The sequence below is a fragment of the Marinobacter sp. genome (assembly GCF_048259445.1).
Classification (GTDB): Bacteria; Pseudomonadota; Gammaproteobacteria; order Pseudomonadales; family Oleiphilaceae; genus Marinobacter.
This window is the reverse complement of record NZ_JBLXHQ010000009.1, coordinates 1-57671: the sequence shown is the minus strand read 5'-3', so window position 1 is coordinate 57671 and position 57671 is coordinate 1. Positions and strand designations below refer to the sequence as shown.

At 55.3% G+C, this 57671-nt stretch carries 51 protein-coding genes (1 of these 51 running past the window's edge); 25 read left to right on the top strand and 26 right to left on the bottom strand.

Annotated elements, in window-relative coordinates; all coding sequences use genetic code 11:
• Together ACN0RL_RS08500 and coaD are read left to right on the top strand one after the other, a co-directional pair.
• Positions 1 to 954: the 3' portion of a GMC family oxidoreductase N-terminal domain-containing protein gene (locus tag ACN0RL_RS08500; RefSeq protein ID WP_417515677.1), read on the top strand. Its footprint begins 639 nt before the window's first position; only the last 954 of its 1593 coding nucleotides appear in the window; the start codon falls outside the window, past its left edge; the stop codon is at positions 952 to 954.
• 44 nt (positions 955 to 998) lie between these two features.
• Positions 999 to 1481 carry a pantetheine-phosphate adenylyltransferase gene (gene coaD / locus ACN0RL_RS08495; RefSeq protein ID WP_417515675.1) on the top strand — a complete coding sequence of 161 codons (483 nt, stop codon included), beginning with the start codon at positions 999 to 1001 and terminating at the stop codon, positions 1479 to 1481.
• Positions 1482 to 1575: 94 nt separating this feature from the next.
• On the opposite strand, the gene ACN0RL_RS08490 is transcribed toward coaD, so the two are convergent.
• The 5 genes from ACN0RL_RS08490 to ACN0RL_RS08470 all read right to left on the bottom strand — a co-directional run bounded on the left by ACN0RL_RS08490 (position 1576) and on the right by ACN0RL_RS08470 (position 7712).
• A complete protein-coding gene (locus ACN0RL_RS08490) occupies positions 1576 to 2862 on the bottom strand; it encodes a DUF945 family protein (RefSeq protein ID WP_417515673.1) in 1287 nt (428 codons plus the stop codon).
• 22 nt (positions 2863 to 2884) lie between these two features.
• Positions 2885 to 5026, bottom strand: coding sequence for a polyphosphate kinase 1 (gene ppk1, locus ACN0RL_RS08485; protein WP_417515671.1), 2142 nt, complete (start codon positions 5024 to 5026; stop codon positions 2885 to 2887).
• 65 nt (positions 5027 to 5091) lie between these two features.
• The gene (hemB, locus tag ACN0RL_RS08480) at positions 5092 to 6108 is read right to left on the bottom strand and encodes a porphobilinogen synthase (protein WP_417515669.1); all 1017 of its coding nucleotides are present in this window, start codon (positions 6106 to 6108) and stop codon (positions 5092 to 5094) included.
• 185 nt (positions 6109 to 6293) lie between these two features.
• Entirely contained in the window at positions 6294 to 7325 is a 1032-nt protein-coding gene (locus ACN0RL_RS08475; protein WP_417515667.1) for a lipase secretion chaperone, read from the bottom strand.
• A 165-nt stretch (positions 7326 to 7490) separates the two neighbouring features.
• A complete protein-coding gene (locus ACN0RL_RS08470; protein WP_417515665.1) occupies positions 7491 to 7712 on the bottom strand; it encodes a hypothetical protein in 222 nt (73 codons plus the stop codon).
• Positions 7713 to 7980: 268 nt separating this feature from the next.
• Here ACN0RL_RS08470 and ACN0RL_RS08465 point away from each other — a divergent pair, with 268 nt between their 5' ends.
• From ACN0RL_RS08465 to panP, 4 genes are all read left to right on the top strand, one after another.
• Complete coding sequence (locus ACN0RL_RS08465; protein ID WP_417515663.1) at positions 7981 to 8613, top strand: TetR/AcrR family transcriptional regulator; 633 nt, start codon at positions 7981 to 7983, stop codon at positions 8611 to 8613.
• A gap of 2 nt (positions 8614 to 8615) precedes the next feature.
• Positions 8616 to 10316: an acyl-CoA dehydrogenase family protein gene (locus tag ACN0RL_RS08460; RefSeq protein WP_417515661.1), complete on the top strand. Its 1701-nt coding sequence runs from the start codon at positions 8616 to 8618 to the stop codon at positions 10314 to 10316.
• 196 nt (positions 10317 to 10512) lie between these two features.
• Complete coding sequence (locus tag ACN0RL_RS08455; protein WP_417515659.1) at positions 10513 to 10860, top strand: DUF503 domain-containing protein; 348 nt, start codon at positions 10513 to 10515, stop codon at positions 10858 to 10860.
• A 173-nt stretch (positions 10861 to 11033) separates the two neighbouring features.
• Complete coding sequence (gene panP / locus ACN0RL_RS08450; protein ID WP_417515657.1) at positions 11034 to 12710, top strand: pyridoxal-dependent aspartate 1-decarboxylase PanP; 1677 nt, start codon at positions 11034 to 11036, stop codon at positions 12708 to 12710.
• A 154-nt stretch (positions 12711 to 12864) separates the two neighbouring features.
• On the opposite strand, the gene ACN0RL_RS08445 is transcribed toward panP, so the two are convergent.
• Both ACN0RL_RS08445 and ACN0RL_RS08440 read right to left on the bottom strand, forming a co-directional pair.
• Positions 12865 to 13131 (bottom strand): hypothetical protein, encoded by a 267-nt coding sequence (locus tag ACN0RL_RS08445; RefSeq protein ID WP_417515655.1) that lies wholly within the window; start codon positions 13129 to 13131, stop codon positions 12865 to 12867.
• Between the two features lie 97 nt (positions 13132 to 13228).
• A complete protein-coding gene (locus ACN0RL_RS08440) occupies positions 13229 to 14788 on the bottom strand; it encodes an inorganic phosphate transporter (RefSeq protein ID WP_417515653.1) in 1560 nt (519 codons plus the stop codon).
• A 215-nt stretch (positions 14789 to 15003) separates the two neighbouring features.
• Here ACN0RL_RS08440 and ACN0RL_RS08435 point away from each other — a divergent pair, with 215 nt between their 5' ends.
• The 3 genes from ACN0RL_RS08435 to ACN0RL_RS08425 all read left to right on the top strand — a co-directional run bounded on the left by ACN0RL_RS08435 (position 15004) and on the right by ACN0RL_RS08425 (position 19273).
• On the top strand, positions 15004 to 16107 hold the full coding sequence (locus ACN0RL_RS08435; RefSeq protein ID WP_417515651.1) for a GGDEF domain-containing protein: 1104 nt from the start codon (positions 15004 to 15006) through the stop codon (positions 16105 to 16107).
• A gap of 72 nt (positions 16108 to 16179) precedes the next feature.
• Positions 16180 to 16632 (top strand): flavodoxin, encoded by a 453-nt coding sequence (locus tag ACN0RL_RS08430; protein WP_417515649.1) that lies wholly within the window; start codon positions 16180 to 16182, stop codon positions 16630 to 16632.
• Positions 16633 to 16711: 79 nt separating this feature from the next.
• Positions 16712 to 19273 (top strand): EAL domain-containing protein, encoded by a 2562-nt coding sequence (locus tag ACN0RL_RS08425; RefSeq protein ID WP_417515647.1) that lies wholly within the window; start codon positions 16712 to 16714, stop codon positions 19271 to 19273.
• Positions 19274 to 19286: 13 nt separating this feature from the next.
• Here ACN0RL_RS08425 and tesB read toward each other — a convergent pair whose 3' ends face one another.
• From tesB to ACN0RL_RS08410, 3 genes are all read right to left on the bottom strand, one after another.
• Positions 19287 to 20141 (bottom strand): acyl-CoA thioesterase II, encoded by an 855-nt coding sequence (gene tesB / locus ACN0RL_RS08420; protein ID WP_417515645.1) that lies wholly within the window; start codon positions 20139 to 20141, stop codon positions 19287 to 19289.
• A 91-nt stretch (positions 20142 to 20232) separates the two neighbouring features.
• A complete protein-coding gene (locus tag ACN0RL_RS08415; RefSeq protein WP_417515643.1) occupies positions 20233 to 21387 on the bottom strand; it encodes an NAD(P)/FAD-dependent oxidoreductase in 1155 nt (384 codons plus the stop codon).
• Positions 21388 to 21406: 19 nt separating this feature from the next.
• Complete coding sequence (locus ACN0RL_RS08410; protein ID WP_417515641.1) at positions 21407 to 21574, bottom strand: rubredoxin; 168 nt, start codon at positions 21572 to 21574, stop codon at positions 21407 to 21409.
• 274 nt (positions 21575 to 21848) lie between these two features.
• Here ACN0RL_RS08410 and ACN0RL_RS08405 point away from each other — a divergent pair, with 274 nt between their 5' ends.
• The 5 genes from ACN0RL_RS08405 to phoR all read left to right on the top strand — a co-directional run bounded on the left by ACN0RL_RS08405 (position 21849) and on the right by phoR (position 26132).
• The gene (locus tag ACN0RL_RS08405) at positions 21849 to 22406 is read left to right on the top strand and encodes a hypoxanthine-guanine phosphoribosyltransferase (protein ID WP_417515639.1); all 558 of its coding nucleotides are present in this window, start codon (positions 21849 to 21851) and stop codon (positions 22404 to 22406) included.
• Between the two features lie 28 nt (positions 22407 to 22434).
• A complete protein-coding gene (locus tag ACN0RL_RS08400; protein ID WP_417515845.1) occupies positions 22435 to 22974 on the top strand; it encodes a chorismate--pyruvate lyase family protein in 540 nt (179 codons plus the stop codon).
• Between the two features lie 112 nt (positions 22975 to 23086).
• On the top strand, positions 23087 to 23974 hold the full coding sequence (ubiA, locus tag ACN0RL_RS08395) for a 4-hydroxybenzoate octaprenyltransferase (RefSeq protein WP_417515637.1): 888 nt from the start codon (positions 23087 to 23089) through the stop codon (positions 23972 to 23974).
• A gap of 118 nt (positions 23975 to 24092) precedes the next feature.
• Complete coding sequence (gene phoB, locus ACN0RL_RS08390; RefSeq protein ID WP_417515635.1) at positions 24093 to 24782, top strand: phosphate regulon transcriptional regulator PhoB; 690 nt, start codon at positions 24093 to 24095, stop codon at positions 24780 to 24782.
• Between the two features lie 42 nt (positions 24783 to 24824).
• A complete protein-coding gene (gene phoR, locus ACN0RL_RS08385; protein WP_417515633.1) occupies positions 24825 to 26132 on the top strand; it encodes a phosphate regulon sensor histidine kinase PhoR in 1308 nt (435 codons plus the stop codon).
• 29 nt (positions 26133 to 26161) lie between these two features.
• Here phoR and ACN0RL_RS08380 read toward each other — a convergent pair whose 3' ends face one another.
• Positions 26162 to 27043: a response regulator gene (locus ACN0RL_RS08380; protein WP_417515631.1), complete on the bottom strand. Its 882-nt coding sequence runs from the start codon at positions 27041 to 27043 to the stop codon at positions 26162 to 26164.
• A 244-nt stretch (positions 27044 to 27287) separates the two neighbouring features.
• On the opposite strand from ACN0RL_RS08380, the gene ACN0RL_RS08375 reads away from it, so the two are divergent.
• The 3 genes from ACN0RL_RS08375 to rsuA all read left to right on the top strand — a co-directional run bounded on the left by ACN0RL_RS08375 (position 27288) and on the right by rsuA (position 30465).
• On the top strand, positions 27288 to 28547 hold the full coding sequence (locus tag ACN0RL_RS08375; RefSeq protein WP_417515629.1) for a lytic murein transglycosylase: 1260 nt from the start codon (positions 27288 to 27290) through the stop codon (positions 28545 to 28547).
• Positions 28548 to 28739: 192 nt separating this feature from the next.
• A complete protein-coding gene (locus tag ACN0RL_RS08370) occupies positions 28740 to 29768 on the top strand; it encodes a metal-dependent hydrolase (protein ID WP_417515627.1) in 1029 nt (342 codons plus the stop codon).
• A gap of 4 nt (positions 29769 to 29772) precedes the next feature.
• Positions 29773 to 30465 (top strand): 16S rRNA pseudouridine(516) synthase RsuA, encoded by a 693-nt coding sequence (rsuA, locus tag ACN0RL_RS08365; RefSeq protein ID WP_417515625.1) that lies wholly within the window; start codon positions 29773 to 29775, stop codon positions 30463 to 30465.
• A gap of 5 nt (positions 30466 to 30470) precedes the next feature.
• Here rsuA and ACN0RL_RS08360 read toward each other — a convergent pair whose 3' ends face one another.
• The 3 genes from ACN0RL_RS08360 to ilvD are packed head-to-tail and all read right to left on the bottom strand — an operon-like array spanning position 30471 to position 33654.
• A complete protein-coding gene (locus ACN0RL_RS08360; RefSeq protein ID WP_417515623.1) occupies positions 30471 to 30950 on the bottom strand; it encodes an asparaginase domain-containing protein in 480 nt (159 codons plus the stop codon).
• 45 nt (positions 30951 to 30995) lie between these two features.
• Entirely contained in the window at positions 30996 to 31934 is a 939-nt protein-coding gene (gene pbpG, locus ACN0RL_RS08355) for a D-alanyl-D-alanine endopeptidase (RefSeq protein ID WP_417515621.1), read from the bottom strand.
• Between the two features lie 43 nt (positions 31935 to 31977).
• The gene (ilvD, locus tag ACN0RL_RS08350; protein ID WP_417515619.1) at positions 31978 to 33654 is read right to left on the bottom strand and encodes a dihydroxy-acid dehydratase; all 1677 of its coding nucleotides are present in this window, start codon (positions 33652 to 33654) and stop codon (positions 31978 to 31980) included.
• Positions 33655 to 33785: 131 nt separating this feature from the next.
• Between ilvD and ACN0RL_RS08345 the strand changes: the two genes are divergently transcribed.
• Complete coding sequence (locus ACN0RL_RS08345) at positions 33786 to 36185, top strand: xylulose 5-phosphate 3-epimerase (RefSeq protein WP_417515617.1); 2400 nt, start codon at positions 33786 to 33788, stop codon at positions 36183 to 36185.
• A 3-nt stretch (positions 36186 to 36188) separates the two neighbouring features.
• Here the strand turns inward: ACN0RL_RS08345 and ACN0RL_RS08340 are convergent, their stop codons facing one another.
• The 7 genes from ACN0RL_RS08340 to cysZ form a co-directional block, all read right to left on the bottom strand.
• Complete coding sequence (locus tag ACN0RL_RS08340; RefSeq protein WP_417515615.1) at positions 36189 to 37931, bottom strand: alkaline phosphatase D family protein; 1743 nt, start codon at positions 37929 to 37931, stop codon at positions 36189 to 36191.
• Between the two features lie 262 nt (positions 37932 to 38193).
• A complete protein-coding gene (locus ACN0RL_RS08335; protein WP_417515613.1) occupies positions 38194 to 38769 on the bottom strand; it encodes a glutathione S-transferase N-terminal domain-containing protein in 576 nt (191 codons plus the stop codon).
• Positions 38770 to 38919: 150 nt separating this feature from the next.
• On the bottom strand, positions 38920 to 39126 hold the full coding sequence (locus ACN0RL_RS08330) for a cold-shock protein (RefSeq protein ID WP_071265711.1): 207 nt from the start codon (positions 39124 to 39126) through the stop codon (positions 38920 to 38922).
• Positions 39127 to 39362: 236 nt separating this feature from the next.
• The gene (crcB, locus tag ACN0RL_RS08325; protein ID WP_417515611.1) at positions 39363 to 39743 is read right to left on the bottom strand and encodes a fluoride efflux transporter CrcB; all 381 of its coding nucleotides are present in this window, start codon (positions 39741 to 39743) and stop codon (positions 39363 to 39365) included.
• Positions 39744 to 39761: 18 nt separating this feature from the next.
• Positions 39762 to 42209: an acyl-CoA dehydrogenase gene (locus tag ACN0RL_RS08320; protein ID WP_417515843.1), complete on the bottom strand. Its 2448-nt coding sequence runs from the start codon at positions 42207 to 42209 to the stop codon at positions 39762 to 39764.
• A 128-nt stretch (positions 42210 to 42337) separates the two neighbouring features.
• Positions 42338 to 45238 carry an RNA polymerase-associated protein RapA gene (rapA, locus tag ACN0RL_RS08315; RefSeq protein ID WP_417515609.1) on the bottom strand — a complete coding sequence of 967 codons (2901 nt, stop codon included), beginning with the start codon at positions 45236 to 45238 and terminating at the stop codon, positions 42338 to 42340.
• A gap of 16 nt (positions 45239 to 45254) precedes the next feature.
• The gene (gene cysZ / locus ACN0RL_RS08310; RefSeq protein ID WP_417515607.1) at positions 45255 to 46004 is read right to left on the bottom strand and encodes a sulfate transporter CysZ; all 750 of its coding nucleotides are present in this window, start codon (positions 46002 to 46004) and stop codon (positions 45255 to 45257) included.
• 97 nt (positions 46005 to 46101) lie between these two features.
• Between cysZ and ACN0RL_RS08305 the strand changes: the two genes are divergently transcribed.
• The 6 genes from ACN0RL_RS08305 to ACN0RL_RS08280 all read left to right on the top strand — a co-directional run bounded on the left by ACN0RL_RS08305 (position 46102) and on the right by ACN0RL_RS08280 (position 51652).
• Positions 46102 to 46506 carry a VanZ family protein gene (locus ACN0RL_RS08305; RefSeq protein WP_417515605.1) on the top strand — a complete coding sequence of 135 codons (405 nt, stop codon included), beginning with the start codon at positions 46102 to 46104 and terminating at the stop codon, positions 46504 to 46506.
• A gap of 505 nt (positions 46507 to 47011) precedes the next feature.
• Positions 47012 to 48115, top strand: a complete 1104-nt coding sequence (gene mnmH / locus ACN0RL_RS08300) for a tRNA 2-selenouridine(34) synthase MnmH (protein WP_417515603.1) — start codon at positions 47012 to 47014, stop codon at positions 48113 to 48115.
• 150 nt (positions 48116 to 48265) lie between these two features.
• Positions 48266 to 49099: a mechanosensitive ion channel family protein gene (locus ACN0RL_RS08295; protein ID WP_417515601.1), complete on the top strand. Its 834-nt coding sequence runs from the start codon at positions 48266 to 48268 to the stop codon at positions 49097 to 49099.
• Positions 49100 to 49270: 171 nt separating this feature from the next.
• Complete coding sequence (locus ACN0RL_RS08290) at positions 49271 to 49825, top strand: aminoacyl-tRNA deacylase (protein WP_417515599.1); 555 nt, start codon at positions 49271 to 49273, stop codon at positions 49823 to 49825.
• 85 nt (positions 49826 to 49910) lie between these two features.
• Positions 49911 to 51206: an FAD-dependent monooxygenase gene (locus ACN0RL_RS08285; protein WP_417515597.1), complete on the top strand. Its 1296-nt coding sequence runs from the start codon at positions 49911 to 49913 to the stop codon at positions 51204 to 51206.
• Between the two features lie 80 nt (positions 51207 to 51286).
• Positions 51287 to 51652: a histidine triad nucleotide-binding protein gene (locus ACN0RL_RS08280; RefSeq protein WP_417515595.1), complete on the top strand. Its 366-nt coding sequence runs from the start codon at positions 51287 to 51289 to the stop codon at positions 51650 to 51652.
• A 24-nt stretch (positions 51653 to 51676) separates the two neighbouring features.
• On the opposite strand, the gene phoU is transcribed toward ACN0RL_RS08280, so the two are convergent.
• The 5 genes from phoU to ACN0RL_RS08255 form a co-directional block, all read right to left on the bottom strand.
• The gene (phoU, locus tag ACN0RL_RS08275) at positions 51677 to 52399 is read right to left on the bottom strand and encodes a phosphate signaling complex protein PhoU (RefSeq protein WP_417515593.1); all 723 of its coding nucleotides are present in this window, start codon (positions 52397 to 52399) and stop codon (positions 51677 to 51679) included.
• A gap of 32 nt (positions 52400 to 52431) precedes the next feature.
• Entirely contained in the window at positions 52432 to 53280 is an 849-nt protein-coding gene (gene pstB / locus ACN0RL_RS08270; protein ID WP_417515841.1) for a phosphate ABC transporter ATP-binding protein PstB, read from the bottom strand.
• Between the two features lie 100 nt (positions 53281 to 53380).
• Positions 53381 to 54658, bottom strand: coding sequence for a phosphate ABC transporter permease PstA (gene pstA / locus ACN0RL_RS08265; protein ID WP_417515591.1), 1278 nt, complete (start codon positions 54656 to 54658; stop codon positions 53381 to 53383).
• Positions 54651 to 56039 (bottom strand): phosphate ABC transporter permease subunit PstC, encoded by a 1389-nt coding sequence (pstC, locus tag ACN0RL_RS08260; protein WP_417515590.1) that lies wholly within the window; start codon positions 56037 to 56039, stop codon positions 54651 to 54653. The genes pstA and pstC overlap by 8 nt, the downstream gene beginning before the upstream one ends.
• A gap of 64 nt (positions 56040 to 56103) precedes the next feature.
• Complete coding sequence (locus tag ACN0RL_RS08255; protein ID WP_417515839.1) at positions 56104 to 57099, bottom strand: substrate-binding domain-containing protein; 996 nt, start codon at positions 57097 to 57099, stop codon at positions 56104 to 56106.
• Positions 57100 to 57346: 247 nt separating this feature from the next.
• On the opposite strand from ACN0RL_RS08255, the gene ACN0RL_RS08250 reads away from it, so the two are divergent.
• Positions 57347 to 57671: acyl-CoA thioesterase (locus ACN0RL_RS08250; RefSeq protein WP_417515588.1), on the top strand; the 325-nt coding region annotated here is incomplete at its 3' end.

Below are 57671 nucleotides of genomic sequence, written 5' to 3'. Positions count from 1 at the left end.
CTGGACCATAATGCCCGGTTATTCCATGGTTTACGCGCCGAACGACTGCTAATAAACCAGGACCGCATCGACTCTCTGCAGGCCAGTGCCATGGCCAGTGATGGCATTACACCCTCTGGCATCACGGTAACGCTGAAAGCCAGGCACTTTGTGGTCGCCGCGAGCGCTATAGGTTCGCCCGGTCTGCTGCTGCGTTCAGGGTTGCCCGATCCTTATGGGCGCGTTGGCAAGCGCTCCTTTATTCACCCGGTTAACGCCAGCGTTGCGCAAATGCCAAAACTGGTAGATCCGTTCTACGGTGCGCCACAGTCTATCTATTCTGACGAGTTCAACTTCCGCAACGGCGTAGATGGCGAGGCAGGCTATAAACTGGAGGTGCCACCACTGCACCCGGCCATGGCTGCTGGCGTTGTCCCGGGCCACGGTGATACGCAGGCTGAAAATCTGGCCCGCCTGCCCTGGATGCAGTCTGTTATCGCACTTCTACGGGACGGCTTTCACGAGAACAGCCCTGGCGGCACTGTATCGCTCCGCGACGATGGCAGCCCGGTGCTGGATTACCCGGTCACCGACTATCTGTGGAAAGGTATCCGCAATGCCTTCTACACCATGGCCGAAATCCAGTTTGCGGCTGGCGCCGACCGGGTGCGGCTGATGCATCTGGATTCAGACTGGTACGCCACCTGGGCCGACGCCAAAGCAGCTATCGACGGCTTTGTTATGGCGCCCCACCGGGTCCGCCTGTTCACCGCACACCAAATGGGTGGTTGCGGCATGGGAAGCAACCCTGAGGAGTCTGTGGTCAACGGATTTGGCGAGCATCATCACGTCAGCAATCTCAGTGTGCACGACGCTTCGGTGTTTCCGACCAGCATCGGCGCCAATCCGCAGCTTTCGGTTTATGCTTTAGCCGCAAGAAACAGCTCCCGTCTGGCGCAGCGGCTACAGAAATAGCAGAAATACTGGTAATCTGGCGGCCTGATAAAAAGGAGCTGTGCATGTCTAAAGTCATTTACCCGGGCACCTTTGACCCCATCACCAACGGTCACACGGATCTTATCGAGCGTGCCAGCCGCATGTTTGATGAGGTTGTTGTTGCAGTAGCCTATAACTCCAAGAAAAAGCCACTGTTTGACGTTGAGGAGCGCTGCGAACTGGTTCGAAAGGCAACGCCTCACATTCCTAACGTCACTGTGACCGGGTTCAGCTATCTGCTTGCCGATTTCGTCCGTGACCAGGGCGCTACGGTTATTATCCGTGGCCTGCGGGCGGTATCCGATTTCGAGTATGAGTTTCAGCTTGCGGATATGAATCGCCGCCTGGCTCCGGAACTGGAAAGCGTATTCCTGACACCGTCCAATCACCTCTCCTACATTTCCTCCAGTCTGATTCGGGAAATTGCGTCTCTGGGGGGCGATGTGTCCGAGTTCGTTGACCCGGTTGTTGCCGCGGCCCTGACCAAGAAATTCAGCGAAGCCTGAAAAGCCAGCCGGTAATGCAGAAGCCCCGCTTGAACTGACCGCCGAAGAAACGGGGGCTGTTAAAGCGGGGCTTTAATGTTGGCTCGAAATCGCCCTAGAACAGCGGAGGCAGCGGAATCTCCTGACCGTTAACGTTTATAACCATATCATTCAGCCTCGCCGCCAGCACCAGCCGGTCTCCCTCCGTCACGAGCAGCCCCTGCTTAACCAAAGGCGCAAGCTGCATACGCACAGCCGGGTAATCTTCCGCCAACACCGAAGGTACACTCAGATTCATTTCCCCGGTTAACTGCTGCATTACCATGAGCATTTCTGCTTTCTGGTCTGCGGTCAGCTCGGGATGACTGATCACCAGGCTGCCCGTTAACTCGCCTTCAGGCGTATCAATTGTTAGCTCGGGGAATCCGACCGAGAAACCGGCCGCCGACAAATCGCGCATGGCCACGTTTACCTGCCCCATAGCCGCCATCTGCCGCTCGAACGCTTCCGGACTACCGGCATCGGAAGCCAATGCCATGCCCTGAAGCTCTGCCACGCTGGTTGTCAGCGCACTCCAGCTTGCGACATCCAGGTTTTCCAGGGCGAATACCACTTTGTGCGGGCCGTAAGCCTGGTCTTCATAGCGAACTTTGCCCGCCTCGATCGATAGCCGTGAATCCAGACGCTCTCCGTTAGCATTTGCCTCGGTACTGCTGCGCGACTGCAAATCCTCGATCGTTAACGGGGGAGCCTCAGGCGAGGTCAGCGCAACCGAGGCAACTGATGCCACCATGGTTCCTGTCCAGACGTCGCCGTTGAGATGAGCCATGTCATGCTCAACACGGAAGTCATTCACGCGAATACTCATGTCCGGGCCGGAGAAGCTCAGTTGTGGCCAGACGACCAACGCTTCTGCCTGCGAGCCAGTGTCACTGACTTCAATTCGGGCAATTCCGCCGCTGGTACGGAGTGATTCTCCACTTTCGGGATTATTGATAGCGATGGCCGGAACGTCGAGCTCAAGCACGGCAGTGCCCCAAAGGCGCGTTTCCAGAGTCAGCCTTGGGCGTTCCTGAAACCATTCAGCACCGTCAGGCGTCCAGCCGTCAACCGGCTTGAAATCAATCAGGCTGCCAGTCACACCGTGAGTCACTTTGGCACGATACGCAATCGGGCGAGTCTCTCCGCTCTCAGGATTCAAAACCGTTACAACACCATCCAGCTCCGATCCGAAAAAACCACGACGGTAATCGTCTGTTTGCATCTGCACAAACGGCTGCGCCTGATTCAATTCACGGGTAACCACTTGCCACTGCTGTTCGGTGACATAACCCACTACCCAGGGCATTGCTCCGGCGACAACCAACACACCGACACCGGCAATTATCCACTTTGCTTTCAAGAATTTTCTCCGTCTTAAATTGTCAGGACTTGCCGGTCAGGCGTTCCAGCAATACCAATTGTGATGCCACACGCTCTTCGCCCTCGGCCGGCTGATTCTGAATGTAACCGCCATCCGGCTGCAACATCCAGGACTGGCAGTTATCAGCAAGATACGTATCGAGATCTTCACGCACACGGGCTATCAGCTCCGGATCTTCAATCGGAAACGCCGTCTCAACCCTGCTCAACAGGTTACGCTCCATGCAGTCTGCGCTTGAGCAGTAAACTTCGGGATTGCCATCGTTGCCAAAATAATAGGCCCGGGTGTGCTCCAGAAAGCGCCCCACAATGGATCGCACCCGAATGTTGTCCGAAAGCCCCGGCACTCCGGGCCGGATGCTGCATATACCTCGAACAATCAGATCAACTTGCACGCCCGCCTGCGAGGCCCGGTATAGCGCCTTGATCAGCTGAGTTTCAGTCAACGCATTAATCTTGATAATGATGCGACCTTTATCGCCCAACCCGGCTTCCCGCTCAATCAGACTGAGCAGTCTTTTGTGCAGCGTAAACGGCGCATGGAACAGCTTTTTGATCTTCAGCGCTTTGCCCATTCCCGTTAACTGCTGGAACAGTTTGTTAACGTCGTCGCCAATGGATTCATCACAGGTCATGAAGCTGTAATCTGTATAAAGTCGCGCGTTGACCGCGTGGTAGTTGCCCGTTCCCAGGTGAACATAACGGCGCAGGCGGCCTTCCTCACGGCGCACAATCAGGATCATCTTGGCGTGGGTTTTATACCCCACCACGCCATAAACCACGATTACGCCGGCTTCCTGCAACCGACTGGCCAACTCCAGATTCTCTGCCTCGCTGAACCTTGCCCTCAGCTCAACAACAACAGTTACCTCTTTGCCACGCCGGGCTGCGTCTGCCAGAGCTTCAACAACTTCCGAATTGGCGCCGGTGCGGTAGAGCGTTTGCCTTATCGCCAGAACCTGCGGATCTTTCGCGGCCTGACGCAGCAAATCGACTACCGGGCTGAAATTCTGAAAAGGATGGTGCAGCAGGATAGGTCGCTTGCGAATGGCATCAAACAGGGTTTCCTTGCTGCGTATCTGCTTGGGTATGGTCGGTGAGAAGCTGGAATACGACAGATCCGAGCGGTCTACCAGCGTGTTAACCGCCATAAGCCGGGTCAGGTTGACTGGCCCGTTTACCTGGTACAGGTCCCTTTGCCCGAGGCCAAATTCCGTCAACAGAAACTGCACCAGTTCCTGCGGGCAGTTGTCTGCAACTTCCAGCCGCACACCGTCACCAAAACGGCGGCTGAGCAGCTCGCCGCGAAGTGCGGATGCCAGGTCTTCAAGATCGTCTTCCAGCTCCAGGTCGGCGTTGCGTGTGAGGCGGAACTGGTAACAACCCTTGACCTCCATGCCCGGAAATAACTCGTCGGCGTGCGCGTGAATCATCGACGACAGGAACACCAGATTTTCCCCGCCGTTGCATACTTCATCCGGCAGGCGCACCAGCCGGGGCAGCGACCGAGGAGCCGGCACGATCGCCATACCAGTCTCCCGGCCAAAGGCATCCTTACCGTCGAGCTCAACAATAAAGTTAAGGCTTTTGTTCACCAGGCGCGGAAACGGGTGTGACGGATCCAGCCCGATGGGGCTCACCACCGGCAGAATCTCTTCCTCGAAATAGTTACGCACCCACGCCGCTTGCTCCTGCGTCCACTCCCGACGCCGCACGAAGTGAATATTTTCTTTTTCCATCTCCGGGATCAGGACATAGTTCAGAATGTCGTACTGCTCATCAATATACTCATGGGCAACACGGCTGATTTCACTCAGCGCCTGTTCCGGCATCATGCCGTCAGCACCCAGGGTCTCGCGGCCGTACTTGATCTGCTGGCGCAGGCCAGCCACCCGTATTTCAAAAAACTCATCCATGTTGCTGCTGAAAATACAACAGAAAATCAGACGGTTGATCAACGGATGGGTGTTATCAAGCGCCTGCTTCAGTACCCGGTAATTAAACTGAAGCTGGCTCAATTCCCGGTTGAAGTAGTTTTCACTGGCGTCAAGATTGATCACTTCACCCACCGGCGGGAGATCCATGGGAGCAGGTATGCTCTGCTCCCCCTCGGTTGTCAGATTCCTGGCGATTTCCGTTGTCATAGCCTTCAGTTCCTGTCTGATTTACCGCCGGCCATTCCCCGGCGGCGGCTGGTCCCTATAAGATTTTAGCGGCGCTGATCCCGCATCAAGCGTGCAGCACGCACCGCAAAATAAGTAAGAATGCCATCGGCTCCAGCACGCCGCATGGCCATCAGGCTCTCCATCATGACCGCATCACCGTCAAGCCAGCCGTTCTGCTCAGCTGCCATGTGCATGGCGTACTCGCCGCTGACCTGATAAACAAACGTCGGCACCTGCAACTCGGTTTTCACCCGATGCACGATATCCAGATACGGCATGCCGGGTTTGATCATCACCATGTCCGCACCTTCGGCGAGATCCATCATAACCTCATGAATTGCCTCATTACTGTTGGCCGGATCCATCTGATAGGTAGCCTTGTTGCTCTTACCCAGATTTGCTGCAGAACCGACTGCATCCCGGAACGGCCCGTAATAGGCAGACGCATACTTGGCAGAATAGGCCAGAATACGGGTATTTACATGCCCTGCAGACTCCAGCGCTTCACGCATTGCCGCAACACGTCCGTCCATCATATCGGAGGGAGCAACAACGTCGGCACCTGCGTCCGCATGAGACAACGCCTGATTCACCAATGCTTCCACGGTGATATCGTTCAACACGTAGCCATCGTTATCGATGATGCCATCCTGGCCATGCGTGGTGAACGGATCCAAAGCCACATCGGTGATTACGCCCAGTTCCGGATAAGCCTGTTTCAGGGCCCGAACGGCTCGCTGCGCCAACCCGTCAGAGTCCCAGGCCCCGGAGCCCGATAGATTTTTCTTCTCCGCCGGAACCACCGGGAACAACGCCACGGCGGGAATACCAAGCTCCACAAGCTCCGCCGCCTGCTCAACCAGCAAATCAATACTCAAACGATCCACGCCTGGCATCGAGGGCACACGTTCACGCTGTCCTTCACCTTCAAGTACAAAAACCGGGTAGATCAGGTTGTCAGGCATCAGCTGGTTTTCCCGCACCAGCCGACGGGAAAAACCACTTGCCCGATTTCGACGCAGACGGGTAGCAGGAAAAGCACGGGGTGTTGATAGCGGCACAGAAAATCTCCTGAATGGCACTGCAAAGAGTTGGATCGAAAATCCCGGCGCACGGGCCGGCACCGTTTACACCATCATACACTTCCGAGGCCTCTGGTTGCAGGCTACCGCCGGATACAGATCAAGGACCCGAAGCAGGACCAGGCACAGAGGGCTCGCAGCAAAGGCTTCTCCCGAGAACGGTATTACTGGATCGAATCCAGCGCTTTTGCCCGGACACGTTCAGTTTCGCTGAAATACTTTTCGCGTAACAGCGCCAGACCCTCTTCGCGTTCAGGCTCGGCCAGGCCAGACGCCGTCAAAGCGTCTCGCTCTTTCGTATAGGACTGCCAACGTCGATTCCAGTCCTTCTGCTCTGCATCCAGTTCCTCCAGTCTTTGAGCTGCCTCTGCGCCGAATTCCTGTTGTCGCCAGGCTCGCAACGCCTCAGGATTGGTGGCCAGAGCCTCGCGAGCCTGCTCGTAGCGGGCAAATTTTCGGGTGTCCTGCCTTGCCTGCCGCACACTCTCTGGCAAAGCCATTTCAGCCTTTGCCAGAGCTTCCTCACGTTGCTGCTCAGTCAGGCTCTTATCCCTGCCAATACTCAGTTTATTAAGCTGGTAGCGATCTATTGCCTCTTCATCAGCAAAAAAAGCCTCTGCAGTATCAGCATCCATCCACGTTCTTCGCAAAGCCTGAATTTCTGCCATTCGACGTTGAATTTCATCGGGGCCGCCGGCGCCTGTTTCTCCATAGGCGCCCTCCAGATCAGCGAGCGCCAGTTTGTAATCCAGATATCGCCCCAGAGTGTCGAGTGCCTGGGCCCGTGCTGGCTCTTCCAGAACCGACAGTGCAAGCCGGATTCTGACCACAAGCTGCGCCAGGGTTTCTTCGCCCAGAGCAGAAAGATAGTACTCAAACAGCTGCCGCAATTCGCTCGTAGGGATAAGGTTGCCAAAACGATCTGTTTTCGCCCAATCGCCAGGCACTGACGTTCCCTCCAGAGACGGTGGGAGCCGATCCGGCACGCGGAGCTCAGCAGAACCCTCAACCATTTTTGAGGGCGGTTGCTGGCGCGCCACTGAAAAACCGGCATCATCCGTTATGGTATCTGCAGAGCGGTCAGAAGTGCGGGTAGAAGCCGGTTGATCCTGGGCACCATCGGCGAGCAGCCAGAATGCAATCACAACAGCTATAATTACCGGTATGGTATAGGAGAGCCTGAAGACAGATTTCATGATAATGGTCAGATCCAGCGTATCGATAGACTTTGCTGCAGCCCCGGAAACGGGGAATGAAACAAACGCGGTGCAGGGGGAATGATAGGCAGAACCGAAGCGTTTTACCGAGACAGACCGCAAAAACAGGCCGGGTTACAGAAGCCCGGCCCGGAAAGACAATGCTCAGAGAGAGCGGTTATTAAAGTCTGCTTCCATCTTGCGTGGGGAGCCAGCACGGAAAGATGTCTCAACTTCCTGGATTCTGCCACCCTGGCTCAGAAACGCTTCGATATCTTGCTGTAACTGAGCCCGCACCCGCGCCCGGCCTGCGATCGAATGGGTATCGTCGCTCTCGTTACCCCAGTTCCCGGATTGCTCCAGGTTGCTTTCGTCGAGCTCACTCATGATTATCTCCTTCAACGAAAACAGTGTTACAAGTGCAACCACCCCTTTGGGGGCAGCACTCTGCCTCGACCCGCCGCTACTGCGACACTGTCTTGGCGTCTTTATAATCTGCTTTCCATTGCAGTGCTATTTATGAACAACACATTTTTTGTAATTTTTTGTAAACGGTTATAACTTTATGAATTTAAATGGCAAACTGCAGGTATCCAGAATGCATTTGCGTTGACACAAAAAATGAATAATGATTCACTAATGTTGAGGAGCCGGGATGGCTTATCGAGAAACTGAAAAAATGCGTCAGCGCAAAGCCGAGGCGCGCCGAAGGATCTCTGAGTGTGCATACCAGTGCGTTGCAGAGGGCGGTTTTCGCAGTGCAAAAATTACCCGTATTGCCCAGCTAGCAGGTGTGGCTACGGGAACGATCTATCGCCATTACGAGTCGAAAGAGGATCTTTTTGCCGAAATATTCCGCCAGGCCACGCAACGCGAAATAGACAAAGTTGCGGAAGCTCTGGCAACACCGGGAAGCGCGACGGCGAGACTGGAACAGGCATTGCGACAGTTTGCCGAACGCGCACTGAAAGGCCCCGTTATGGCCTGGTCACTCATTGCAGAACCGGTAGACCCGAAACTGGAAGAAGAACGGTTGGCTTACCGCAAGGCTTACGCCAATCTGTTTGAACAAGCGATTCATGAAGGCATCGAAGAAGGATGCATTCCAGACCAGGATGCACGCCAGAGCAGCACATGCCTGGTTGGTGCCATCGCGGAAAGCCTGGTCGGCCCACTGGCACCAAGCCAGAACGGTCAGGCAGTCACAAACGAAACTGATAAAAAAGACCCGCTGGTCGACACCATCATCCGCTTTTGCATTCAGGGGTTGACCGGCACCAGGAGATAGCAATGAGCGCGTCGCATACCAGGCCATTAATACCTGAAGATGATCACAGTGATCGCTATCTGGCGATCACCCACGAAGTGGTCAACCAGCCGCCCGCACTGGAAGATTACAACCTGTACGAGCACGACATTGCGCTTCAGGAAGCCGTACAGCGCGAAGGTGCCGACAGGGCAGAAAGCGAACTCAAAGCCTTTGGCGCATTTGCCGGCGACGCTGCAACCATAGACCTCGGCTTTCGCGCCAATAACAACAAGCCGGAGTTCAATACTCACGACCGCTTTGGCCACCGCATCGACGAAGTGGATTTTCACCCTTCATACCACGAACTCATGCGCATAGCGTTCGAAAATGGCCTTCACAGCAGCCCCTGGACGAACCCGGGCAAAGGTGCGCATGTAACGCGCGCGGCAAAATACTACATGCACTCCCAGGTCGAAGCTGCACACTGCTGCCCGGTTACCATGACCTTTGCGGCCATTCCATCCATCCGTAAACAACCGGAACTCGCGTCGCTCTGGGAATCCCGGGTACTGGCCAACAGCTACGACGCCCGCAACGTGCCCGACAGCCAGAAAAGCTCGGTAACTATCGGCATGGCCATGACCGAAAAACAGGGCGGCAGCGACGTACGCGCCAACAGCACCCTTGCTTACGCGATTGGAAACAAAGGCCCGGGCCAGGCTTATGAACTGGTCGGCCACAAATGGTTTGTCTCCGCCCCCATGTGCGACGCGTTTCTGGTACTGGCTCAGGCTCCCGGCGGCTTGTCCTGCTTTCTGATGCCGCGCTGGCGTCCCGACGGCACCAAAAACCCCTGGCAGGTCCAGCGCCTGAAAAACAAAATGGGCAACGTCGCCAACGCCTCCAGCGAAGTAGAATTGCGCGGTGCATTGGCCTGGATGATTGGCGAAGAAGGTCGCGGCGTACCCACCATTATAGAAATGGTCGCCATGACCCGCTTCGACTGCATGATCGGCAGCTCAGCCGGCATGCGCCAGGCCGTGGCTCAGGCCACACACCACTGCCGCCACCGCAGCGCCTTCGGCAGCCGGCTCAGCGACCAGCCCCTGATGCAAAATGTGCTTGCCGACCTGGCTCTGGAAAACGAAGCCGCGCTCGCCTATGCCATGCGAGTCGCCCGCGCCCTGGACAACCAGGATGAAGAACAGGAACGCTTGTTTGCCCGGCTGGCCACACCCGTCGGAAAATACTGGATCTGCAAACGCGCACCCAACCATGCCTATGAATCCATGGAATGCATCGGCGGCAGCGGCGTAATGGAAGACTGCATCATGCCCCGCCTGTTCCGCGAATCCCCGGTGAACGCCATCTGGGAAGGCAGCGGCAACGTCCAGTGCCTGGACACCCTGCGCGCCATACAGAAAGAGCCTGAAACCCTCGACGCCTTCTTCCGCGAAGCCGGCGAGGCCAAGGGCGCAGACCGCCGCTTCGACCAGTTCCTGACACAACTGCAAAACGACTTTGCCGACATCAGCGACTTCCAGTACCGCGCCCGCAACCTGGTAGATCGTATGGCACTGGCCATGCAAGCCTCCCTGCTGCTGCGCAACGGCAACAAAGCCGTAGCTGACGCCTTCTGCGCTTCCCGGCTGGAATCCAATGGCGGCATGAACTACGGCAACCTGCCCTCTGGCATTGATGCTGCGGCTATTATCAAGCGGGCAACGCCTGTAGTAGGCTAGCGCTGGTGTTCACCAAGACATCAAGATATGAGCTTGGTGGACTCCACTTGAATTGTTCGAGAACCGGCGAGGCAAGGCTTTCCAAAACTGTGCGGAGCCAGGGATGGCGGAGCCCAAGCGTCACATGGATGTGCCGCAAGGAGCGTGTTTTGGAAAGCCTTGCCTCGTCGGTTCCAGCACCAAAGTCGGAAAATCTATGTCTGAAACACTCAGAAGACTGCTGAAAGAAGGCAATGCGTCTCAACAACATGCCGCAATTACTCCCCACGTGGGCGTACTCACCCTACACTTTCAGCTCTACGGCTGCGAAGACCTCAAAGCCAAGCGCAAAGTCTTCACCGCACTGCGGGCCATCTGGGGCAAAGAACCAGACCTGGCCGTAGCAGAAACCGCCGATCTCGAAGCCATCGATTGCGCCACCTGGACAATCGCAGCCCTCGGCACCTCCTCGCAGCAAATCACCCAGCGCCTCGACCAGGTAGAGAAAGCCATCCAGGAAAAGGTCGATGCCGCCATACTCGACATTCACCGCGAAATTCTCTGACGAAGCTCGGTGGCACAACACCGAAGCAGCCCGTATACTACGCCACCTCAGGGATGCCAGTGTGCCTGTAAGCTACAGGTGACAAGTAACCAATGCCGGAATCAGACCCCGGCTGTATCCGTCGGGCATCCGGAACGGGCCCTGCGGATAACCACTTATCGTGTGTGGTATCTATGACCGGCAAGAAAAAAACGGCCCAGGCGTCAGTTGAAGCCATGTATCGCGTGTTCACCGTGCCAGAGGCACCGGAGTCCACGCTCAGCCGTATTGACCAGAACATCTCACGTAACCTTGCAGGTTTCCTGCAGGAGCACATCGTTGCGGTTGAGCGGGATCTTACGGACGTCGAGAGAAACTTCTCGGACTACAACATCCCCGAAAAGCCCGTATTCGTGTCCGAGCAGGCGCAGTTCCTGCTCGACAAACTGGTTGCCAATTCCGTTCACACTGCATCACCTGCCTTTATCGGCCACATGACCTCAGCGCTGCCCTACTTCATGCTGCCGCTGTCCAAAATCATGATTGCCCTGAATCAGAACCTGGTAAAAACCGAAACCTCAAAGGCTTTTACACCCATGGAGCGGCAGGTTCTCGGCATGATTCACCGGCTGGTGTATCAGGAAGACGGCGCCTTTTACCGGAAGTGGATGCACGATCCCCGCTACGCTCTGGGTGCCATGTGTTCCGGGGGCACCGTTGCCAACCTGACAGCGCTCTGGGTTGCCCGTAACCGTGCATTCCCGGCCGAGGGTAGCTTCCGCGGGTTGCATCAGGAAGGCTTGTTCCGCGCCCTGAAATACTACGGCTACGAAGGCGCAGCCATCGTCGTATCGCGCCGTGGCCACTATTCCCTGAGTAAAGCGGCAGATGTGTTGGGCCTCGGTCGCGAATCATTGGTAGCAGTAGATACAGACGACAGCAACCGGATCCAGACGGACGCACTGCGCGATAAATGCCTGGAACTGCAAAAACAGAAAATCAAGATTCTCGCGATCTGCGGCGTGGCGGGGACGACTGAAACAGGCAACATAGACCCACTGGATGCCATGGCAGATATAGCCCGGGAGTTTGGCGCTCATTTCCATGTGGATGCCGCCTGGGGTGGGCCAACACTGTTCTCCAGAACCTATCGTCATCTTTTGCGCGGCATTGAAAAGGCAGACTCCGTCACCTTTGATGCTCACAAGCAGCTGTATGTTCCCATGGGTGTCGGGCTGGTGGTGTTCAAAGACCCGAGCCTGGCCAGTGCGGTTGAGCACCATGCCCAGTACATCATTCGCAAAGGCTCTCGTGACCTTGGCTCCACCACACTGGAAGGCTCACGCCCCGGCATGTCCATGCTGATCCATTCCGGTCTGAAAATTCTGGCCCGGGAAGGCTACGAGATACTGATTGATCAGGGCATCGAAAAAGCGGCCACTTTCGCCGAGATGATTGAGGCGCAGCCCGACTTTGAGCTGATTACGCGCCCGGAGCTGAATATTCTCACCTACCGTTACTGTCCTGCCAGTGTGCAGCACGCATTAACGCTGGCAGATCCGCTTCAGGCCGAAAAACTCAATGCCTGCCTGAACAGAGTCACCAAATTTATCCAGAAAACCCAGCGGGAACGAGGCAAGGCGTTTGTTTCACGAACCCGGCTGGAACCTGCCTGTTACTATAAATTTCCGTGCATTGTGTTTCGTGTGGTTCTTGCGAACCCTCTGACCACGCCAAAAATCTTGGCAGACATTCTGGAGGAGCAGCGTGAGCTTTCAGGGGAAGAGGGGATTCAGGACGAAATCAGGATATTGAACCAGATGGCGGATGCCGTGCTTAAGCAGCATGAACAGGGCCAGAAGCAGGCCTGAATTGGCTAGCGCAACGCACAGAGCTTCCGGTGAGCGGGGCGGGATGGCTTCAGAAACCGTGCGGAGCCATGGATGGCGGAGCCGAGCGTACAGGGACGTATTCACAGCGTGTTTCTGAAGCCATCCCGCCTCGCTCACTCCACCAAAGCTCAGCTCAGTAAAGCGCCTCTTCGTCATCCAGAACTTCGTGGATAATATCCAGAAACATACGATCCGCTTCGCTCCACTTTTCCGGAATACGAATGGTCGTGTTAGCACTGATCTCCCGAGCGATAAGCTCGTCGGAATCCGCCTCTGAGCGAAGCTTACGGGCAATATCCACAGACTTCACAGCGATCGTCGGATCGCTCAGCACCTTCTTGATGAACACTCGCAGCTCATCAATTACCCTGGCCTGACGGCTTTCAACCGGTGTACTCATGACTCACCCTCCGGGCAAATAAATTCTCGGGGAGCTTACCGCTCCTCACACAGACATACAGTATGACCAAACCCGCGCGCGACAACCAGCCAGTGTGTCAGATGAAAATCCCACGCAGCGTGTAAAATAAAACAGACGCCATAATTGCTGATGCGGGCACTGTGATGATCCAGGCTGCAGCTATACGCACAAGATGCGATCGCTTGACCATTTCTTCTTTATAGATTTTCTTGAGACGCTTTCGATCCGACTTGGTCAGCGGCACGTGTTTCTTTTTCTTGGCACGCTTCAGAAGCTTTTCCATTTCCTCAACGGAGGCATTGCGGAAATCATCCAGAAAAGGCTTGAGGCGCTCCTGATCATCACTATCGCGCTCTTCCATGATTTTGTGCAACTGGGTCGCGTAATTGGACTTCAGGTATTCACGCAGGAACCCAACACCGAAAACACCGCCAATGGCAATGTGCGTGGAGCTTACGGGCAAGCCCAGTTGCGAAGCAAGGATAACGGTCAGTGCAGCTGAAAGAGCAATGCAGAAAGCGCGAGTTTTATCCAGCTCGGTAATTTCACTGCCCACGGTTTTGATCAGGCGCGGGCCAAACAGCATGAGGCCAACCGTCAGACCCAGGGCACCAATCATCATCACCCACAAAGGAATGCTTGAAGCCGTGGCTACGGCACCGTTTGATAGTGCATCATTGATCGCTGCAAGGGGGCCGATAGCGTTGGCTACGTCATTAGCACCATGGGCGAAGCTCAGGAGCGCGGCTGCAAATATCAGCGGCCAGGTGAACAGGGTGTTCACACCGCCAGCGCTGTTTTCCATGGTCGCTGCCTTGCGCGAAGCCAGGGAACGCACAACAAAGAAAGCAACCACAGCAGCACCCAACCCGACCAGGGAGGCCTGAAAGAAGTCTACCTTGATAATCTGTTTGACGCCCTTGATCATCAGATAAGTGCCAAACGCCCAGGCCATGATAGCTACAAGCCAGGGCACAAACGTGCGGGCCGCCGGTATCACGTTTTTCCGGTACAGCACGGTTTTGTTGATGATGAACAGCAAAAGAGCCGCCAGGGCACCGCCAAGTACCGGAGAAATAACCCAGCTTGCGGCGATCTTGCCCATAACGGCCCAGTCCGCAATGCCCCAGCCACCAGCCGCAATGCCGGCTCCGAGCACACCTCCCACAATCGAATGCGTAGTAGAAACCGGAGCGCCCATCCAGGTTGCAAGGTTGAGCCAAAGCGCCCCGGCCAGCAATGCGGCTGTCATGAGCCAGACAAAAGCTCGCCCGTCTTGCAGATTTGAGGGATCAATAATGCCCCCCTTGATGGTGGAGACTACATCACCGCCAGCAATAAGTGCGCCGGCCGACTCAAAAACACCCGCCAGAATAACGGCGGCCCCCAGAGACAAGGCACCAGAGCCCACTGCCGGGCCGACGTTGTTTGCAACGTCATTAGCACCTATATTGATGGCCATGTAGCCGCCGATAACAGCCGCAGCCATTAACAGGGTGCTGTTGGGCATGCCTTCGCTGAAGGAGCCCACAACCAGCCAGACCCCCAGAAGGAACAACAGACTGAATCCGATCCGGTATCGTTCTGTAGAGTTGCTGGTAAGAAGGGTATCCAGGAATCCGCTTGAACGGGCCATAACAGAAAGGGTCTCATTTGGTCTGAATGGAGAACGAACCGCTGTATTGCGCGCAACTATAAATTTTTTAACCTTAAATTGAAACAAATGTGCGTCAGCGGGATCTGGTCACACAATACACCTGTAAAGGATGCATACATACCATTGCCTGCCCCATAATAACCTTAAATGCTTAAGCGCATTACAAGAGCGCCGCGTATTCAGACAGGGCCACTATGACCAGACATCCTTCTTCGGGGCGCCAGGCGACACACGAACGGGAAGATGCACAGGTTTCACGCATACTGACATGGCTGTCATTGGCAGCAATTCTGTCTCTTACCGGCATCGGCTCAAAAGCCTGGTATTCCGGCCACAGTAGTCATGCGCTGATTCTCTGGGCCTTTATCGTTCCAGTTCTGGCAAACATGGCCTGGTTTGCGCGCACAGGAAATCGTGACTCGCAGAAAGCCGGCCTGCTGGTTATTGTCAGTGTGCTTTTTACTTATCTGATAGCGTCTGGCGGCGAGGGCAACACTGGCCCTTTGTGGTTCTATGTATTCCCACCTCTGCTGTTTTTTCTGACCAATCTGAAAACCGGCACCATGATCTTGTTACTGGTTTACCTGGTGGCCGTTATTGTATTCCAGTTCCCCAACCTGCCCTTTGTCTTTGCAGACTACGAAAGTGACTTCAAGATCCGATTTTTCGTCACACTGACCTTTGAGTCGATTTTCTGTTTTGTGCTGGAGGCAAGCAGACTGAAGGCACGGAACGAACTTCTGGACCTGGCCCAGAGCCATGAACTGGCAGCCAAAACCGACGAGCTCACCAGCCTTTCCAACCGGCGGGATATACTGAACCGGTTGGCGGAAGAGTACTCCCGATACCAGCGCTCCGGGCATCACTTCTCCATTGCCCTGATTGATCTCGATCTTTTCAAAAGCATCAATGATCAGTATGGCCACAACGCGGGCGATGCGGCCCTGAAACAATTTGCCAACCTTATGCAAACAGTCATCCGCCAGACAGATGTTGCAGCCCGCTGGGGCGGCGAGGAGTTTCTGCTATTGCTGCCAGACACCTCTCTGATTCCGGCACTTACGCTGGCAGAACGTTTGCGTAGTGAAGTGGCGCGAAGCAACTTCAGTTTTCACGGGCAAGAGCTCCCGGTCACCATGAGCGCCGGTGTCTGCTCCATAGCTCAGGCCGATTCCATCGACAGCATGCTCAGGCAGGCTGACTCGCAGCTATACAGTGCAAAGGAAGCCGGTCGCAACAGGATCGCACCCCGGGTCCGAAATCAGCACACAGATGCTCAGAGTCAACCAAACGCTTGAGGCGGCCCACACGGGCCGTTATCATCCTGCGCTGAACGAAACCAGGCCATTTGCTCTTGTACAGGTATTTTCATGACGGATATTCGAATTCTGGTAGGTAGTGTCTACGGCGGCGCATTGATGACTGCAAGAGCCATCAAACAGGCACTGGACGCCGAAGGCTACTCGGTATCCGTTCTGGAGAATCCTGTGCTTGACGATATAACGTCTGATGCCGCCCCTTTGCTGGTCTGCACATCCACTACCGGGCAGGGTGAAGTTCCGGATAACCTTCTGCCATTTTATGCAGCCTTGCGTGACCAGTTGCCACAGCAGCCGGGCCGGCCTTTCGGCATCATCGTGCTGGGCGACAGCTCCTATGGCGATACCTTTTGTGGTGCCGGCGAGCTTATGGAAGAAGTGCTTTACGAAACAGCTGCCAGAAAGGTTGGAGAAACACTCCGCATAGATGCCCTGGAAACCCAGGAACCCGAAACCGAAGCCTTACCCTGGGTACGTGAGTGGGCATCTGAAGTATTGACTTGAAGATGGCTTTAATGCCTATCATGCAGCTAAAAACTACATAAAATCCGATTCTGACAATATTCATGATCAACGGTGACTTGTGCTGAAGCGACCATCGTCTCGCGTACTGGCAACGCTGGTGCTGTTGATGTCCCTGGCCTTCCACTGCCAGAGTGCAGAGACGTCCCGTTTTCCCGACATAGAATATTTGCGCCTGTCACCCGATGTTCAACTTTCTCCGCTTGAGGCAGCCAATTTCGACGACTGGCTACCAATGACAACAAGCAGCCCGAACTTCGGCTACACAAGTGACACAGTGTGGTTCCGCTTTGACATTCCAGCCAGTCGCCAGATCGACTTACTGGAAATAGCCTATTCCCACCTTGATCACATCGCGTTCTACATTATTGAAAACGGCAGACTCACTGAGACGATCGTCACCGGCGACCGGAATCCATTTTCCCAGCGCCCTATCCTGAATCGCCATTTTCTTTTCCCGTTCAGCCCGGAGAACAGCGATAACCGGCAGATTCTTCTGGAGATTCGTACCTCGGGCACCCTGCAGGTTCCTGTGGAATTCTGGAACACTCAGACTTTCTTCGAGCACGCCTCCGTTGAAGAACAGCTCAATGCTCTTTATTACGGCATTATGATCAGCGTTATTCTGTTCAACCTTCTTGTTTTTATCGCTCTGCGTGAGCACGTCTACCTCCTTTACGTGCTGTCAACGCTCGGTTATCTGTTGGTTATATGCAACTTGAACGGCACTGCATTCCAGCTGCTTTGGCCAGGTAGCCCGGGGATACAGAACCGCGCGATGTTGTTCATGGTTCCCCTCGCAGTCATATTCACACTGCTGTTCTCGCGATCATTTCTCAATTTGAAAAAAACCGGTCCAACCCTTGACCGGGTTGTGCTTGGCTTTGTTGCATTGAGTGCCACTGTGTTAACAGTCACAAGCATGATGGAATACAGTAGCGCTATCCGGCTAACGGTCGTCACAGCCTTTCCGAGCACATTGCTGCTTGCCGTAATCGGACCCCTACAATGGCTGCGGAGGAACCCTCAGGCCGGTTATTACACAATTGCCTGGGGTGCACTATCCATTGGCGGTGCCATTACAGCCGCCAACAGGTATGGCTTGCTCCCGGGCAACTTTATCACTGATTACGGTATGCAAATCGGTTCTGTCATTGAAGCAACACTTCTTGCCGTGGCTCTGGCAGCAAGACTTTACCGCGAGCGTGAAGACAAAGTAGATGCCCGCGAAGCCGAACTTGCTGCCATGGCTGCAAGACGAAACGCAGAACTCAAGCTGATTGAAAACGCCCTGCACAACCCTCTCACGGGCCTGCCCAACCGTGCCAGCTTCGAAATGCAGGTGAGTGACCTTATTCGCCAGACCCCGGACAAACGACATGGCGTTGTAGTGATTCACCTGAACAACCTGCAGTCCGTGACCAAAACCCTGGGCCACCAGAACAGCGACCGCATACTGGAACTGGCCTCGCAGAAATTTAACGCCATCACGCGCAAGCTTCCCGGCATTGTCTCTCTTGGGCAGCACAACGGGAGTAATTTCTTCATAGCCTCTCTCGATCCGGAAACCTTTGCCTGTGTTGTCGATGCAGACACTTCTGAGGGCGCTCGCAGGTCTGTCGCGCGCGCTGTGGAGGCCATCCGCAGCCCCGTTGACTATCTTGGAATGCAAATCCCTCTTCACGCGCAACTCGGCATCGCTATTTCACCAGCTCATGGCACCGACGCCACCTCACTGATCCGCAGGGCATGCATAGCAGAAAGTTCAGAGCGCGCCCAGGACAGTGGAATTGCCTATTACAAGACATCCCGGGACTCCTACAGTGCAGGACGGCTTACGATGATTTCGGGGTTACAACAAGCGCTTGCAAGTTGCGAGCTGGCACTCTATTTACAGCCAAAACTGAACCTTCGGACCGGCCAGATCGACAGCCTTGAAACGCTCATTCGGTGGCCCCGTAAAGAGCAGGCAGTTCGTGCTGATGAGATCATTGTGCTGGCCGAACAGACCGGATTGATCAAACCACTGACTCGCTGGGTACTGACGCAATCCCTGCAGCTTCGTTCCCGCCTTCTTGAGGCGGGTCACCATCTCGATTTCTCAGTAAATATCTCACCCTACAATCTCCGGGAGCCGGATTTCCCGTTATTCGTGGATCAGCTTATGAGTGCTCACCCACAGCACGAAGGCTCTATCATCTTTGAGGTGACTGAAACATCGATGATGCAGGATCCGGTCAACGCACTCAAAACGCTTAACACACTGTCTGATGCGGGCATTCCGGTTTCTATCGATGACTTCGGGTCAGGCTATTCATCACTTTCTTACATCAAACAGCTGCCCGCCAGCGAAATCAAGATCGACCGTTCGCTTATCACCGATCTTGCCACCCGGGAGGAAGATCGCGTTATTGTCCAGACCACGATCGACATGTGTCATGCCCTCGGGTATCGGGTTGTGGCGGAAGGTGTGGAGAACGAGGCAACTGCAAGCCTGTTGAAAGAGATGGGGTGCGATATGATCCAGGGCTATATGTTGAGCCGACCCTTGCCCATTGAGCAAATGCTTGGCTGGCTCGCCGAGAGGCACGAAACCAGCGCCGGACAGCAAACACCCGGATAATACTTATGGCCTGTCAACGCTGGCGAATAAGCGCTTCCTGAGTTGTAGACGCCACCAGAACCCCCTCTTGATTAAAGAAGTTACCCCGATTAAACCCTCGGCCGGCAGAAGCGCTCGGGCTATCCTTGTCGTACAGCAGCCAGTCTTCCATGCGGAAGTCCCGATGAAACCATATTGCATGATCCAGGCTTGCGATCTGCAGCCCCTTGTTCATGAAGGACACACCATGGGGGTTGAGAGACGTCCCCAGGAACGAAAAATCCGATGCATAGGTAAGCAGGCAGCGATGCAGAACAGGGTCATCCGGCAGTGGCCCCAGAGCACGAATCCAGCTCTGCTTATGGGGTGGACGCTTTTCAGGCTGGAGCGGATTCACCGGGTTCACCGGGCGAATTTCGATGGGGCGATCACGGGTCATGATTTCCCGCAACTTTTCTGACACCTGCGATGCCATCAACTTGCCCCACTCCTGCTCCGAACGCAGGGACTCAGGATCTGGCGCATCGGGCATCTCGGCTTGATGTTCAAAACCCTCTTCAGCAGCATGAAACGACATGGAGCCGGTCAGAATTTCCTTGCCATCCTGGCGCGCAATGACCCGACGAACCGAAAAACTACGGCCATCACGCACCCGCTGAACCTCATAATCAATTGGCATATGCTGGTTGCCCGGGCGCAGAAAATAGGCATGCATAGAGTGGCAGAGGCGGTTTTCAACCGTGTGACTGGCAGCCATCAGCGCTTGCCCGAGAACCTGCCCTCCAAACACATGGGGAAATCCCAGATCCTGGCTGTCGCCACGGTAATGGTCATCGCCCGTGGGTGACAGATACAGCAGTTCCACCAGTTTTTTTGTAACATCAAGCATGCCTGCTCCTGTAAATTCGTTAGCTCACGAAGGAGTTTCTACCCCAAGCGCAGACAGTTCGCAATGAAAAAACGCCGAGAGATGAGGATGTTCATGAGTGAATGGGAGGCACAACCTTGGACAACGCCTGCTTTTCCAATGCAAACCTGCCAGTAACCGCGAAGCCAAGCACATCACCCTCCGTATTTCTGAACAGCGCTTTTACATGGGTTCCGTCCTGCTCCGCTTCCCAGTTACCTTCAGCATCTGAAGGGGGCGGGCACACGGCAGCAGGGCAGCAGGGTGTTTTGATCATCACGGGCATGGTGCCATAGCTCACTTCAGTGCGTTCACCGGAAAGCGTTTTTGCCAGAGCACGGGCACAGGCCATCAGAGGCAGAACATAGAGCAGTACATGGCCGTCGACTTCTGCACAATCACCCAGGGCATAGACATCGTCAGCCGAGGTTTCCAGCGCCCGGTTCACCACGATGCCACGGCCTGTATCGATTCCGGCTGTGCGCGCCAGTTGCGTGCGGGGCCGAAGGCCTACAGCAGAAATCACGAGATCCGCCTGCAATTCTTTACCGTTAGCCAGAAACAGCGTTACCCCCGTGCCTGCGGGCTCAACTTTCTCAACAACTGTTTCCAGGTGGAAACGCACACCCAGTGATTCCAGCTCCGCCTGCACGGCATTGGCGGCGACCGGCGGCAGCAGGCTCGGCATGACGGCATCAGAGGGCGCAATCACCTCCACTTCATAGTCGCCGTTACGCAGGTCGTTCGCAAACTCACAACCAATAAGGCCAGCCCCCATAATCGCCACACGGCTTCCGGGCCGGAGTGCCTTACGGAACGCACGGTAATCCTCCAGATCATTGATCGGGAATACCCGCTCCAGGCCACTACCCGGTATGGTCAGGCGAATCACATCCGCGCCCCAGGCGAGAACCAGCTTGCTGTAGGTCAGACTCTCGTCCCCCAGCAGCAACCTGTGTCCTTCAGTATCTATACCGGTCACCGTCGTGTAGGTTCGCAGCTCGAGGTTTAATTGCTGCGCCATGGCCTCAGTATCGGCCTGGGCCAGGCCCTCGGCATCCTTTCCCTTGGTAAATCCAGTGGACAGCATGGGCTTGGAGTAGCTAACACCATCGTCAGCAGTCACCATTACAATCCGGGCTTCTTTATCCTGCTTGCGGATTTCCCGGGCCAGGGAATAACCTGCCAGACCGGTTCCAACAATAACGATGGGGCTCTGCTCTGTCATATCCATGCTCCGTCAGGGCTCAGCTGATCTCGATCATTTCAAAATCTTCTTTGCCCACGCCACAATCGGGGCAAACCCAGTCTTCGGGAACATCGTCCCACACAGTCCCGGGTTCAATTCCATCCTCGGGCCAACCTTCCGCTTCATCATAGACCAGACCACATACCACGCACTGCCACTTCTTCATAAACAAATTCCCTACCACGGACCTGTGGTCGCCATATTAATTGTCGAACAATACTTCAAACAAGTGTTTTTCCACTGGCTAACAAAGAAACCCGCCGGCTTTGCCAGCCATTTTCCAAGCCTTGCTGCGCCATAATACCCGGCACATCCGAATTGACCAATGCCGGTAAAGACACACCGGCTAAGCTTTTTATGCCAATCGTCAGTATTCTCCCCCCTCCCTTCCATCGTTCCTCTCCGGTATAATCGCCCGTTTTAAGACAGGACCGACCGTTATGCCCGATACCGTCGCCGAAATGAATCAGGTTATGACCGAGGCTGATTGCCTGGTTGATGAACAACAGGTACAGACTGCCATTCGCAACCTGGCCGACGACATTACCGGCCGCCTTAAAGACAGCAACCCTCTGCTGCTTTGTGTAATGAACGGCGGACTGATCTTCACCGGCCAGCTGCTGCCCCGGCTCAAGTTCCCGGTGCAGGCAGAATACCTCCATGCAACGCGCTACCGGCAGGAAACCACCGGCGGAATTCTTGAATGGAAGCTTCAGCCCGAGGCCGACATGAAAGACCGCGTCGTGCTGATTGTTGATGACATCCTCGATGAAGGCACAACCCTGTGCGCCATCGCAGATTACTGCCTGGCCCATGGAGCGAAACAGGTTCTGACCGCCGTGCTGGTCGATAAACAACATGACCGCAAGGCCCGTCCGAACCTCAGAGCCGATTTTACAGGCCTGAATGTTGAAGACCGGTTCCTGTTTGGCTACGGCATGGATTACAAAGGTTACTGGCGCAACGCTCCCGGAATTTATGCCGTAAAAGGTCTCTGACATCGAAGCCCGGGCAGACAATTCCAAACTGACCATACCGCCAACAGACTGGTACCGCTCGTTTTCAGCGGCAGGCCTTCGCAATCCGGATGTTCATGGCCCGGCGCGGTACTGGTTACAGGTGGAGGGCTCCTTTACAAGGGCTCTGCAGAAACGATGCGCAAATTCGTTTCATGTGGAAGTGCAACGCGAAGGCTTCGCTGCACCAACTCTTGAGGAAGCCAGACGCCTCAGAATACCCCTGCGCCAGCAGGCATGGATCCGCGAAGTGCGTCTTTGCGGTGATGGAGAGCCCTGGGTTCTTGCGCGCACCGTCATTCCCCTTGCCTGCCTGACCGGCGAAGGCAGGCGCCTTCTGCATCTTGGCAGCAAACCGCTGGGTGCCTATCTGTTCAGCAGCCGTGGCTGGCAACGGGGACCACTTGAAACCGGGCTTTGCAATCATCACAGCCTCACCGCTTCGAAAACCGGCTTGCCTGAAATTGCACGCCGCTCTCTATTCAGTAACAAAAAGGGTGCGCTACTTGTAGGTGAATACCTGCTACCGATTCTTTACCGTCAGATCTGACAAATAAACGGAAAAGCGCCGCGGCTTTCACCCCTGCCCGTGCACTGGCTATAATCCCTGCACTCTCATTAATTCAGATATTCTGTTCCAGACACCCCAACCGGATAGACCCATGCTGCCTGATGCCGTGCCAGAACACATACGGAGCCGACTTACTGATTACGCACAGCTGCTGCGCATCAACCGCCCTATCGGCACACTGCTCTTACTCTGGCCAACCTACTGGGCACTCTGGCTTGCAGCCGACGGCAGCCCGGGCATTGGCAACATTGTTGTCTTTACTCTGGGCGTTTTCTTCATGCGCGCCGCCGGGTGCGCCATCAACGACTTTGCCGACAGAGACTGGGACAAGCACGTAAAACGCACCAAAGACCGGCCACTGACCACCGGCCGGGTGAATGCCTGGGAGGCGGTCGCTCTTTTTAGCGGGCTTTGTATTATCTCGTTTCTGATGGTGGTGCTGTTTACCAACACCCTTACTCTCTACCTGTCCTTTGGCGGCGCGATACTGGCGTTTATCTACCCCTTCACCAAGCGTTACACCCATCTGCCGCAACTTTTTCTTGGTGCCGCCTTCTCCTGGGCCATCCCCATGGCGTGGGCCGCCGAAGCCGGCGAACTTAGCCAGGTCACCTGGTTACTGTTCACTGCGAACGTACTCTGGACCGTTGCCTACGATACTTTCTACGCCATGGTTGATCGCGACGACGATCTCAAGGTCGGTATCAAATCCACCGCCATCCTTTTCGGCGATGCCGACCGCGCCATCATTGGCACACTGCAGACCATGGTGGTGCTTATCCTGATCATCGTCGGCAACCGCTGTGAGCTGGGAAGCTTCTATTATCTGGGGCTGGTTGCCATGGCCTGCCTGTTTATCTACCAGCAGTATCTGGCCAAAGACCGTGAACGTGATGGCTGTTTCAAGGCATTTCTGAATAATAACTGGGCGGGGTTTGCAGTTTTTACCGGTCTGGTTATCGACTTGATCATCGCGTGACAAGGCCGAAAAACACAGGGCTTACAACAGCGGAAAGAACCGGGCTGTCACACCGCTGTAATAATCAAACGTTGTAATAGATCAGCAACACATAATGGTCTGAAACAGGTTATAGATTATGTCTGGAAAAACCGTCCTGGTTGTCGACGACGAGCCCGCTATCCGGGAAATGATCCTCGTTGCACTGGAAATGGCCGATTACGAATGCATGGAAGCTGCAGACGCCCGCGAAGCCCATGCCCTGATTATCGACAAACAGCCGGATATCATACTGCTTGACTGGATGCTGCCCGGAACCACTGGCATCGAGCTCGCCAGGCGCCTTAAAAAAGACGAGACCACAGCAGATATCCCTATCATCATGCTTACCGCCAAAGTCGAGGAAGACAATAAAATCCGCGGCCTGGAAGTGGGCGCTGACGATTACATCACCAAACCTTTCAGCCCCCGGGAACTTGTGGCCCGCCTGAAAGCAGTGCTGCGCCGGGCAACGCCTCCGGGTATCGACAGCCCTATTGAGGTGAACGGACTGACACTGGACCCGGCAAGCCATCGGGTCACCGCGAACGAGGTCTCGCTTAACATAGGGCCTACAGAGTATCGCCTGCTGCAATTTTTCATGACGCATCAGGAACGTGTATATACCCGCTCGCAGCTCCTTGATCAGGTATGGGGCGGCAACGTTTACGTTGAAGAAAGAACGGTTGATGTACACATCCGACGACTGCGCAAGGCTCTGGGGGACCACGACTATCTTATCCAGACGGTGAGAGGCGCCGGTTACCGCTTTTCTATTCAGCCGGCCTGACAGGACAGCGCAAATCACAAGAGCAATACAAGGCAGCCTTCAATGCAGAAAAACTGGTCGCGACATCTGCGCTACACGCTTGCCGGCCTCTCAGGCATCACTCTTGCCGGGCTGTATCTGGGATACCCGGTTTACGGGCTGACAGTCGGGCTGGCTTTTTACACGCTCTGGACTCTTGGCCAGACCCGCCGCCTGGCACAGTGGCTGGCAAACCCGAATGCCGATAACGAGGCACCCCAGAGCCTGGGTATCTGGGGCGATCTCTTCGACAGACTGCACAAGCTTAACCAGAACTACCTGGAAACGCGGGATAGACTGCGAGCGCGAATCGACCGCATACAGGAATCCACCAACGCCATGCGTGACGGTGTCATCATGACAGACGCGCGCGGCGCAATGGAGTGGTGGAACGGGGCGGCAGAGTACCTCTTGGGGTTTCGTCGCAATACGGACCAGGGCCAGTACATCTACAACCTGATCCGCACACCGGCGTTTACCTCATATTTTGATGCCAAAGATTACCGTGAACCTCTTGAGCTCCACTCCCCTGCAAAACCTCACATTCATCTGCAAATCCAGATCAGTCTGTTCGGCGACGATGATCGGCTCATCGTCGCAAAGGATGTCACACGCCTGCATCAACTGGAGCAGATGCGCAGAGATTTCGTCAGTAACGTTTCCCATGAAATGCGAACCCCGCTGACCGTCATCAGCGGTTACCTGGAGACTCTGTCAGACAGCGCCGATGAACTCCCCCCAAAATGGCAGCGGGCAGTCAATACCATGGCCACTCAGTCCTTCCGCATGGAGGCGCTGATTACCGACCTCATTCTGCTATCCAAGATCGAAACCGGCGAGCAGACCATGAATGATGCACCAACAGACGTTGGCGCACTGGCCCGGCAGATCTGCCAGGACGCCCGGACGCTCAGCGGTGAAAAGCAACATGACATTATCTTCCAGGCCTCGAGTACGCAGAGGCTGAAAGGCGATGAAAACCAACTGCGCAGCGCTTTCTCCAACCTGATCTTCAACGCCGTCAAATACACACCCGCTCAGGGCAGGATAACCGTATCCTGGTACACCAACAGTTCCGGCGGCCACCTTTCAGTAAAAGATACAGGCTCAGGTATCGATCAGGTTCATATTCCCCGGCTGACCGAACGCTTTTACCGCGCCGACCCCAGTCGACATAAGGATACCGGCGGCACAGGGCTGGGCCTGGCCATCGCCAAGCATGTATTGATCAATCACGATGGCAGCCTGGAAATAAACAGCCGACTTGGTGAAGGCAGTGAATTTGTCTGCCACTTTCCGCAGGAGCGGCTGATTGAAGGCGCTAAAGAGTAATTCTTGTTCCTGCCGGGGGAGCATGAAACTCAGCGCTTGCCGGCCCGGAAACGGGCAACGAACCGGGACAGGTCCTCCATTTTTTTAGGATCCTCATCCACAAACCGGATGGTGACACTCACAAAGTCGGTGTCTCTGCGCTTATCCACGGCCTGCAACTGGTGTACGTAGCCGTTCAAACGCGCCATTTGCCCGTCGCCGGTTTCAATATCAACCACCGCCTGATCCAGAATGCCCGGAAATGCCTGATCCCGCTTCGCAATGACCCGCACTTCCGTCAGGTTGATGTCCTTGACCACTGATTTCAGAGTACTGTCTGCGAAGCGCACCGAAGCGCGGCTCATGCTGCCCCTGGACACTGCTGGCTTTGAGCCCTCAGGAACGGGTGACGCAAGGGCATCGGCTGCTGGAGCGGCGCGTTCTGCCACCGCAGCTGCAGGCTCCCGTTTTTGCGTGAGCAAAGCCGCCGATTCCTTGAACGCGTCTGCCGGCCCGGCCATGGATTTACCACTCTGGCCCATGGCGGTGGCCAATGTATTGCCCATCACCTTGATGATTTTTTTGCTCAGCCCCTCCGGACTGAAAGGCTTGCCGAGATACTCGGAAACGCCTTCCTTCACAGCCTCGATCACATGATCCTTATCGCCCCGGCTGGTAATCATAATGAAAGGTACTTTCTCGTACTGAGGCTGCTGACGCATCCACTGCAACAATTCAAGGCCGGACATTTCCGGCATTTCCCAATCACACAAAATCAGATCGAACGTCGCCCGGGACATAAGCGATTGCGCCCTGCGGCCGTTCTGGGCATCGGTGGTCTCTATAACCGGGAAACGCTGGCGAACCGTCCGTTTAACCAGATCTCTTACAAAACTGGCGTCATCAACCACCAGCGCTTTCAGGGTTGCCATGTGTCGAACTCTTGTGAAGGTGTCGCTCAACTATAGAACAAAGGCCCGCGCGGAAAACCTGCAAGCTACAAAAAACCACAAACTTCAAACGCAAAAACCGACGAGGCTGCGGTGTAAACGGCCCTTTACGCAGCAGGTTAAAGAACTGTCACTCCCTGCGGGCCGGTAAAGTGTTTCACCGGCCTGAAAACGCGCTAACATGGGCTGAGTATCGTCCACACTTTTACCCTGACCGAGGTTTCACGTGCTGACCAAGCTTGCAAGGATCCTGCCCAACCGGCAAATGGCGTGCCTTCTCTCTGTATCTGCCCTTCTGGCCATCTCAGCCCTGCCTGCTTCGGCTGAAGAGACAAATACTGAGGCCGTCCTGAAGGCGCCCGATGGCTTTGAAGAGTGCAAGCTGCAGCTGCAGGAAAAAGCCATCGCGGCGGGCGTCAGCGCGCAGACTGCCCAGGAAGTAATGACAAAAGTCCAACACATAGAGCGGGTGATAGAGCTGGACCGCAGACAGCCCGAGTTCACCACCACCTTTGCAGATTATCTGAATCGTCGTGTTAACGACGCCAGAGTGACCAAAGGCCGCGAACTGATCCAAGAGCACAGCGCATTGCTGGCCCGGGTTACAGAAGAAACCGGCGTACCCGCCCCCTATCTCGTATCTTTCTGGGGACTGGAAACCAACTTCGGCAGCTATTTCGGCAAAATGTCCGTACCGGATTCCCTGACAACCCTGGCCTGTGATGCCCGTCGCAGCACTTTTTTCACCGAACAGTTGATCGCCGCACTGCGTATTATTGATGAAGGCGCTATACCGGCAGATCAGATGGAAGGGTCCTGGGCCGGCGCCATGGGCCACGTGCAATTCATGCCTACGGTATTTCTGAAACATGCCGTCGATGCAGATGGTGATGGGCGCCGTGATCTCTGGAACAGCCTGCCCGACGCCATGATGTCCGCCGGCAAGTTCCTTCAGTCCATGAATTGGGACGGAGATTACCGTTGGGGCCGGGAAGTACTGCTGCCCGAGAACTTCGACTACTCTCTGGCAGACGGGCGTCGGCTCGAGCTGGGTAAATGGCGGGAGCTGGGCATTACCGACGCCTTCGGCAAGCCGCTCGCCCGGGAAGATATTACCGCTGCACTGATTGTCCCGGCCGGCCACCAAGGGCCCGCCTTTCTTGCCTATCACAACTTCAAGGTGATCATGGGCTGGAACCGCTCAGAGTTCTACGCCATCGCCGTTGGCCACCTGGCTGACCGCATTGCAGGCGCCGGATTACTCCAGAACCCGCCACCGGAAGACACTCCGGCGCTGTCGAGGGACACGGTTCTTGAGCTTCAGGCCGCTCTCAACGAACGTGGATACGATGCCGGCAAGCCAGACGGCATCACCGGGCCAGCCACCCGCTCTGCGATCCGTAAGTATCAGCATGATAACGGGATGATCGCTGATGGCTTTCCAGGAGAAGCGTTACTTGATAGCCTTCAGATGTCGGGTTCCTGATCGACTGTCGCATTAACGGGAATATTTTCACAGCCTAAGGTATATGCAGTAAAAAAAACTGCCACTCCGTCCTTTTACCAGGCCGGAATGGCAGTTTTTTTACATCTGACGTTTCTCAATTCTTACTCTCCGTGATCTGAATCTATAATCCGCGCATAATACTCACTATCATTCTCTACCTTCACGGAATTCATGGACTCCATCACTCAGGCAGCTCTTGGTGCCTCAATAGCGGGTGCGCTTGCAGGCAAAACGCTCGGGCGACCGGTTCTGCTCACCGGCGCATTGCTGGCCACGCTTCCAGATCTTGATGTGCTAATTGATTACGGTACCGCGGTCGCGAATTTCACCCAGCACCGGGGCTTCAGCCATTCCCTGTTCGTGCTGGCACCGCTTTCTTTGCTGCTCGCCGGTTTGCTGTGGCGCTGGAAGCCGGAACCGGGGTTCCCACGCTGGCTGCTACTCACTGCGTTGATACTCCTGACGCACCCTCTACTGGATACCTTTACCACCTACGGCACACAGCTGTTCTGGCCGATTGGCAGGCCGCTGGCCATCAGCAGCATCTTCATCATCGACCCGCTGTATACGCTTCCGTTGCTGGCCGGCTGCATCGCCTTTCTGCTACGCCCTCCGGCTTTACGAGCAGTAACGGCAGGCCTGGCTTTGTCCACCCTGTATCTCGGCTGGTCGTTTGTGGCTCAGCAGGTCATTATAGAGCGTGTGCAGCCCGCACTCGCCAAAGCAGGCTTCGCTAACGCCGAACTGCTTGTTCAGCCTATGCCCTTCAACACAGTGCTCTGGCGTGCCACTGCGATCACTGACCAGCAACGGGTTGAAATCGTTACCGGCTTTCTGGATGGCGACGCTCCCTTAACGCTTGAGTACTTCCCCCGCCAGCCAGAGCTGGCGAGCACCGTCTCGCAATTGCCCGAAACCCGTCGACTGGAATGGTTTACCCGGGGCTTTCTCGATTACAGGGAAACCAACGGCCAAATCACCGCAACCGATGTTCGTTTGGGCATTCCGGGGGCTCACCCTTTCACGTTTGTTCTGGCCAATGAACAGAATGGCACTCTCACACTGGGCAACGGCGAACGAGCGCCCAGGCCAGCCATGAATACCGGGGCACTGCCGCTACTTTGGGCTCGCACGACTGGCGCCATTCCGATACTGTGCCTTGCCAACCTTGCAACGCCTGCTCTCGGCGAGGAATGCTAAAACCATGCGTCTTGATCAGTTTATTGCCACGAGCTCACCACTTTCACGTAAAGAGGCCAGGCGCACCATACACGCTGGCAACGTCGAGGTAGACGGCGAAATCTGGAAGGACACCGGTAAACATTTGCCAGCCGGAGCTCAGGTAACGCTGGAAGGTGTCCCGCTAACCCTGCCGGGCGAGCGTTATCTGATGCTCAACAAGCCAGCAGGCGTTGTCAGCGCAACCCGCGACAGCGACCACCCCACAGCACTGGACCTTCTGCCAGAAGAGCTGACCAGCAAGCTTCACATTGCCGGTCGGCTGGATGCCGACACCACAGGCTTACTGTTGCTGACAACCGACGGGAAATGGTCTCACAGGATTACTTCACCACGAGTAGACTGTCCAAAAACCTATCGGGTAAGTCTGAGCACCCCTATTTCGGATTCCGCCATCGAAACTCTGGAAACCGGCGTTATTCTTAACAACGATCCCAAGCCGACAAAACCCGCGCAGGTAAAGGTTCTGGAGCAGAAGCTGATCGAGTTAACGATTTCAGAAGGACGTTACCACCAGGTCAAACGTATGCTGGCTGCGGTGGGCAATCATGTGGAAGCTCTGCACCGACAAAGCATAGGGAGCATTGCTCTGGACCCGGCCCTGGAGCCCGGCAATTATCGGGAGCTGACAGAACAGGAAGTCGCCTCGGCCGGATAATAAGTTCAGGTTCGCTCGAAGCGCTGGGCTTTCAGGTTTTTCCGCACGGTTCCTGCCTCGAACACTTCCCCGTTCATGGCAATATAAACTCCCGGCGACAAAAGCTGCACGGCTGCCCAGGCAAAACCAATATTAAAAACCGCATCGCTGCGGCGCATCCGGGCAGGCTGCATCGCACCCGTAAGGACAATGGTTTTGTCACTCAGCGATGACAGCACCTGAGCGGTTTCAGCCATAGTATCTGTACCGTGCGTAATCAGAATGCGATCGGCGCCACAGCCCGCAACGGCATCGAGAACCAGCCTACGATCCTCATCGGTCATCTCCAGGCTGTCTTTGCGTAACAAGCCCTGCAGATGGTAACCCTTGTGGATATTGGATTCCGCCAGAAGTTCCGGCACCAGAGACTCACCGATTTCAAACTCGCTGTTGGCGTCGAAATACACCTTGTCGATGGTGCCGCCAGTGGTAAAAATCCGGATCATAGGGTTCCTGTCGTGCTCGGCTTACCGTGCGTTCGTTCTTGCGTATCAGTTCAGGGCGGCTGTGGTGCCGCGAACCTTGGCGTTATAGGCAGCGTTCTTCTCCTGCGCGTACTGCCGCGCAGCTTTCGCCACCTGCCCGCTGGCACCGGTATCCAGCCAGCGCTTTATACGCCCTGCATCACCCATGGGTGACCGCGTTCCCAGAGAGTCCAGAAGAACCGTAACCACCTGTTTACCATTCATATTCGAGACCATCACCAGACAGCGCCCGGCCTCCGACAGATAGCCGGTTTTACTCAACCCCACACCCCAGCTTTCACGGTGTACCAGCGCATTGGTATTGCCAAACGACAAACTGTATCGAGGCTTACGGAACTGGCCACGAAAATAATTGGTTGTGGAGAACTCCTGAATCTCCGGATAGCCAGCAGCCGCATTTACAAGCTTGACCAGATCGCCGGCAGTTGAAAGATTCTCCGCCGAGAGCCCGGTCGGGTCTACAAACCGGGTGCCCGTCATGCCAAGGGCTTCAGCTTTGGCATTCATGGCCTCAACAAACTTATCGAAGCCGCCCGGGTGACTTCGGGCAAGCGTATAGGCCGCAAAGTTCTCTGACGACATAAGAGCAATGCGCAACACATCGGCACGACGCATCTGCGAGCCAATCCGGATACGGGTGTAGGCATTGGCCGCAGCTGGCGTATGGCGCTTCTGGAAGACCAGCCATTCATTCAACGGTGCTCCGGACTCGAGCACCACCAGTGCTGTCATTACTTTTGTAATAGAAGCAATAGGCACAGAGCGCTCGGCGTTTTTGCCAAAAACCAGGTCATTGGAACCGACCACGGCCACGGCCGCGTTAACCGATGCCAGATTCGGGCCCTGGATATCGGCTTTGCCGGCGCTATTCTGCTGGGCATGAACCAGAACCGGCAGGCTGAAGACCAGCCACAGCAACATCTTCGCCATATTAATTCTTTTCATCTATTACACTCATCTTGAACTCTGTTCAGCCAGTTTGACGGCATCAGGGTAGATCGGTAACTGCACCAGTGGATGCGGAGCTTACGGTGCGGGCGTATTTTGCCAGCACTCCCCGGGTAAAGCGTGGTTGGGGTGCCACCCAGGCTGCACGCCGACGTTCCAGCTCCTGCGCTGATATGTCCAGCTCAATGCTGTTGGCTACCGCATCAATGGTAATTGTATCGCCATCCTCAACCAGCGCAATGGGGCCACCGCTTGCCGCTTCGGGAGTAATGTGGCCAACCACAAATCCGTGGCTGCCGCCGGAAAAGCGGCCGTCAGTAATCAGTGCCACATCATTACCAAGCCCTTTACCCATAATCGCTGACGTCGGGGTCAGCATCTCCCGCATACCCGGCCCACCTTTGGGCCCCTCGTAGCGAATAACCAGCACATCTCCGGCAACGACAGTACCATCCATGATTCGGGCCTGGGCCTCTTCTTCCGAGTGGAATACTCTCGCTCGACCGGAAAAGTGAGTGCCTTCCTTGCCCGTAATCTTGGCCACCGAGCCCTCTGGAGCAAGGTTGCCATAGAGGATGCGCAGATGGCTGTCTGCTTTGATCGGGTTATCGAAGGCGCGGATGATGTCCTGAGCCTCAGGGTAAGGTGCAACAGCCTTCAGATTTTCTGCCAGCGTTTGCCCGGTTACCGTAAGGCAGTCCCCGTGCAACAACCCCCGCTCCAGCAGCATTTTCATCAGGGGCTGAATGCCACCTATCGCCACCAGCTCCGACATCATGTAATGCCCGCTCGGGCGCAGATCCGCCAGCACAGGTACGCGCTTCCCGATATCTACAAAGTCCTCCAGGCTCAGCTCAATATCAACCGTACTGGCCATTGCCAGAAGGTGCAGAACCGCATTGGTTGAGCCACCCAGAGCGATCACAACCGTAATGGCATTTTCGAAGGCCTCCCGGGTCATGATATCCGAGGGTTTGATGTCCTTGTCCAGAAGGTTCAGAACTGCCGCACCGGCGGCCCGGCAATCGTCAGTCTTGGTATCGGATACCGCATTCTGAGCTGAGCTACCCGGCAGACTCATCCCCATGGCCTCAATTGCAGACGCCATGGTATTGGCAGTGTACATACCACCACAGGAACCCGGGCCGGGTATGGCGGTTTCCTCGATCTGTTTTACTTCAATCAGATCAAGGTCTCCACGGGCATGGGCGCCCACTGCCTCGAACACAGAAACAATGTCTGTGTGGTTTTTACCGGGCATGATAGTGCCGCCATACACAAACACCGACGGCCGGTTCAGCCGGGCCAGGCCAATCAGGCAACCGGGCATGTTCTTGTCACAGCCGCCGATAGCAACCAGCCCGTCAAATCCCTCGCAGCCTGCCACGGTTTCTATGGAATCCGCGATAACCTCCCGTGAAACCAGAGAGTACTTCATACCCAGGGTGCCATTGGCAATGCCATCGGAAACGGTGATGGTATTAAAGATCAGGGACTTGCCACCTGCTGCATCGGCACCGGCAGAAGACGCCTCTGCCAGCTCATGGATGTGCATATTGCAGGGCGTCAGGTTGCTCCAGGTTGAAGCAATGCCAATCTGAGGTTTGCGGAAGTCATCGTCGGTGAAGCCAACAGCCCGCAGCATGGCCCGGCTGGCGGACTTACCAATGCCGTCTACTACAGGGGAGGAATAGCGGCGGCGTTTGTCATCAGTCATCGGTCTCTCCTTATCAAAAGCGTTCAAAACCACAGTTGTTGTCAGAAGTCGGCCTGACTGACCTGTATCAAAAGGAATGATGTTCGTGTGTCTTAGACTCGTTCGAAACAATCAAGCCGTGGAGGCACACTATGTCATCACCCATTTCGCCATCAGCGGCTTGCCCCGAGTATGAATTGTGGCGTCGGGGGTATGGCGTAATCCAGCATACCGAAACTACATGCGATCATGTACAGGTTCTTGCATCACGTCTTGTTGCTGCCGGCCTTCAACCTGATACCGCAACCGTCTATCGCAAGCTTGCAGATCTGGACCGGCTGACCAGTGCCGGCATGTGGCTGGTTGTGCACATGACCTATGCAAATCGTGTTGACAGCTCCGGCGCTCCGCTGTCGGCACGGGATTTCAAAAGCAATCCTGAAGGCCATACCGGCGGGACATTGAACATGATACCGGCTTACGCGGCTTATCTGGCACTCAACAACCTGACCGGAGAGACCCGTAGCTGGCTGATGGGCCAGGGGCATTGTGTAGCGGCTATCGATGCACTGAACGTGCTGACCGGCAACCTGCTCCCGGAACAGCATGAACGTTATACAGGAACAGGTGGGCTATCACGGATGGTAGCCGATTTTTACAGCTACCAGCAAAAACCGGATGGCACCATGGCAGCGCCACTGGGAAGCCACGTTAATCCCTATACCGCAGGCGGCATTATTGAAGGCGGCTATCTCGGCTTTGCAGAGCTCCAATATGCACACATGCCATTGCCAGGCGAGTCGCTGGTGGCTTTTCTTTCCGACGGCGCTGCCGAAGAGCAAAGGGGCAGTGACTGGATTCCTCGCTGGTGGCGGGCAAAAGACTGCGGACTGGTAACGCCCGTGATGATCGCCAACGGTCGCCGTATTGATCAACGCACCGAGCTGGGCACCCGCGAAGGGCTCGAGCGGTTCGAGGCGCATCTGGCAGCACGGGGCTTTGATCCGTTCCGGTTTGATGGGCGGGATCCGGCCGCGTTTGTGTGCGCCCTATCGGAGATGGAACAGTCACTGCAATATCGGGCCGGGCAAGCGCTCGAGGGTAAACTGGATTACCCGGTTCGCATCCCCTACGGCATCGCGGAAACTATCAAAGGTTTTGGTTTCTACGGCGCAGGCCTCAACCCCGCTCACAACCTGCCATTGCCGGGCAACCCGCGTATGGATGTGCGTGCCCGGGAGCTGTTCAGGGAGCACGCAGCGCGGCTCTGGGTAGCCCCGGACGAATTGGCAGACAGTGTGCTTCGCCTCAAAGAGCACAAACACCAGGGCCGACCTCTGGAACGGGATCATCCCCTGGCAAAACGCAACCCGCCAGATCTTGTTATGCCCACCATAGCGTCGCGCCACGATCAGGTTTCTCCGATGCTCGCGGTGGACAGTTTTTTCCGGGCACTGGTTAAGCAAAACCCTGATCTCCGTGCACGAGTGGGCAACCCTGATGAACTTGCAAGCAATCGCCTGACTGGCGTTCTGGAGGACCTGAAGCATCGGGTAAACGACCCCGAGAATTCCTCAGAGTCTGTGCACGGCAAGATCATTACCGTACTGAATGAGGAAGCCGTTGTTTCTGCCTGCCTCGCGAACAAAGCCGGAATCAACCTGGTTGCAAGCTACGAAGCCTTCTGTGTAAAAATGCTCGGCGCCATCCGGCAGGAACTGATTTTTGCCCGGCACCAGAAAGCCGTTGACCGCCCTGCTCGCTGGCTTGGCCTGCCGGTTATTGCCACATCCCATACCTGGGAGAATGGCAAGAACGAGCAGTCCCATCAGGACACCACTTTCTGCGAAAGCCTGCTGGGAGAAATGGGTGATGTGTCACGGGTTATCTTTCCTGCGGATTACAACAGCACGCTCGCGGTTCTTCCTTCGGTCTTTAACGGACGAGGTAAAATCAGCTGCATGGTAATTCCGAAACGGGAGCGGCCCTTTGTTTTTGATGCCCGTGAAGCAGAAACTCTTGCCCGGCACGGCGCTCTGGTTGTGGATGAGGACACATCGGGAGGCGAGCCTATACTGATGATCGCCAATGGCGCCTATCAGCTATCAGAAGCCATCCGCGCCTGCGATCGCCTGCGCGAGACCGGCACTTCGTTTCGCCTCGTCTATGTGCAAGAGCCGGGGCGCTTCCGCGAGCCAAGGGACACCCTGGAGGCAGAAAGCTGCATGTCGGAGATTGAGCGGGAACGCCTGTTCCCGAATCGGTTGCATCGAAGAGTGGCACTGACCCACATGCGCCCCGAAGTATTCCGCGGTCACCTTCACCCGTTATTCCCGGATCCGGGCCACAGCAGAGTGCTGGGCTATATAAACCGGGGCGGCACACTGAACGAAGCCGGCATGTTGTTTGCCAACCGCTGTTCCTGGGGCCACACCCTGGCGGCCTGCGCCAGCGTTCTGAACAAGCCGCCCGGTGAGTGGTTGTCCAGTGCAGAACTGGCCGCAGTAGAAGGCCGCGGTGACCCGGTACTGATCACGCGCGGCCTGTCCTGACGACTAGCCAGCAATCGGCTCTACGCGCCGGTTGCCCGCGCCGGGCCGAACCATGCGGCTTGCACTGCGTGTTGTATCTATGGCGTAGTCACGGGATTTGATGGTGTCCACAAAGTACCAGTCGGCTCGGGCTGCCTCGATTGTGAATGTCACTATCATATAACCGCGCTGGTTGATGTTGAGATAATCCAGATCATCCACCAGTATGCCGATACCCTGCTCGGCGCCAGTAATCAGATCTTCAGGCAGTTCCAGGTAATCTTCCAGCCCTGGCGAAGATACAGACGATGTCGCGAATTCCACGCCAATCTGATCACCACCAAGATCCTTGAGGTTATTGGCCCAGGCGTTGTGCGTATCTCCGGCCAGAACCACAAGATTTTTGTTCAACTGCTTTGCCGTACCCAACACCACTTCGCGTTCATACTGATAGCCGTCCCAAGCATCAAGATTATAGGGAGCAACAGTCTCAATTCGCGCCAACTCAGCGTCTGTGAGCGTGGGATCGCTCATTAGTTTCCGACCCTTGAGCAGTGCGAGCTCCCCCAGTTGTTGAGGTAATCCATCAAAATCCTCTGTTGCAATCTTGACAAGCAACTCTGCCGGCAGATTCATTCGCCCCATCAGTATCTGCTGCCCCAGTACTTGCCAGGTCGCTGTGGAATACCCCATTGAGGCCTGTAGCCAGAGCAGCTGCTCTGCTCCTAGCAAAGTACGGTTTGTGCTTCCCACATCCGCTATAAACCGCGCCTGATCAAGCCCGTTGGCCGTGAAATAGTCCAGATAGTCCAGTTGCTCATCCCGGCCCATATGGCGGGTGTCCAGCATATGCAGGGCGACCAGATCACCAAACTGGAAAGTGCGGAAAATGGCTTCATCGTTACCTTCGATCACCGGACGGATCGGCATCCATTCAAAATAAGCCTGCAACGCCTCAAGCTTACGGGTACCGTAATCTCCTTCACCGGCGTTGTGGTTATCGGCGCCGTCTTCCCAGGCATCGTTGGCTACCTCATGATCATCCCAAACCACGATAAACGGCACCTTGCCGTGCAGGGTTTGAAGATCACTATCTCCCCGGTATATACCGTAGCGACGCCGATAATCTTCAAGCCTGATCAGTTCAAGATTGTTTTCTGCCGGGAATGTGCGACCCAGCGCAGCCGCATCTGCAGCGGCGTAACTGCCAGCCTCACTGCTGTATTCGTAAATATAGTCACCCAGATGGACAACTGCATCCAGATCATCACGCTTGCTGATTTCCCGATAGACGTTGAAATACCCAGCCGGGTAATTTGCACAGGAAACAACAGCCAGCCGAACTGAATCTACGCTTCCTTCAGGCAGGGTCAGGGTGGTGCCGACAGAAGACTCACTGTCGGAAGTATGGAACCGATAGTAATAAGTCTGGCCCGGGGAAAGACGACGAACATCTATTTTCACCGTAAAATCATGAGCCTTTCGGGCCTCAGCGATACCCGAATGGATCAGGTTTTCAAACCCCCTGTCGGTCGCTACTTCCCATGCGACGCTCACGGCTTTTTCCAGATCTTTATCTGGCACTACCCGTGTCCACAGAACCACCCCGTCCGCCAATGGATCACCACTGGCAACACCATGGGTAAACACGGTGGAGCGCTTGTCATCACTATCCAATATGCAGCCAGCCAGGCCCGTCGAGACAACCACTGCACCCATACCCATAGCGGACGCTTTCAGGAAATCCCGTCTCGTCAGTTTTTTCATTTTTATTTTCCCTGTGAGTTCCCGGTACCGGGCAACGGTTGCCCGAAACACAACGGCATGCGCCTTTACAGCGCCTGCATAGAAATTAGTCTGCCCGGGTTAATAACGCACTGCCAAATTGCGACAACACGATGTCAAATTGCGACAAATAATCTGCCAGGCAAGGGGGAATGCAGAGAGGGAAAGCAAGCAGGAAAGGATGACTGGCAATTATAACGTATCAAGGTACCCGGAAAGCCGGGTACCTTCTGATGCATCACGCTTACGACTGGCGCGGGTCTGTTTCAGCAACCCATGGATTTGTTTTCCGGCTGTCGCGGAACGCCAGAAGGCTTTCAATACCGGTGAAATCCACCAGGTCGCGAAAATCGAGCCAGTCCACCAGGCAATAAAGACACATTGCCGGATAGTTCCACTGCTCGAACTGCCCGTCTTCCACCTGGGCGGCCAGGGTGCGCATGGTGGTCATAATACGCTCACGCTGCAAATCGAAAAACAACACGCCCGGGGCATCTACATCCAGTCCAGAGCGTTTTGCCAGCAACAGGATGACGGCTGAATCATTAGCGCCGTCTATCAACGTGAGCTGGTTCTGCTGATCCCAGGTAAGAGGATCCCGACCCTGCTTGGCACTGATATAACGGGAGATAATTCGTGAGTCATAAATTTCCTGACCATCACTTTCAAGCACCGGTATTTTCAGCGCCGGATTATTGCGCCGTATTTCGTCCCGGTCTGCGCCGTAGATATCCAGGTTAACGAAGTCGTAACGCTCTTCGTCCAGAAGAATGCGGATACGCCGAACGTAGGGCGAGGTAATTGATCCAATCAGCTTCATAAGCTCTCCGGTTATGTAACCCAGTAATACTCGGTGTCCGGCTGAAATGTACCACATCAAAGCCCCGGCGCAGAAAATAACCGGACTTTCACAACGAAAAAAGGCAGCCGAAGCTGCCTTTTTGGCGGTTACTACTCTATCCGAACGGGATTAGAGAGGAGTAACGTTCTCCGCCTGAGGACCTTTCTGGCCCTGGGTAACGGTGAACTCAACTTGCTGGCCTTCTGCCAGAGTCTTGAAACCGCTGCCCTGAATAGCGCTGTAATGAACAAAAACGTCCGGGCCGCCTTCACGAGTGATAAAGCCAAAGCCTTTTGCTTCGTTGAAGAACTTAACAGTACCGGTAGTAGTAGACATACTTAAACTTCCTGAAATCAATCATATTATCTGCTGCCATTCACTGAATGTGGCCGGTCAGCGTTTTACGGAAATACAGAACTCGCGGAATCAAAAACAGGACGGTCACTACTAACTGCGGAGTACGTCTTATTCATGAAATGCTTTGCTGAATCTTTCCTTCACAACCAACTCTACTCCTGAATAACGGGCTTGCCAAGTAGATTTAGAATAAATCCTGTAGGTAGTGGTACTCATCAGCCTTTCATCAGACTAAAGGTGTAAATACCCAATGCTGTCATGAGAATGGACCCAACAACATGCACAAGAATGCCCGTTATCGCCATTGCCCATTTACCGTCCTGAATGGCTGCAAACATCTCCAGGGAAAACGTGGAAAAGGTCGTCAGCGCACCGCACAGACCGGTAATGGCAAACAGCCGCCACTCAGGTGCCAACGCACTGCCATGACTGAAGTAGCCAATCAGCAACCCAACCAGCCAACCTCCACCGAGGTTGGCTACGAGGGTTCCAACAGGAACCACGTGATAACTGGTGTTCAACCACAACCCCAGCAACCAGCGCAGATTGGCACCGACCACGGCGCCGGTGCTGACAGCAAGGAGCGACAACCACATGTTCAGCGGCTTTTCCGGTTACGCGGGGTTATGGTCAATCACGGTTTCCTTGTTACGGGCAAACTCATCGAACGGGAAATCGTCCACAGTGAGCATTTCCAGCACCACGGCCTCATAACCGCGCATGAACTCTGCTTCTTCGCTGGTGTAGATACCTGCTTCCAGTGCCGCCTCAAAGCGCTCTTCCGGGTGCAAGGCCGTCATGGGCAGCTCACCTTTCGCATAAGCTTTGGTCGCTTTCCGGTAGAGCTGTTCTGCCTTGTCGTAGTCCTTCAACAGCCCGTTATACGAGGCTACCGGATTGTTCACCGAACCTTCGCCTTCAGTCGTCCAGGTACTCGCAAGCAGCTTGTGGCGAATAGGCGTGTCCGTCGAAATAAACCTGGCAAGTTTGCGGGCCTGATCATCATGAGGATTGCCCCAGCTTCGGCCCATGGGCAGAGTGACAGCTCTCAAAACAAGCGCTACAGCGCGGTTCGGCAGGTTCTGGAGAAAGGCATCCAGAGCCTCTTCCGTGCGGTGCAGTAACAAGCCAAGGCTGTACTGCATCACTTCTTTTTCACCTTCCACCGGCTGGGTTTCGTGCCAGTTCTTGAGAACCATCGACGCCAGATACAGGTTGGACAGCATATCGCCGAGGCGAGCGGATATCAGCTCACGCATCTTCAACTCGCTGCCAAGCGTCGTCATGGCGGCATCCGAACACAAGCCAAAAGCCGCACTGAAACGTGCAACGGCCTGGGCATACTTGCGGCTGGCGCTGTCAAACGGCACGTCTGCGCGACCGAGACCAAGCCCCTGTGTGAACGCACGTGCGGCATTACCGAAAATCAGACCGGCATGGCCAAAGAAGGCTTCGTCAAACGCATGAATGTCGTCGTTATCCTTCGCGGCCAGCTCTTTGAGTACGTATGGATGGCAACGGATGGCACCCTGGCCGAATATCATCAGGCTGCGGGTCATGATGTTCGCACCCTCTACCGTAATGGATACGGCAGAACCGCTGTAGCCAATACCCAGATAGTTACGCGGGCCAAGGGTTACCGTTTTACCGCCGTGGACATCCATGGCATCGGTGAGGATCTCACGCTGCATTTCGGTCAGGTGATATTTGAGGATAGCTGACGGAACAGCTGGTTTTTCGCCTTTATCGATCATGTTTGCGGTGTGGTTAACCGCAGATTGGGCGATGTAAGTTTTGGCCGCGATGCGCGCCAAAGGTTCCTGCACACCCTCCATGTCTGCCACGGGCGTATTGAACTGGCGACGGATACGGGTGAAACCACCGGCGGTGCCAACGGCATAAGCTGCTGAACCCGCCGCACCGGAGGGTAGCGTGATACAACGGCCAACAGAGAGACACTCAACCAGCATACGCCAGCCCTGACCCGCCATTTCCAGACCGCCGATGATGTAATCCAGCGGTATAAAGACATCCTTGCCAATAATCGGGCCGTTCAGGAAGGGGCTCCCGATGGGACAATGACGGCGGCCGATTTCCATACCTTTGGTGTCGCGGGGTATGAGCGCACAGGTAATACCATAATCTTCGGTATCACCGAGCAGGCCATCCGGGTCAAACATGCGGAATGCCAGGCCAACCACAGTTGCAATAGGCGCAAGCGTAATCCAGCGCTTTTCGAAATCCAGCCTTATGCCAACAACTTCTTTACCGTCTATCTCCCGCTTGCACACAATGCCGGCATCCGGCAGTGAGGTAGCATCCGAGCCCGCGCGTGGGCCGGTCAGGCCAAAGCAGGGTATTTCGCGGCCGTCGGCCAGACGTGGCAAATAATGATTCTTCTGTTCATCCGTACCGTACTTGAGTAACAGCTCGCCAGGCCCGAGGGAGTTGGGTACGCCCACGGACACCATGAGCATTTCATTGGCGGCAATTTTCTGCAGTACCGCAGTCTGAGCCTTGGCGGAAAAGCCCAGCCCGCCGTACTCTTCAGGGATAATCATCCCGAAGAACTTCTCTTTCTTGAGAAAGTCCCAAAGCTCTTTCGGCAGATCGGCACGCTCGACAGCAATATCCCAGGCATCACACATGGATATGGCCTGAACGCACTGGTTATCCACAAAGGCCTGCTCTTCTTCGCTCAAACCAGTATGACGGTTGATCAAAAGGTTGTGCCAGTCTGGCTGACCGGTAAACAGTTCGCCGTCCCAGCCTACAGTACCGGCTTCAAGTGCTACCTTCTCGGTATCGGAAACCTTGGGTGCGACCTTCTTGAACATGGCAAAAACACGTGGCGTGAGCCAGTTCTGGCGCAGTCCCGGCAGTCCGGTCGCAGCCGTAACGGCAGCGCCGATAAAAAGAATCAGGGCCAGCCACCCGGATGCAAAGATCATCGACAGCAGGCCAACCACGACCATCACACCAATAGCCGGCTTGGCACCGGATTCACGTCGCATAACAACCAGCAAGGCTGTCAGCGCCACCAGAAACAGGATAAATGTCATCATAAGTTCTCTCTGTCATCCATGGTTTAAGATTACAAATACTTACGTTTACGGTATCTCATCAGATGATTACTGGCCAGCGAGCGCAACCGTGTCCAACGGCTAAGCGCTGCACAGAACGCTCTTATTCAGGCTGTGACAATAACCCGGATACCTTCCAGTGCCAGACTGGCGCGACCGATTGCGTCGCGGGCGGCATCCAGCTGGTTCCGGAAGTAATCAATTTCATCTTCACGAATCGCCGGATTTACTTTTTTCAGGGCTTCCAGCCTGCGAATTTCCGGCTCAAAGTTTGCCGCCAGCTGCTCGAGTGCTTTTTGCTTCATCGGCTCCAGATGCGGCGCAGACAGGCGCTCCACATGATCCACCATGGTTTCGACCTGGGGCCGGATCTGCGGCACAACCGCCTGGGCTGTGCGCCGACGGATGTTTGAACAAAGATCGTTCAAACGATCATGGGGCAGCGCTGCGGAAAGTTCTTTTCCGTTCACGTCTACCAGCAAGCGCAAAGGCGAGACCGGCAGATAACGCGTCAGATGCAGGGCTTCAGGTGCCGGGCAATGCACGGTGAACAAGGCCTCCATAAGCAGAGTGCCCGGTGGCAAGGCCTTGACCGACAAGCTGGCCAGAGCCGCCTTACCCAGCCCGGAGCTGGTTACCGAGTCCATCACACCGGTTACCATCGGATGTTCCCAGCTCATGAACGCAATGTCTTCGCGCTCCAGTGCGTGCTGCCGGTCCCAGGTGACGGTTATTCCGTCTTCCGGCAGCTCAGCGACATGACCGGCCTGATATTGCTCTCCAGGACGCAGGATGTCTGCGTAGTCAGAGTGATCCTCAACCTCCACCCCGAGTATGTCGAAAGCTTCCATCATGTAATCGCGCACCTGCACGGAGCCTTCTTCCTGCTCAATACCGGCAATCAACGCATCGGCTATATCGCGACGACAGGAATTGAGCTCAATCAGTGCATCCCGGCCGTTCTGCAGCAACGTTTTCAGGCGGTCGGTTTCAGCAGCCGAGGTTTCAACAAGGCCATCAAGGAGCGAATACTCACCTTCCACTGCAAGCTTCCACGCCTCACTGACTTTTTCCTGTACCGCTACGCCGACTGCGCAGCTTTCAGAAAACGCATTCAGGCCTTCATGGAACCAGCGATACTGAACCTCCTGCGACGTGTTCTGCAGATAAGGAACATGAATATCAATTGTTTCAGTCTGGCCAATACGGTCAAGCCGCCCGATGCGCTGCTCAAGCAAGTCCGGGTTTGCGGGCAAATCAAACAGCACCAGATGATGAGCAAACTGGAAGTTCCGGCCCTCACTGCCAATCTCGGAGCAGATCAGTGCCTGGGCACCCTGCTCATCGTCAGCAAAATACGCCGCAGCGCGGTCACGCTCCACGAGACTCAGATGTTCATGGAACGCAGCACTGCGAATGCCGGCACGCAGCTGCAGGTAATGCTCAAGCGCCATCGCCGTTTCAGCCATGGCACAGATGACCACGACCTTGGCCGGGCGCAGTCCCGCCAACTTTTTCTCCAGCCAGGCGACTCTCGGGTCATCCGCCAGCCACTGACTTTCGGGAACAAGCTGCTCCGGAGCCAATCCTGTATAACCGAATTGCTGGCCCTGATACATGGCAGGGCACTCCAGTGGAACGGCATTAACACGGCGTTCAGGAAAGCCCTGTATCGCAGCCCGGGTGTTACGGAACAGAACCCGCCCCGTGCCATGGCGATCAAGCAATGCATCGATGATTGCCTGTCGCGGAGAATCACCTTTCAGCAGCTGCGCCAGCTCGTCGCCCAGCCAGGTTTCCAGATCCTTGCGATCCGCTTCATCGATGTCCGAACTTTCGTCCTGCAAGCGCCGCACTACGCTGTTAATCGCTTCGTACTGCTGTTCTTCTTCCTGAAACGCCTGCAAATCATGAAAACGTGCGGGGTCGAGTAGCCGGAGCCGGGCAAAGTGGCTGGCTACACCAACCTGTTCCGGCGTGGCTGTCAGCAACAACAGACCTTCACTGGCAGACGAAAGCTCCTCCACTATCTGGTATTCAGGGCTGACACTTTCAGGGCTCCAGGCCAGGTGATGCGCCTCATCCACGATCATCAGATCCCAACCTGCGGCCAAGGCGTCTTTGCTCGCCTTCTGACTGTTCACCAGAAAGTCGAGGCTGCATAACACCAGCTGCTCGCTTTCAAAGGGATTAACGGAAGACTCCCCTCCGAAGATGTGGTTAACCAGAGCATCGACATCATCTTCGCTCTCTTCCAGGGCGTCGTAGCGACTCTGGTCGACAATGGAAAAACGCAGATTAAAGCGCCGCAGCATTTCCACAAGCCACTGATGAATCAGTGAATCAGGCACCACAATCAACGCTCGTCGGGCCCGGCCGGTCTGCAACTGGTAATGCAGGATGAGGCCCGCTTCAATGGTTTTACCCAGGCCAACTTCATCCGCCAGGAGTACTCTTGGCGCGTGGCGCTTCGCAACTTCGTGCGCAATGTAGATCTGATGCTGCAAGTGCTGTGTACGCGCACCTATCAGGCCCTGGGCAGGAGAAGCCCGCAACCGATCCAGGTGTTGCAGCGTCGCAAACCGCAGACGAAACGCGCCGTTTCGATCAAACTGACCGGCGAAGAGGCGCTGATGGGGGGCTGAAAAATTGACGGAACCCGCGAGCTTTACCTCGGAAATCTGCTCCATTCGCTCTTCAGACAGCTCGTCTTCAGCTGCACTTCCATCATCCGAAAGGCCATCCGCGTGGTACAGCAATACGCCACCGACATCCTCAACCGCGCGCACCAGAAATCTTGAGCCATCAAATATCTCAATTTCTTCGCCGATCTGATACACAATGCGAGAAAGCGGCGCATTATCAATAGCGTAAGTGCGCTCTTCGTCAGCAGCAGGAAATCCAAGGGTCACCCGACGACCAGAAATATCTGTGACAATGCCCAGCCCCAGTGCCGTATCACTGTGACTTACCCAACGCTGACCAATAACAAATTCCGATGCGTCCAAAAAGCCTCCCGACTCGTTAATTTCGTGTTGCGCCGTTTTCGCGCACCCAATAGGCAGTCGCACCACAAACGGCAGCGGGGACCACGACAAGATTCAGAACCGGCACCATGGCTGCCAGTGCCACCGGCAATCCGAAACCCAATGCAGACAAACGGGTATCGGCGAGCAGCTGGCGCAACGCCTTGAAGCTCACTTTATGGTTGTCTGCGGGGTAATCCACATACTGCAGCGCCATCATCCAGCTGTTGAACAGGAACCACAGCACAGCCGCTACCAGATTAACCACCGGGATCAAACCGATAACAAACAGCCCGACGGCCCGCGGCAGGTAATAGACGATTTTCTGCACTTCACGCCAGAGTGCCCGGGGGATATCTTTTATGATCGCCGCCCAGCCGCCATCAGTGCTGACCTCCTGGCCGGTGAGGTGCTTTTCAGTCAACTCTGCCAGGTAACCATAAAACGGGGAACCAATCAGGTTGGCTACGATCACAAAACCGTAGGCGAGCATCAGCAGGATTACGGCTCCGTAAAAAATCCAGAAAAGCCAGTCCATCGCCTGCAGCCAGGCCCAATCGGGCAACCAGGCCATTGCAGCAACAATCAAGGCACTAAAGAGTTCACCCAGAAAATAAAAGAGCAACCCGAAGAGCAGAATGTTGATCACGAGCGGAATCATTACAAACAGTCGCAGACCAGGCTGACGGATGAGACGGAAACCCTCACCCAGATAGCCCAGTCCGCGAAAAAAATTACCTCTGAGCATCGCTGATTAGCCCTCCGCTTCAATGACAGTGACGGGGCCCAAAGCATATCATGTTGAAAACCTTCACACAGCCAGAGAACTCTGACGGATTTCACCAATGGCAACACTGAAACACCAACTGACAACCCTGCTGCACTTCCGGCCACTGTGGCGCCTTGCTCTTCTGTTATCAGTAATTGCCATTGGCTTTCTGGCGACTACAAGTAACAGCTATCCAATTCCCTCGGCGCCCAGTGACAAAGTGAATCACCTGATTGCTTTTATCGAGCTCACCATTGTTACGCGGCTAGCGTGGCCGGAGCTCCGTGCTATCTGGTACGCACCAGCGTTACTGGCTTTCGGATTCGCCATTGAGGGTGTGCAGGCCAACCTGCCATACAGAGACTTCTCGCTGGCAGACGTCGCTGCGGACGGGGCGGGAATACTGATCGGACTTCTCCCCTGGCCGGGACTACGTAAAATCGACAAAAGCGATTTGAGAAATTCGCCTGAATCCGTGTGAGATATTTCGCACATTCTTGTAAGACCTTGCCGCGTCTTTGCGTATGCAAGCGGTCTCAACCTTACCTGAATTACATGTAACCCTTTGATATGTATCGCCTGGAACTTCGCGCACCAGCCAGACACACCACAAAAGCATGCAAGGCTCACAGGTTTCCATTCGCCCAGTTGGTATAGTGCTTACGTCAAGGATGACAGGGAAAGGACGACGCACTGGATGCACCCCGGCACGGAATGTGGGGAGAAGCAGGGAAACAAGGACACCTGGCTTAAGGGAAAACTATTCGGATCGCTGGCTCGGAAGCCGGCACCACGGAGTGGCACAAGGATTCGCAACACGGCTGTTGCACTCAGCGCACGGATGCGCCGACCTGTTCCGGTAAAGGGCACCCTCGCGGTTGCCCTTTTTTTATGCTCCGATTTTCCACAAAGCAAGGATCAGAAAGCAGGAAATCATCAACTCCGTTATACTGCCGCCTCACTCTGGCAAGCGACTGAGCCCTGAAATGGCAAGCAGACCTGATACCGATAACTTCCTGTCACTTTTCCTGAACAACACTCCGTTGATGGATGTACGGGCGCCTGTTGAATTCGCCAGAGGCAGCTTCCCGGGCGCTGAAAATGCACCGCTGATGAACGACGAAGAGCGGCATCGGATAGGCATCTGTTATAAGGAAAAAGGTCAGGACGAAGCCATCCGGCTGGGGCACCAACTGGTTTCAGGGGACATCAAAGCCCAGCGCATTGAAGCCTGGAAGCGTTTTATAGCGCGCCACCCGGAGGGCTATCTGTTCTGCTTTCGTGGGGGTTTGCGGTCAAGGCTCACCCAACAGTGGATCCAGGAAGCAGGCATTGATTACCCCCTCATCAAAGGCGGATACAAAGCACTGCGTCGCTTCCTTATCGACAGCCTCGAGCACCTCATTGAATCCAGCGAGTTCCGCATAATCAGCGGGCGCACAGGAACGGGAAAAACCCGTGTATTGCAACAACTACCAAACCCGGTGGACCTCGAAGGACTGGCCAATCACCGGGGCTCAAGCTTCGGCCGACAAGTTACGCCCCAGCCATCGCAGATAGATTTTGAAAACCGCCTTGCCGTTGCCATGCTGAAAGCTCGCCATTTAAAAGATGGACCTGTGTATCTGGAAGATGAAAGCCGCCTGGTTGGCCGGTGCGCTATGCCGGATACTTTGAAAGAACGGATAAATCAGGCTCCCCTGCTCATTCTTGAACAGTCGCTGGATGAACGTACCCGCATTATCCGGGAAGACTATGTAGAGACCATGTCAGCCGATTACATGAGCCGCGATGGTGAGGAAGCCGGCTGGCTGAATTTCCGCGACTACCTGCTGGGTGCTCTCGACCGCATAAGCAAGCGTCTGGGTGGCGAACGCCATGCCCGGCTGCGCAGCTCTATGGAGCAGGCACTGGCGCAACAGGAAAGCAGTGGCGATGTTCACGGCCATGACGCCTGGATTCAGCCTCTCCTTCAGGACTATTACGACCCTATGTATGACTATCAGCTCAGCCAGAAGCAGGGGCAGGTACTTGTCCGTGGCGGTTCATATGAAGTAATCGAGTGGGCCAGAAGTAATGCCCCGGCCTGACAAAGAAGAGCCTGGACAACACCGCCGATATACCCGGCCTGTATTGTTTGCTATATAGAGTCTGTAACAACTCTGGTCTCTCCGGGGCCATATTGACGACGAATGTAAAAAACGAATCCAAAAAAACAGAATCAACAAGGAATCTCTTATATGGAAGATCTACTAAGCGCTGACGGACGCGCCGCAGAATACATCGATCAGGCCATTGCGCTGGTCATGACCTATGCTCCGAAAGTTTTGCTGGCCATTATCACGCTGATTATCGGTATGTGGCTGATTAATCGCTTTGTGAGAGTGCTGGACTCAAAACTTGGCAAGAAAGACCCTACGCTGAACACGTTTTTATGTGGACTTCTCAGCGCCATTCTCAAGATTCTTCTGCTCATCTCCGTCGCCTCGATGGTCGGTATTGCCACCACGTCCTTTATTGCCATTATTGGTGCCGCCGGTCTGGCCGTTGGCCTCGCACTGCAGGGTAGCCTGGGGAACTTTGCGGGCGGCGTGCTGATTCTGCTATTCAAGCCGTTTAAAGTGGGTGATGTCATCGAAGCTCAAGGCTTCCTGGGCTCGGTACGTGAGATCAGCATTCTCTACACGATTGTCGACACCTTCGATAACCGCCGCGTGGTGATCCCCAACGGCCAGCTGTCCAACTCCAGCCTGACCAACATGAGTGTCTATGACACCCGCCGCTGCGATATGTCTTTTGGCATCGGCTACAGCGATGATATCGACAAAGCCAAAGGCATCGTGCTGCGGCTGATCTCTGAAGACGAGCGCGCCCTGAAAGATCCCGCTCCCCTCGTAGTTGTTGGCAGCCTCGGCGATAGCTCGGTAAACCTGACCGTGCGAGTCTGGACCAAGGCCGGCGACCTGTGGCCGTTCAACTGGGACATGCAAGAGCGTGTGAAAAAGGCGTTTGACGCGGAAGGCATCTCCATTCCCTTTCCCCAGCGCGATGTACACATGTATAAAACCGAGTGAATTAGCAATTCGTATCTCATAGATACAACCCGTTACTCGCAAACTGCACAACCTCAGCTAAGCTGACCATTAATGACGGGGCCGAACGGCCCCGTCAGGCCATCTCCGGAGCAAGTAAAGCTCTTAATAGCCGCTCCGGATTGCTGTCATTGCTGGTAGGAGGCTGTCACTATGCCGATACAGCAGTTAAAAGAATTTCTTGATGAGGCAAATGTTGAATACATGTGCCTCACTCACCCCCCCGCATTTACCGCTCAGGAACTTGCTCATCACGTGAAAATTGCGGGTGACAAGGTCGTTAAAACCGTCATTATCGAACTGGATGGAAAGATGGCGATGCTGGTCATGCCAGCAACCTGGCGTGTTCGCTGGGAGAGTCTTTCCCGTATTCTGGATACAGACTTCGTCGACCTCGCTGATGAACAGACATTCCAGGATCGTTTCCCGAACTGCGAGGTCGGCGCCATGCCGCCGTTCGGCAACCTGTTCGGCATGACCGTCTACTGCGCCGAGTCGCTGACAGAACAGCCCGAACTTGCCTTCGCCGCCGGGAGTCATACCGAGACCCTGCACATGAAAACCCGGGATTTCCTGAACCTGGTTCAGCCCATGGTCCTTCACCGGGGCTTCATCAAGCCCGGGACCCAGAAGCCTGCCTGGCTTTCAAAAAGCGGCCATCAGCCCGGACTAGCATCAAAGCAACGGGCATCCGGCATGGCTGGCTGATAGTGCTTTTATAACCGGCTTGATCCCGGCCGCTTGTCTGATCTTTGCCATCGCGTAAACTGTGGGCATCAGACAGGAACCCGATATGACTCAAGCTTTTGATATTGTGATTGTCGGCGCCGGCATGGTCGGCGCCGCACTTGCCACCGGTCTCGGACGGGAGGGCTTCAGTGTTGCGATGGTTGATCGCGCCCCCGCACCCGGGTTCGACCCTGATTCGGCTCCCGATATCCGCGTGTCAGCTCTCAGCGCAGGCAGCGAGCGCTATCTGCAGAGCCTTGGTGCCTGGAACCCTATCCTCAACATGCGAGCGACGCCCTATCGCCGGCTCGCGGTGTGGGATGAAACCCGACACCCCCTGAGCAACCTGCTACCGCGAACATCTAACCAGGTGGAGTTCGATGCCGCAGGGCTGAACGCCTCTCACCTTGGCCATATCGTTGAAAACTCGGTGACCCAGCAGGGCCTTTGGCAGGCGGCAGAAGCCGAACCCTCGGTCACCATACTGGCCGGCCATGGCGTCACTGGTATTGACCAGACAGGTGACCAGGCCAGAGTCGCACTTGAGAATGGCGAGGAACTGACCGCCACGCTGGTTATAGGCGCAGACGGCGCACAATCCCGGGTGCGGGGAATGGCGGGCATAGGCGTTACAAAAAATCAGTACAGCCAGCAGGCCATGATCATTTCCGTGCGCTATCAGGGGCCGGTACAAGACATTACCTGGCAAGGATTTTACCCTTCTGGCCCAAGAGCCTTTTTGCCCCTGTACAGTGCAGGATCAGATCACCCCGGGGAAAGCCGTGCTTCGCTGGTGTGGTACGACGCACCAGAGGAGATCGCCCGCCTCAAAAGCCTGAGCAATGAGACACTGATGGCGGAGATACAGCAGAACTTTCCAGCAGAACTGCCACTGCTTACCCATATTGAAGACCGCGCCAGCTTTCCCATTGCCCGTCAGCACGCGAAGCACTATTCGGCGGGTCGCATTGTGCTTGTGGGAGACGCCGCCCACACCATTAATCCCTTGGCAGGGCAGGGTGTAAATCTCGGATTTCAGGATGCCCGGTGCCTGCAAAGTATTCTTAAAGAGGCAAGGAGAGCGGGCAAAGATCTGGCCGAAGTGACGGTTCTTGCCAGCTATGAACAGCAAAGGCGGCCGGCGAACCGGCGCATGATGTTTGCCATGGACGCGTTTTATCATCTGTTCAGCAACCGGATTCCGCCGATCCACCTGCTCCGGAACATCGGTTTGAGCGCCGCTCGCGCCCTGCCCTTTGCCCGAAACCAGGTGGCTCGCTATGCCATGGGAATCGACGATGAACTGCCAGCCGTCATCAGGCAGCTAAGTGCCCGGCTGCCTGGCATGAATCAGTTTTAAGTATCTGCACACCCTGAATACAGTGCAGCTATAGATAGAGAGCAAAGTTGAAGAGCAACGATAAATAAAAGGAAACCAGGATGTCCGAAACCCTTTTTACCAAAATCATCAACCGCGAAATCCCCGCGGATATCGTTTACGAAGACGACATCAGCCTGGCGTTTCGCGATATCAACCCCCAGGCGCCAGTACACCTGTTGATCATCCCGAAAAAGTTGATCGCAACCATCAATGACATCGAAGAGATGGATCGCGAACTGGTCGGCCACCTTTACTGGGTAGCGGCCAAGCTCGCCAAAGAGATGGGCTTTGCCGACGACGGCTACCGCACTGTGATGAATTGCGGCGAAAACTCTGGCCAGACCGTGTTCCACATTCATCTTCACCTGCTGGCGGGCAAGCCATTCGGCTGGCCTCCCTACACCGATAAAATGAAGCAGGGCTAAGGCGCTGACTGGCATGAGTGGGGCTTAGCGCCCCACGACCCGCTCCGCTTCTTCCATCGGTGTGTGGCGAACATCTTCGCCTTTAACCATAAAGATCACGTTCTCGGCAATGTTGCAGGCGTGATCGCCTACTCGTTCCAGCGCCCGCAAAACCCACATCACCGACATACAGCGTGGAATATTACGGGGATCTTCCATCATGAATGTAAGCAGAGTGCGGGCGGCAGCCTGATATTCCTCATCCACCCGTTTATCTTCCTTCATTACTCGCAGAGCCTGTTCGGAATCCAGTCTCGCGAAGGCATCCAGCGAGTCGTGGAGCATACCCATCACATGGGCACCTATATTGCGTACTTCCACATAGCCCTGGGGCGCCTGGCCTTCCTCGGTGAGCTTGATCGCAAACTTGGCAATCTTCTTGGCTTCATCGCCCACCCGTTCCAGATCCGCCACCATCCGGATTACTGAAATCACCAGCCGCAAATCCCGGGCGGTCGGCTGACGACGGGCGATGATGAGCATAGCTTCCTCATCAATATCCATCTCCATCCGGTCCACCATCTTGTCTTTCGCCCGGATTTCTTCTGCAAGATGCCCATCTCCGTCTATCAACGCCTTCACGGCACTGTCGATCTGGGTTTCCACAAGACCGCCCATTTTCAGAAAACGGGTTTTCAAGGCCAGAAGCTCATCGTTGAACCGATTCGAGATGTGATCTCCGTATACTTCGTCTTTTTTCGCAACCATCGTGCTTATCTCCCCTGTTCTTTGCGCCCGGATCAGCCGAAACGACCGGTAATGTATGATTCAGTCAGTTCATGTTCCGGCATGGTAAACACCTTGCTTGTATCGTTTACTTCCACAAGGTGGCCCAGGTGAAAGTATGCAGTGCGGTTGGAGACCCGCGCGGCCTGCTGCATCGAGTGAGTCACAATCACAATGGTGTAGCTCTCGGACAACTCGGCAATCAACTCCTCAATTCGAGCTGTCGCAATAGGATCCAGCGCTGAACAGGGTTCATCCATCAACACCACTTCCGGGCTGACGGCGATGGCTCTGGCGATACACAGCCGCTGCTGCTGACCGCCTGACATACCGGTCGCCATGGCATCAAGGCGGTCCTTGGCCTCATCCCACAGACCGGCTTTGCGCAGGCTGTTTTCCACAATATCGTCCAGATCTGACTTGCGGTTGGCCAGGCCATGAATTCGCGGGCCATAAGCAACGTTATCGTAGATAGACTTCGGGAATGGGTTCGGCTTCTGGAACACCATGCCCACACGGGCTCGCAACTCCACAACATCGCGCTTGGCGTCGTAGATATCCTGGCCATCCAGTTGCAGCGAGCCTTTGATCCGGCAACTATCGATACTGTCGTTCATCCGGTTCAGGCAGCGCAAGAAGGTGGATTTGCCGCACCCGGAAGGCCCGATAAACGCGATGACCTCGTTGCGGGCAATATCCAGGCTGATGTTTTTTATAGCCCGGGTTTCACCGTAAAACACTTCCACGTCCCGCAGCTTGAACTTGGGGTCGTCAGAGAACGGAATACCGACAGTTTTACCTTCTTCGATCACAGTATCTGCCGGGCGCTCAGTCGTAGCTTTTTTCGGGTCTGCTTCAGGCATCTTTGCCTCTTTGATAACTGTTGGGTTCATAGTGCTGGAAATAGTGCCATGGATATTGCCATGGATAGTGTCACAGATAGTGCTCATAACTGTTGCCTCTTTACCAACGGCGCTCAAGGCGCTTGCGCAACCAGATGGCAAACGCATTCATGGTTATCAGGAAGGCGAGCAGAACCATAATGCCCGCGGAGGCCAGCTCCACGAATCCCTGTTCAGCGCTACCAGCCCAGATGAAGATCTGTACGGGCAACACGGTAGCTGAACTGAAAAAGCCGTCAGGGATCTCGACGATGAAGGCCACCATACCAATCAGCAACAAAGGTGCGGTTTCACCCAGCGCCTGCGCCATGCCAATAATGGAACCGGTCAGCATGCCCGGCATGGCCAGAGGCAACACATGGTGCAACACCACCTGCATTTTAGAGGCCCCTATGCCTTCTGCAGCCTCACGGATCGACGGCGGCACACTCTTGATCGCCGCACGACTCGAGATAATGATGGTAGGCAGGGTCATCAACGCCAGTACCAGGCCGCCCACCACGGGCACCGACCGGGGCATGCCGAACAGACCGATAAACACCGCCAGCCCCAACAACCCGAAGATGATGGAGGGCACGGCGGCGAGGTTGTTGATGTTGACCTCGATAAAGTCCGTCAGGCGGTTGCTGGGTGCAAATTCCTCAAGATACACCGCCGCAGCCACACCCACCGGAAACGCAATGACCAGGGTAACGCCCAACGTCAGCAAAGACCCGATCAGCGCACCGAGAATACCGGCGTTGGACGGCTCCCTGGAGTCGCCACTGCTGAAAAACACATCGTTAAACCCGGTACTGATCACCCCCTTGCTGAGCAACTCGTCCGTCCAGCGTTGTTGCTGCTCGGTGAGGCGAATAGAGTAGGCCGGATCACCCGCATGCTTTACGTATACCGACACCGTATCGTGCGCCGGAAACTCGATAGTGCGCGTACTGCCCAGCCAATCCGGATTCTCAGTCAGCAGATCACGTACCTGATTGCTGGCGTAGCTGCCTGTCATCCGGCTGAGCTCACGCTTGTCCGCCCGGCTCGTGGCCTGCGGGAAATACCCTTGCAAGGCCTTGATAACAGGCGCCTGAAAATCCGCCATGGCGATCTGTTCCGGATCCGAGGCATCGTTCAGGTACATCAGTTCTCCATCCAGATGCACCTCAAGGGTAACCGTGGTTTTGATGAAGCCGGTATAGCCCTTGCTGACAATATCGGTAAACAGAATCACCAGCGAGAACAGTGCGATCGAAATGGCGGTTATGCCATAGAAGCGGAATCGACGTTCCTTGCGATAGCGGCGCTTGAGTGAGCGGCGGACAAGCTCCGCCTGTGAGCCCGGGTTAGTCATATTGTTCCCTGTATTTGCGCACGACTTTCAGTGCAATCACGTTCAGCAACAGCGTTACGATGAAGAGCATCATGCCCAGAGCAAACGCGGCCAGTGTCTTGGCGCTGTCGAATTCCTGGTCACCGGTGAGCAGGGTGACAATCTGTACCGTCACCGTTGTAACCGAATCCAGCGGATTGGCCGTCAGGTTTGCGGCCAGGCCGGCGGCCATCACCACGATCATGGTTTCACCAATGGCACGGGATGCGGCCAGCAATATGCCGCCCATAATGCCGGGCAAAGCGGCGGGAAAAATCACATTCTTCATGGTTTCAGACTGGGTGGCACCCAGCGCCAGGGAACCGTCCCGAAGGGTGCGCGGAACTGCGTTGATCACGTCATCCGACAGCGACGATACAAACGGAATAATCATGATGCCCATCACCAGTCCGGCCGCCAGCGCACTCTGGGAGGATGCCTCAAGGCCCAGAATCAGAGCCAGATCGCGGATAAAAGGGGCCACCGTGAGCGCTGCAAAAAAGCCATAAACCACCGTAGGCACGCCCGCCAGCATTTCCAGCAGGGGTTTGACCACCGCGCGCACCGAACGGCTGGCATATTCCGAAAGATACACCGCCGACAGCAGGCCCACCGGCACGGCAATCAACAGCGCAATGGCGGAAATCATCAGAGTGCCGGTAAACAGCGGGATAATGCCGAACGCACCCTCTGAACCTATCTGATCTGCCCGCAGTGCAGTTTGCGGGCTCCAGCTGGTGCCAAACAGAAATTCGCTCATCGGCACCTTGCCGAAAAAACGGACAGTTTCAAAAATTACCGAGAAAACAATCCCGATGGTGGTGAGGATCGCGACGGCGGCGCACACAAAAAACAGCCGCTGCAACGTGCGCTCCACACTCTTGCGGGCATTGATGTGCGGTGCAACGCGTGTCCAGGCGAAAGCGCCGCCAAGAACCGCAATCAGAATCACCAATAGCGCTTTGAAGCTGCTGCTTTGCTCACGCAACTCCTGCAATAATGTTGCTGCGCCAGATATCCCATCCGGAACCATGGCAGGGTCCAGTTTGCCGGCTGCCAGATTACTGATCTGGGAAAGCGTCAGGCTGGCGTGCCCTGCCGATTGCGGTGCCAGCTCTGCGGGCAGAGAAGCCATCACAATGTCCTGAATGACTTTGCCTTCAAAAGCCGCCCAGGTGCCCAATATAATCAGCGCGGGGATTGCGCACCAAAGTGCGGCTCTGGCGGCATAGTAAGCCGGCAGAGCCTTGAGGTTGCGAATACCACCCAAGGGCGCTGCCACGGCCCGGGAGCGCATGTAAGCGAACCCGTAAGCCACCGCGGCAAGCACCAGAACCAGGGGCAATAAGTCAGATGTCTGCATGGTTCTCTCTCTGGTTCATGACTGTCTCCTTGATTCATCGCCCCTGTTGCTTGCCATTCTGGTGTTAAAGCTCGTTACCAGTCATTGGTATGAGTTCCCTGACCGCTTTCGCTGTTTCCATGCGCACATTGCGGAGGTTAGGGATCAGACCCACGTCTACCAGGTAGCCGTTGTCGCCCCAGGCGCCTTCGCTGGTGAACTCCTTGGCATACTCCTGGACACCCGGGACAACCCCTGCGTGAGCATTTTTAATGTAGAAAAACAGTGAGCGAGCCACTGGATACTGCTCATCGGCAATAGTATCGGGGGTGGGCTCTACACCATTGATGGTTGATGCCTGGATTTCACCGCTGTTTTCCATCAGGAAGCTGTAGCCGAAGATACCCAGCGTGTCTTTGTCCTGAGCAAGACGCTGAACAATGAGGTTATCGTTTTCGCCTGCCTCAACAAACGCACCGTCTTCACGCATGTTGTGGCAAACACCGCGCATTTCTTTCTTTTCCATCGCCTTTATGAAACCAAAAGTCTTGCAACCACCTTCCATCGCAATTTCTACAAAGGCGTCGCGGGTACCAGAAGTGGGAGGCGGCCCCATTACACTGATCTCTTTGGCCGGCAGGCTGGAATCGATATCGCTCCATTTCTCGTAAGGATTGGCAACCAGCTTGTCCCCGCCTTCGGGGTCCGGAACGTCCTTGGCAAGCGCCAAGAACACTTGACGCAGGCTCAGATCCATTCGATCAGCTTCTCTGGAGTTGGCGATCACGATGCCATCGGAGCCAATTTTCACCTCGGTGATGGCTTCTACACCGTTGTTCTGGCACATCGTGAACTCGCTGGATTTCATTCGGCGGGACGCGTTGGTAATGTCCGGGTGCTGAGTACCTATGCCGGCACAAAACAGTTTGAAGCCACCTCCGGAACCTGTTGATTCCAGCTTGGGCGTAGGGAAGTCGGTGTTGCGTCCGAAGCGCTCGGCTACAACCGTAGCGAAAGGATAAACCGTTGACGAACCCACAACGTTTACGGTGTCACGGGCCAGGGCCGGTGCGGATATCATGGATAACCCGCCGGTCAAAGCAGCGATAGCAAGAACTGTATTCTGTTTAATCACGTTGAATCTCCATCAGTCACTTATGTTGTGTACAGCACCGGTTTACTGATGAGTGAAGATTAGAGCCTCTGTGTGACAGCTTTGTTACACCGCCTGAAATATTGAGCAGATGCCGTAAATAAGCTTGCAGCGGCGTGCTGGGTCGCTAACATGCTAGGAAAATAATTCCAGAGATCAAGAAAAGGCTGGCTTCATGACTGCGTACGACGACGACAAACCCAAACCCCGTGGTGATCTCACCCTCCAGATAGTGCCCTTGCCACAGGATACAAACGCCAACGGCGACGTGTTCGCTGGCTGGTTAGTCAAACAGATGGATATTGCCGCAGCCACTGTGGCAGGCCGTATTTCTCTCGGCCGCAACGCTACCGTGGCTATGGACGGAATGGAGTTTCTCTCACCTCTGCGAGTCGGGTCCCAGGTCGGCTGTTACTGCGAGCTGGTAGACATCGGCCGCAGCTCCATGAAAATCAATGTTGAAGTGTGGACCCTTGACCGCACCGCGAAAAACCCGCGCA

Bases quoted from the DNA above. Each gene is read 5' to 3' on its own strand.
- coaD (WP_417515675.1), top strand. From the start codon at position 999: ATGTCTAAAGTCATTTACCCGGGCACCTTTGACCCCATCACCAACGGT.
- ppk1 (WP_417515671.1), bottom strand. From the start codon at position 5,026: ATGACAACGGAAATCGCCAGGAATCTGACAACCGAGGGGGAGCAGAGC.
- ACN0RL_RS08475 (WP_417515667.1), bottom strand. From the start codon at position 7,325: ATGAAATCTGTCTTCAGGCTCTCCTATACCATACCGGTAATTATAGCT.
- ACN0RL_RS08470 (WP_417515665.1), bottom strand. From the start codon at position 7,712: ATGAGTGAGCTCGACGAAAGCAACCTGGAGCAATCCGGGAACTGGGGT.
- ACN0RL_RS08465 (WP_417515663.1), top strand. From the start codon at position 7,981: ATGGCTTATCGAGAAACTGAAAAAATGCGTCAGCGCAAAGCCGAGGCG.
- ACN0RL_RS08460 (WP_417515661.1), top strand. From the start codon at position 8,616: ATGAGCGCGTCGCATACCAGGCCATTAATACCTGAAGATGATCACAGT.
- ACN0RL_RS08455 (WP_417515659.1), top strand. From the start codon at position 10,513: ATGTCTGAAACACTCAGAAGACTGCTGAAAGAAGGCAATGCGTCTCAA.
- panP (WP_417515657.1), top strand. From the start codon at position 11,034: ATGACCGGCAAGAAAAAAACGGCCCAGGCGTCAGTTGAAGCCATGTAT.
- ACN0RL_RS08445 (WP_417515655.1), bottom strand. From the start codon at position 13,131: ATGAGTACACCGGTTGAAAGCCGTCAGGCCAGGGTAATTGATGAGCTG.
- ACN0RL_RS08440 (WP_417515653.1), bottom strand. From the start codon at position 14,788: ATGGCCCGTTCAAGCGGATTCCTGGATACCCTTCTTACCAGCAACTCT.
- ACN0RL_RS08435 (WP_417515651.1), top strand. From the start codon at position 15,004: ATGACCAGACATCCTTCTTCGGGGCGCCAGGCGACACACGAACGGGAA.
- ACN0RL_RS08430 (WP_417515649.1), top strand. From the start codon at position 16,180: ATGACGGATATTCGAATTCTGGTAGGTAGTGTCTACGGCGGCGCATTG.
- tesB (WP_417515645.1), bottom strand. From the start codon at position 20,141: ATGCTTGATGTTACAAAAAAACTGGTGGAACTGCTGTATCTGTCACCC.
- ACN0RL_RS08415 (WP_417515643.1), bottom strand. From the start codon at position 21,387: ATGACAGAGCAGAGCCCCATCGTTATTGTTGGAACCGGTCTGGCAGGT.
- ACN0RL_RS08410 (WP_417515641.1), bottom strand. From the start codon at position 21,574: ATGAAGAAGTGGCAGTGCGTGGTATGTGGTCTGGTCTATGATGAAGCG.
- ACN0RL_RS08405 (WP_417515639.1), top strand. From the start codon at position 21,849: ATGCCCGATACCGTCGCCGAAATGAATCAGGTTATGACCGAGGCTGAT.
- ubiA (WP_417515637.1), top strand. From the start codon at position 23,087: ATGCTGCCTGATGCCGTGCCAGAACACATACGGAGCCGACTTACTGAT.
- phoB (WP_417515635.1), top strand. From the start codon at position 24,093: ATGTCTGGAAAAACCGTCCTGGTTGTCGACGACGAGCCCGCTATCCGG.
- phoR (WP_417515633.1), top strand. From the start codon at position 24,825: ATGCAGAAAAACTGGTCGCGACATCTGCGCTACACGCTTGCCGGCCTC.
- ACN0RL_RS08380 (WP_417515631.1), bottom strand. From the start codon at position 27,043: ATGGCAACCCTGAAAGCGCTGGTGGTTGATGACGCCAGTTTTGTAAGA.
- ACN0RL_RS08370 (WP_417515627.1), top strand. From the start codon at position 28,740: ATGGACTCCATCACTCAGGCAGCTCTTGGTGCCTCAATAGCGGGTGCG.
- rsuA (WP_417515625.1), top strand. From the start codon at position 29,773: ATGCGTCTTGATCAGTTTATTGCCACGAGCTCACCACTTTCACGTAAA.
- ACN0RL_RS08360 (WP_417515623.1), bottom strand. From the start codon at position 30,950: ATGATCCGGATTTTTACCACTGGCGGCACCATCGACAAGGTGTATTTC.
- pbpG (WP_417515621.1), bottom strand. From the start codon at position 31,934: ATGAAAAGAATTAATATGGCGAAGATGTTGCTGTGGCTGGTCTTCAGC.
- ilvD (WP_417515619.1), bottom strand. From the start codon at position 33,654: ATGACTGATGACAAACGCCGCCGCTATTCCTCCCCTGTAGTAGACGGC.
- ACN0RL_RS08345 (WP_417515617.1), top strand. From the start codon at position 33,786: ATGTCATCACCCATTTCGCCATCAGCGGCTTGCCCCGAGTATGAATTG.
- ACN0RL_RS08340 (WP_417515615.1), bottom strand. From the start codon at position 37,931: ATGAAAAAACTGACGAGACGGGATTTCCTGAAAGCGTCCGCTATGGGT.
- ACN0RL_RS08335 (WP_417515613.1), bottom strand. From the start codon at position 38,769: ATGAAGCTGATTGGATCAATTACCTCGCCCTACGTTCGGCGTATCCGC.
- ACN0RL_RS08330 (WP_071265711.1), bottom strand. From the start codon at position 39,126: ATGTCTACTACTACCGGTACTGTTAAGTTCTTCAACGAAGCAAAAGGC.
- crcB (WP_417515611.1), bottom strand. From the start codon at position 39,743: ATGTGGTTGTCGCTCCTTGCTGTCAGCACCGGCGCCGTGGTCGGTGCC.
- ACN0RL_RS08320 (WP_417515843.1), bottom strand. From the start codon at position 42,209: ATGACATTTATCCTGTTTCTGGTGGCGCTGACAGCCTTGCTGGTTGTT.
- cysZ (WP_417515607.1), bottom strand. From the start codon at position 46,004: ATGCTCAGAGGTAATTTTTTTCGCGGACTGGGCTATCTGGGTGAGGGT.
- ACN0RL_RS08305 (WP_417515605.1), top strand. From the start codon at position 46,102: ATGGCAACACTGAAACACCAACTGACAACCCTGCTGCACTTCCGGCCA.
- mnmH (WP_417515603.1), top strand. From the start codon at position 47,012: ATGGCAAGCAGACCTGATACCGATAACTTCCTGTCACTTTTCCTGAAC.
- ACN0RL_RS08295 (WP_417515601.1), top strand. From the start codon at position 48,266: ATGGAAGATCTACTAAGCGCTGACGGACGCGCCGCAGAATACATCGAT.
- ACN0RL_RS08290 (WP_417515599.1), top strand. From the start codon at position 49,271: ATGCCGATACAGCAGTTAAAAGAATTTCTTGATGAGGCAAATGTTGAA.
- ACN0RL_RS08285 (WP_417515597.1), top strand. From the start codon at position 49,911: ATGACTCAAGCTTTTGATATTGTGATTGTCGGCGCCGGCATGGTCGGC.
- ACN0RL_RS08280 (WP_417515595.1), top strand. From the start codon at position 51,287: ATGTCCGAAACCCTTTTTACCAAAATCATCAACCGCGAAATCCCCGCG.
- phoU (WP_417515593.1), bottom strand. From the start codon at position 52,399: ATGGTTGCGAAAAAAGACGAAGTATACGGAGATCACATCTCGAATCGG.
- pstB (WP_417515841.1), bottom strand. From the start codon at position 53,280: ATGCCTGAAGCAGACCCGAAAAAAGCTACGACTGAGCGCCCGGCAGAT.
- pstA (WP_417515591.1), bottom strand. From the start codon at position 54,658: ATGACTAACCCGGGCTCACAGGCGGAGCTTGTCCGCCGCTCACTCAAG.
- pstC (WP_417515590.1), bottom strand. From the start codon at position 56,039: ATGCAGACATCTGACTTATTGCCCCTGGTTCTGGTGCTTGCCGCGGTG.
- ACN0RL_RS08255 (WP_417515839.1), bottom strand. From the start codon at position 57,099: ATGATATCCGCACCGGCCCTGGCCCGTGACACCGTAAACGTTGTGGGT.